Raw genomic sequence first — 56,080 nt, forward strand, 5'->3', positions numbered from 1 at the left:
GGGTCAGGGGGCCGGGGGGTCAGAGGGCCGGGTGGGGTACAACCAGGAACGACACGGGCGCGAATGCCCGTGCGCGGAGTGTCCCCGGTCCCGTCGGCGTACTCTTCGCGGCGTCCGAACGGGTACGCCGGAGTACAGTGACCGACATCCCCTCTCCGACGCGCAGCGAGGTCGCCATGACGTCCCAGGAACCGCCCCCCGCCGGGTACGCCGAGGTCCAGGTCGTCGCCGCGTCACCCGAGGTCGCCCGTCGGGTGGCCCAGGTGCTCCGCCACAGCTTCGCCGCGACCGAGCAGCGCAGCTTCCCCGCGGGCGCCGAAGGCGGGACCCGTCTCGAACTCACCGTGGACACGACCCGGGTGGAGGAACCGGCCCGTTCTTGGCTGGAATCCAGCCGCTGAGGACGGTGCCCAGGTCAGAGGTGCCCCTGTCAGAACGGTTCGAGGAGTAGCCTCAAGGGTGTCGAGGGCTTTCGCGGGTCGGCACCGTCGCCGGTCCCGTCCTCGGTGAAACACCACCGGGTGCTCCGTCCGGCGACGAAGCCCCGCAGTCAGGCGTGTCACCATGACCTTGAACACCACCCAGCTCCTTCCGCACGCGGCACCCTTCCGTCCGCGGTCCGCGCGCCTCGTTCTCGGCTCTGCCAGCCGCTTCGGGCGGCCGGACGGTGCTTGGTGGCCCCGCACCCGCGACCTGGCGCGTGAACTCGGCGAACTGGCCGACGTGATCGATCCGCTGTGGGGCCGCCTCACCCATGTCGCCGTCAACCCCCGCCACTGGTGGCCCGTCCCGGGCGGTCTGGTAGTCGTCAATGACCACGAGGTGACGGTCGACCGTTTCACCGATTCGTCGAATCGGCACAGGATCCTGTTGCAGTCCTACACCGCGGGCTGCTGGGACCTTCTCGTGGTTCCGCCGCCGACCAGTTCGTCGTCGGCCGCTCTGCTCATGGCCGCGTCCGCGTCCCCGACAAGGTGAACGGCAGAGCGGCACCCGTCCGCCGCGCCGAGCCCTCCGCCCGCCGCCGGGCCCCTGCGCGCCGCTCCTGGGGCACGCGCACGATCAGGTCGGTTGCCCCGGGTCCCCCGGGTCAGCTCGCCCGGTGCCGGTGTCGATGAGAATCTGTTCCGCCGTCGTCTGACCGCCGGCGCGAACGGCCGCGGCCATGGCGGCGCGCGCGGCGTCGCGCGTCGCGTGCGGCGGGACGACGAGGAGGGAGAAGAGATCCTTGTCGCCCCGAGTGACGAGGATGGTGTCGTCACCGACCGGGAACGAGTCGATGTGGACGATACGGCCGCCGATCGTCATCCTCGTCGGCAGTCCGTCCCAGGCGTCGCCGTCCAGGCCGACCCGGGTGATGGGCCCGAGATACTCGGACAGCGCCGTGACCAGGCCGGGGAGTTCACTGGCGATATCGCGGGAACGTGGCCACCACGCCCCGTCGAGCGCGCCCTGCCGGTCGTGGGTCGTCTCCAGCCGCACCACGGCCGTCCCTGGTCGTGGCACCGCCTGATGGACGGCGTCGGGCAGGAGCCTGGTCACCCGCGGGGCATCTGACTCGGACATCGCGCTCGCCTGCCTACCGGAAACGACAGCACCAAAACCCTCTGCGCTTCACGGTACTCCTCGGCCGACGGCGGCCCAGGGGGGGCACACCGGGTCCCCGGGGCGCCGGCACTCACCGGCTGGCCCGCGGCGGCCCCGGGGCAGGCGGCTTCCCGGCACTGCTCGGCCGGGCATCCCGATGCGTCCGGCGCAGGTGCACATGCCGGGAGGACGGTCACGATAGCGTGGGCGGAACGCGCCGGAAGGTGCGCGGGGCGGGGTTTCTTGTGGCCACGTGGCGGTACCCCGGAGGTTTCCCCTTGTCTGCTGCACCGCGTGAGCGTTCGGTCTTTCTCGGGCTGCTGCCCTGGCCGGAACGCGTGCAGGTGGCCCGCGCGCTGCGGACGGAGACCGTCGGCGGCCTGGTGCTGCTGGGCGCCGCCCTGGTCGCGCTGGTGTGGGCGAACACCCCGTGGAGCGGGGGCTACGAGTCGCTGCGTGACGTCCACTTCGGCGTACCCGTGCTGGGCCTGGACCTTTCGGTGCAGCACTGGACCGCCGACGGGCTGCTCACCGTCTTCTTCCTGGTCGCCGGGATCGAACTCAAGCGCGAACTCCTGGTCGGCGGGCTGAGTACCCCGGCCATGGCGCTCCTGCCGGTCGTCGCCGCGGTCTGCGGCATGGTGGTACCCGCGGCGATCTACCTGGCCGCGGTCACGGCCGGAGGCGGGCGGGCGGGTGGCTGGGCGGTGCCGATGGCCACCGACATCGCCTTCGCCCTGGCGGTGCTCGCCGTGCTCAGCACCCACCTGCCCACCGCTCTGCGGGCCTTCCTGCTGACCCTCGCGGTCGTCGACGACCTGGGCGCGATCCTGGTCGTGGCGGTGTTCTTCTCCGGTGGTCTGCGACCGGCCGCGCTCGGCGGGGCCTTCGCCGGGCTGGTGGTGTTCTACCTGTTGCAGCGGTTCCGGGTGCGCGGCTGGTGGTGGTACGTGCCGCTGGGCGTGGCCATCTGGGGGCTGACCTACAACGGCGGTGTGCACGCCACCGTGTCCGGCGTGGCCATGGGCCTGGCCCTGCGCTGCGTCCGGGACCCGGAAGCGGGGGAGGACTCCTCGCCCGGGGAACGCGCCGAGTACCTCCTGCGCCCGGTGTCCGCCGGCTTCGCCGTACCGCTGTTCGCCCTGTTCGCCGCCGGAGTGAGTATCTCGCCCGGCATGCTGGGCGAGACGTTCACCCGACCGGAGCCGCTGGGCGTGCTGCTGGGACTGGTCGTCGGCAAGTCGGTGGGGATCTTCACCGGAACCTACCTCGCCGCCCGGTTCACCCGCGCCCGGCTCAACCCCGATCTGGCCTGGGCCGACGTCTTCGCCCTCGCGGTGCTGTCCGGCATCGGGTTCACGGTCGCCCTCCTGATCGCCGAGGTGTCCTTCCCCGACCCCGCGGCCACCGGGCAGATCAAGGCCGCGGTCCTGCTGGGCTCGGTGCTCGCCGCGGGCACCGCCGCGCTGCTGGTCAAACGTCGTGACCGCGTCTACCGCAGACTCTGGGAGGCGGAGAGCCGCGACGAGGATGCCGGCGGCATCCCCGACGTCTGATGCCGGGGTGCCGGGGCCCTTCGCGCGAGTCCGGCGTCTCCCAAGCATCCGCCTGACCGCCCCCGTACTGATCACCATCGACCGGACTTCGTACGAGACGCCCGTCAACGCCGTCGCGGGGATGTGACCCTTGTTGCAGTACAGGAGTCCCCGGCGCGCTCGCCATTGTGCCGTCCGCTGGTGCGGGAGTGGGTGGCACACGGCCCGTCGAGGGAGGTCAGAGGGCTGTGGGCGGGCGTCACGGCAGGAAATCCGCGCCCACGGGGAGCAATATCTGTATCCGCGAAATGAGAAATAGGGTTCAAGTACGGGGAGCATTCCTCGGCCGACCGGCGGAGCGGAATTATCCATCGTGCAAGGCCGATCGCACCGTGCTACTGTCGATCTCAGTTGCAGGTGTGGTTGCCAGAAGGTTTTTCCGACGGCTGATCATCACGGCGACACCGGAATACGCACAGGGCGTATTCCCGTACACCGCCTCCGAAGGAGAAACAATGGCTACTGGCACCGTGAAGTGGTTCAACGCGGAAAAGGGCTTCGGCTTCATCGAGCAGGACGGCGGCGGCGCCGACGTCTTCGCCCACTACTCCAACATCGCCGCCCAGGGCTTCCGCGAGCTGCTGGAGGGCCAGAAGGTGTCGTTCGACGTCGCGCAGGGCCAGAAGGGTCCGACGGCCGAGAACATCGTTCCCGCCTGACGCTCCGGCACTGACGCATACTTCGCAGCTGGGGCCCGCACCTTGGGGTGCGGGCCCCAGCTCGCTTCATTTCCAGGGTGATTCTCCCCTGTCATTTCTCGGCCCGTTCTCGCGATTCTCTGCGCCGCTCACTTCGCTGCGGAATTCCTTGATACGTGCCCGCATCGAGGAAGGTTCCGCATGAACCGCACCCGTACCACCCGCGCACGCACCCATCGCACACTCGACCGCTCCGGCGTTCCGCGCCAATCCAACGGCTACGAAACCCGACGGTCGGCGCGGGGCGAGTTCGCCCTGCCGAAGACGGTCACGCCCCCTTTGCCCCCTGTCGAGTCGTTCGCCGATCTCGCCATGCCGGCTCCGTTGCTGGCCGCGCTCGGCCATGAAGGCGTGACGGCGCCGTTCCCGATCCAGGCTGCGACCCTGCCCAACTCCCTGGCGGGCCGTGACGTACTCGGTCGCGGGCGTACCGGGTCGGGCAAGACCCTCGCCTTCGGCCTCCCGGTGCTGGCCCGTACGGCGGGACGGCGGGCCGAGCCGCGCCGGCCGCTGGCCCTGGTTCTCGTCCCCACCCGTGAGCTGGCCCAGCAGGTCACCGACTCGCTCGCTCCATACGCCCGCTCCGTGAAGCTGAGGCTCACCACCGTCGTCGGCGGAATGTCCATCGGCAGGCAGGCCGGTGCGCTGCGCGCCGGCGCCGAGGTGGTCGTCGCGACGCCCGGTCGCCTCAAGGACCTCATCGACCGGGGCGACTGCCGACTCACCGACGTCGACGTCACGGTTCTCGACGAGGCCGACCAGATGACCGACATGGGTTTCATGCCCCAGGTCACCGCCCTGCTCGACCAAGTGCGCCCCGAGGGCCAGCGGATGCTGTTCTCGGCCACCCTGGACCGCAACGTCGACCTGCTGGTCCGCCGCTACCTGACCGACCCTGTGGTGCACTCCGTCGACCCGTCGGCCGGTGCCGTCACCACGATGGAACACCACGTACTCCACGTGCACGACGCGGACAAGCACCGCACCACCACCGAGATCGCGGCCCGGGACGGCCGGGTCATCATGTTCCTGGACACCAAGCACGCCGTGGACCGGCTGACGAAGCACCTGCTGAACAGCGGTGTGCGCGCCGCCGCCCTGCACGGCGGCCGGTCCCAGCCCCAGCGCACCCGGACACTCGCGCAGTTCAAGGACGGTCACGTCACCGTCCTGGTGGCGACCAACGTCGCGGCCCGCGGCATCCACGTCGACAGCCTCGACCTGGTCGTCAACGTGGATCCGCCCAGCGACCACAAGGACTATCTGCACCGTGGCGGCCGTACGGCCCGCGCCGGGGAGTCCGGCAGCGTGGTCACCCTGGTGACCCCCGGGCAACGCCGCGGCATGACCCGGCTGATGGACCTGGCCGGCATCAGCCCGCGCGTCACCCCGATCCGCTCGGGCGAGGCGGAGCTGAGCCGCATCACAGGAGCCCAAGCGCCCTCCGGGGTACCCGTGGTCATCACCGCGCCTGTCGTGGAGCGGCGACCCCGCCGCGCCTCTTCGCCGCCCCGGGACCGCCAGGGCCGCAGCGGCGGCCAGGGCCGACCTGCCGGGCCGATGGTGCGCCGCAGGGCACAGCGGCGGCCCGGCAACAACTCGGCTGCCTAGGCCGCCGACCATCCCCCACCGAAGGCCGACCATGCCCCCACCGAAGGAGACACCCTTGACGCCAGCGCGGACGCACTACTACGGCACGCTGCATCCCTTCGTCCCCGTGACCGGGGTCGAGGTCATCGAAGAGCACGGGCCTCAGGTGGGTGACGACATGACCGTCGAGGTGGCTCTGGCCCTCATGGCGGGTGCCCGGGTCGAGTACCTGACCGTGTGCGACGGGGACCACCAGAGCACGGGTCTGGTCACCCGGGCCCGGCTCGCCGTTCTCCGCGACAGTTCCGCGTACACGGACCGGATTCGTCTGCGGGACGTTCTCGGCGAATCGCCGCCCTCGCCCGGTGGCCGCTCGGGCGGTGCCGGTGCGTACGTCCGCGTCCCCGGCGTACCCGCCCTCTCCTGCTGATCCGTCCTGCCCCGGGCGGCCCGTTCTCCTTCTCCCCGCTACCACCCCCGCGACTCCTCCCCCGCGACCTCCCCGCCGCGGCTTCTCCCCTGTGAGGCATCATGCGCTGCGTCATCGCCCGGTACCCGTTCGACCTGACCCGGACCGGGGTGCTGGCCTCGATGAAGGGCGTCAGGCCCGAACTCGTCACGGGTGCGACCGTGACCATCGGCCGCCGCCGCTACCCCGCCAAGCAGGTGGGCCAGGTCATCACACGCCAGGACCCCCGTGACTTCACCGTCGGCGAAGTCGTGCGGGCCATGACGCGTCTCGGCTTCACCTGCCACGACCGCCCCCGGGGAACGCCCGTGAGCAAGGGAGCGCCCGCCCTCCTCCCCCTCGCCACCGCGTCCGCCCTGCTCGGCGGCACCGGACCCGTGGCGGCGTGAGGACCGGCGGGAAACCGCCTCAGGAGCCCGGTGGGGGCCCTGCCGACGCGCGTCGGCAGGGCCCCCACCGCTATGTCGCCGTCCGCTCGGAAAGCGCCGACCGGGCGACGGGGCGGAGACAGCCTCTCACCGGTCGAAGTGGACGAGATCTCCTACGGTCCAAGCGCTGACGTCCTTGATGGCGACCCGGTACATGCCACCCGTCTCCGGGATGCCGAGGCTGCCCTGCAGAATCCGGGCGAGATGAAAGTGCAGATGCGTGGGCGTCTCGCCGCGACCGGGCCGGTCCCCTCGCGGACTGCGCGCGAGGACGTCCGAGAACGGGCCGAGACGGTCGGAGTCCTTCAGCACCTCCGCCACCCGCTCCCTCCATACGGCCTCCGGAGCGAGCCGGCCGGTGATGACGGCGCCGCCGACGACCACGGTCAGCGACATCTGATTGCTCCGCTCGGACTCCACCGCGGCGGCAATGGCGACGAGCAACTCATCAGGGTTCGACATGACCGCAGAGCTTATTCGGCCACCCGTACCCGAAGCCCCTGCGGGGTTGAAGTGACCGCGGGGTCGAAGTGACCGCGTGCGCGACCAGGCGGCTTCCGCCCAACAGGGCGGTCCGGTCACGGCAGGGTTCCTCCTCCGCCTGAAGAGTGAAATCTCCACTTGCTGGAGTAGCTTTTCGCTCCCGACGTGGGTATGCTTCTTCTCGTAGACACAGGTCGATGAGATCCGCCAGACACGAACTGGCGGGTGCTTCACGCAAAGCAGGTCCAGAGAGGAACGGAGGAGCAGACGCCATCAGGATCGCCCGGCCCGGGAAACACTTCACTCGGTCCGGGTACCGCAAGACCCCGGAATGGATGGTGGTCCCCGGTCAAGCAGCTGCGATCCCCCCGCACCCCCCTCTGCCGGGCCGGGAGCGGAAACAGAAGGTCGGCACAGCAGTAGGGCCGACAGATGGTGTTCAATTTCCTTCGGGGCCCTGGTGCCGTACGGCACCAGGGCCCCTCGACGCGTTGCACAGCGAGGTGACATGACATCGGACAACCCCCTGAATGATCGTCTGGACGACGACGACTACCCGGCGTACTCAATGGGCCGGGCAGCCGAGATGCTCGGCACCACCCCGGCCTTCCTCCGAGCCATCGGGGAGGCTCGTCTGATCACTCCGCTCCGCTCGGAGGGAGGACATCGCCGGTACTCCCGCTACCAACTACGGATCGCCGCGCGCGCCCGGGAACTCGTCGACAAGGGGACTCCGATCGAGGCCGCGTGCCGCATCGTCATCCTTGAGGACCAGCTCGAGGAAGCACAGCGCATCAACGCCGAGTACCGTCGCGCCGCCGGCGAACCGGCGGGCCGTGCCGGCTCCGGCTCCGCCTGAAGACGCGGGGCGTGTTCCTGGCGCGTGCCGCGGCCCGGGCCCCGGACACGCGGGCGGTCACGGCGCGGTGGCCGAAGCCGGGCCCACCAGTTCCGACAGCACGTCCTCCATCGTCACGAAGCCGATCACCTTGCCGCTCCCGCCGAGTACGGCGGCCAGGTGGCTGCCCTCGGCGCGCAGGGCGGTGAGGGTGTCGTCCAGGGGGGTGTCGATGTCGACCCGGGTGACCGGGTGCAGGGCGGTGGTGGGGAAGGGGCGGTCGCGGTCGGGGACGCCGAGGGTGTCCTTGATGTGCAGATAGCCGAGCAGGGTGTCCTCGGGGCCGACGACCGGGAAGCGGGAGTAGCCCGCCTGGGCGGCCACGCGTTCCAGCCGGGCCGGGGTGACCGAGGCGTCCACCGTACGCATCCGCTGCGTCGGCACGAGGATCTCGCCGACCGGGCGGGTGCCCAGCTCCAGGGCGTCGCGCAGGCGTTCGCCGTCGGCGGGCGACAGCAGCCCCGCCTCGCTGGCGTCCACGACCATGCGGGCCAGCTGGTCGTCGGTGAAGACGGCCTCGACCTCGTCCTTCGGCTCGACGCGCAGCAGTTTCAGCAGCGTGTTGGCGAAGGCGTTGATGCCGAAGACGACCGGGCGCAGCGCGCGGGTGAGGGCCACCAGGGGCGGGCCGAGGAGCAGCGCGGTGGCCACGGGCGCGGCGAGGGCGATGTTCTTCGGGACCATCTCGCCGATCAGCATGTGCAGATACGTCGCCAGGGTGAGCGCGATGACGAACGCGATGGGGTGGACCAGGCCGTGCGGGACGCGGGCCGCCTCGAAGGCGGGCTCCAGCAGGTGCGCCATGGCGGGTTCGGCGACCGCGCCGAGGACCAGCGAGGAGACGGTGATGCCCAGTTGGGCGGTCGCCATCATCGCCGAGAGGTGTTCCAGGCCCCACAGGGTCATCCGGGCCCGTGCGTCGCCCTGGCGGGCGCGGGGTTCGATCTGGCTGCGGCGCACCGAGATCAGCGCGAACTCACCGCCGACGAAGAAGGCGTTGGTCAGCAGTGTCAGGGCGCCGATGAGGAGTTGGACGACGGTCATCGGGCCACCCCCGGCTGGTCCGCAGCGGCGACATCGGTGTCGGCATCGGTGTCGGTGTCGGCCGGGGCGGGAGCCGTGATGCGGACCCGTTCCGCGCGGTGGTGCTCGACCTCCACCACCTCCAGCCGCCAGCCGTCGACGTCGACGGTGTCGCCCTGGGCGGGGATGCGGGCGAGGCGGGTGGCCACCAGACCGGCCGCGGTCTCGTAGGGGCCGTCGGGCGCGGTGAGCCCTATGGCGGCCAGTTCGTCCAGGCGTACGCTGCCGTCCGCCTCCCAGACCGCGCGCCCGTCGCCGGTGCTCGGGGCGGGCAGCAGGCCGGGGGCCTCGACGGGGTCGTGCTCGTCGCGGACCTCGCCGACGACCTCCTCCACGATGTCCTCCATGGTGGCCACGCCCGCCGTACCGCCGTACTCGTCGATGACGACGGCCATGGTGCGGTGCGCGCGCAGCCGTTCCAGCAGCCGGTCGGCCGTCAGGCTGTCCGGCACCAGCAACGGCTCGGTGGCCAGCTCCATGACCGTGGTGACCGCCCGTTTCTCCGGTTCCAGGGCGAGTACGTCGCGGATGTGGACGGTGCCGACGACCTCGTCGAGGCTGTCGCGGTAGACCGGGAAGCGGGACAGCCCGGTCGCGTACGTCAGGTTCGCGGCGTCGGCCGCGGTGGCGTGCGCCTCCAGGGCCCGTACGTCGACCCGCGGGGTCATCACGTTCTCGGCGGTCAGCTCGCCCAGGTGCAGGGTGCGGACGAACAGTTCGGCGGAGTCCGCTTCCAGCGCGCCCTCGGCGGCCGAGTGCCGGGCGAGGGCGATGAGTTCCTCGGGGCTGCGCGCGGAGGCCAGTTCCTCGGCGGGCTCCAGGCCGAAGCGGCGTACGAAACGGTTCGCGGTGTCGTTCAGATGGCGGATGAACGGGCCGAAGGCCGCGGTGAAGCCGCGCTGCGGGTCCGCGACCACCTTGGCGACCGCCAGCGGGCGGGAGATCGCCCAGTTCTTGGGCACCAGTTCGCCCACCACCATCAGTACGACGGTGGAGACCGCCACACCCAGCACGGTCGCCGTCGGCGAGGCCGCCCCGCCCAGGCCCGTGGCCGCCAGCGGCCCGCGCAGCAGCGCCGCCAGCGACGGCTCGGCGAGCATGCCGATCACCAGGGAGGTGACGGTGATGCCGAGTTGGGCACCGGAGAGCTGGAGGGTCAGACGTCGTACGGCCTTCAGCGCGCCGTCGGCGCCGCGCTCGCCCGCCTCGGCGGCACGTTCCAGCTCACCGCGCTCGACGGTGGTCAGGGAGAACTCGGCCGCGACGAACACCGCACAGGCCAGGGTGAGGAGGAGGGCCAGCAGGAGCAGCAGGATCGCGGTCACCGTGCCACCCCCGCTCCCTCGGTGGCACGGGGTCGGCGGGTCGCGGCACGGCCGGTACTGGGAGGCTCACCCATCGGGGGAACGTCGCTCCTTCTACTGACTGTGATGGTGGGAGGCATGATCTCCTTGCTCTACACCAACTGTAAAGGAAGGAGTGGACGCCACGATGGTGTTCAAACGACTGCTCGGTTCGCTCGGTGTGGGCGGTCCCACGGTGGACACGGTCCTCGACCCGGGCGCCGCACGCCCCGGCCAGACCCTGTCCGGGCAGGTCCAACTCAAGGGCGGAGACGCCGACTTCGACATCGAGCACATCACCCTGGAACTGGTGGCGCGGGTCGAGGCCGAGCACGACGGCGGGGAGAGCGAGGGCGTGGTCGCCTTCGGCCGGTTCACCGTCGGCGGCGGCTTCCGTCTCGCCGCGGGCGAGCCGCGCGCCGTGCCGTTCGGCGTGACGCTGCCGTGGGAGACCCCGGTCACCGAGCTGTACGGGCAGGGCCTGGGCGTCGTCCTCGGGGTGCGCACCGAACTGGCGGTCGCCGGGGCACGGGACAAGGGCGACCTGGACCAGCTGACCGTCGCCCCGCTGCCCGTCCAGGAGGCGATCCTCGAAGCCCTCGGCCAGCTCGGCTTCGGTTTCCGGTCCGCGGACCTGGAGTACGGCCGCATCGGCGGCACCGGCCAGCAACTGCCCTTCTACCAGGAGATCGAGCTGACCCCGGCGCCGCAGTACGCGCACCAGGTCAACGAGATCGAGGTGACCTTCCTGACCAACCCCGGCGGCGTGGAAGTCGTCCTGGAGGCGGACAAGCGCGGCGGTCTGTTCACCTCCGGCCATGACACGCTGACCCGGTTCACCGTCCCCCACGAGGGTGTCGAACACCAGGACTGGAACACCGTCGTCGACGGCTGGATCCGCCAGCTGGTGGAGCACCGGGCGGCGTACGGCTCCCACAGCGCCTACGGCCACGGGGACCCGTACGGCCAGAGTCACGGCCACAGTCACGGACACGGTCCGGGACACGGACACGACGGTCACCGCTCCGGCCCCGGTATGGGAACCGCCGTCGCCGCGGGGGCCGCCGGGCTCGCCGTCGGGGTGGCCGGTGGCATGGTCGCGGCGGAGGTCGTCGACGAGGTCGGCGACTTCTTCGAGGGCGAGGACGAGGAGGAGGCGGGGGAAGAGGAGGGCTGACGGGGGCGGGCGGCGGCCGGGCACCCGCTGTCCGAACAAACCCCCGGCGAACGGGCGGAACTTGTCCGGCCCGCCGCGAGTTTCTACATTGCTGTAGATACTCATGGGGCAACGGGCCGCCGCCAGGGCGGGCCGGGCCCCCGACCGACCATATGGAGTTCGCATGGCCCTGTGGGACCGCCTCAAGGAGTCCGCGTCGACGATGCAGACCCAGCTCATGGCGAAGAAGAACGACCTCAAGAGCGGCGCCTTCCGGGACGCGAGCATGGCGATGTGCGCCCTGGTCGCCGCCGCCGACGGCACCATCGACCCGTCCGAGCGGCGGCGCGTGGCCCAGCTCATCGCCACCAACGAGGTGCTCCAGAACTTCGACGCCATGGACTTGCAGCGGCGCTTCGAGGCCAATCTCGACAAGCTCACCGCCGACTTCGACTTCGGCAAGGTGAGCGTGCTCCAGGAGGTCGCCAAGGCGAAGAAGAAGCCCGCCGAGGCACGTGCCGTCATCCAGATCGGCATCGTCATCGGCGGCGCCGACGGCGACTTCGACAAGACCGAGCAGGCCGTGGTCCGTGAGGCCTGCTTCACCCTCGACCTGCCGCCGCACGAGTTCGACCTCTGACCGACGGGACCCGCGTCCGGCGCCTCCCGGGCGCCGGACGGCCGGGAGACGGGCCTCGCCGCCCGGTCACAGGGGCGTGGCGGCGTGCAGGATGAGGAACATCGTCACGGCAGAGTTCGCCGACGACATCGCCGAGACGGCCGTCCCCACGGCCGCGCCCCAGGCCGCCAGGCCGACGGTGGTGAACAGCGAGGGCCAACTGCGTACGACAGGCGCCGGACCGAGCAGCGCCGCCACCCGCCGTGGCACCGGCCCCGCGGCGGCGAACGCCAGCAGCGTGGGCAGCGGGGTGCCCCGGGACACCAGCGCCGCCTTGCCGATCGCGCGTGCCACGACCCGACGGCTGCCCACCGACTGCGCAGCCTCCTCGTCGGCCCACCGTTCCGCCGAGTACGACACCGCCGTACACAGCGGACGCAGGAAGGGGTTCGCCCGCGCGGCCAGCCGTACGGTGAGCAGGAACCGGTGGTGCCGGGCGGCGAGGTGAGCGCGCTCGTGGGCGAACAGCGCCCGGCGCTCGGCCGGTTCGAGGCACTCCAGCATCGCCGTGGTCACGACGACCCGGTCCCGGCGACCGCCGGGCAGCGCGTACGCGTAAGGCACCCCGTCCGGCAGTACGACCACCTCGGTGCCCGGCAGCCCGGACAGTGCCCGGTGGGCGCCGCGGCGCACCCGGCCGTGCCGCCACAGCGTCCGGCCACAGGCCACCAGCACGGCGAACAGCGCGGGGATGGCGGCCTTGCCGACCACCTCGTCGTACGGCAGCGCCGCCCGCACCTCGGGATCGGACCAGCCGTCGGGCAGCGGGTTGCCGGGCAGCTGGGCGGTGCCGACCACCATGACCAGCCCGAGGCAGACCGTGCTGCACGTCGCCATCACGGCGGCCACCCAGGTCAGCAGCCGGGTCGCGGCCCGCGGGTGCAGGTGCTGTTCGGCCAGACGGGCGATCGGCCACGCCGTCAACGGCAGGACCAGCGGCAGAAAGACGAAGACCCCCATGAGGCGTCAGTCTTCCCCTTCGCCCCGGGTGCGACGCAGCAGTTCCCGCAGCAGACGCTCGTCGTCCGGGCCGAGCCCGGTCACGAAGCTGGCCAGCACCGCCTGCCGGTCGCTCTCGGCGTCCAGCACCTTGCGCATCCGGTGCGCCGCGAGGCCCGCCTCGTCCGACGCCGACGTCCACACGAAGGACCGGCCGACGCGCTCGCGCGTCACCGCGCCCTTGGCCAGCAGCCGGGTCAGGATCGTGATCACGGTCGTATAGGCGAGGTCACCGCCGAGGCGCTCCTGCACCCAGCCCGCCGTCGCCGGTTCGTCCGCCGCCCGCAGCGCCGACAGGACCAGCGCCTCCAGCTCACCCTGTCCCCGCCGCCGGGACTGCCGCTGATCGGTCACGCCCTGTCTCCCTTCCGCCGCCGCCGTTTTCCCGACCGGCCATCGTATAGAGGCCCGACGGCCGCGCAGGGACCTCGCGCACGCCGTCCTCACCCCACACTCTTCTACAGTGCTGTAGATTCAGAACTCCGGCATGGGCCCCGTCGGGGCCACGACATGCCCCACCGAGCAGACCGTGAGACCGAGTCCAAGGAGGAGTACGCAGTGGGAGTTTCCCTGGCCAAGGGTGGCAACGTCTCGCTCAGCAAGGAGGCTCCGGGCCTGACCGCCGTGCTCGTCGGCCTGGGCTGGGACGTCCGCACCACCACCGGCACCGACTACGACCTCGACGCCTCCGCGCTCCTGCTCGACACCTCCGGAAAGGTCCTGTCGGACCGGCACTTCGTCTTCTACAACAACCTCACCAGCCCCGACGGCTCGGTCGAGCACACCGGCGACAACCTCACCGGTGAGGGCGAGGGCGACGACGAGGCGATCAAGGTGAACCTCGCCGCCGTACCCGCCGAGGTCGACCGCGTCGTCTTCCCGGTCTCCATCCACGACGCCGAGAGCCGCGGCCAGAGCTTCGGCCAGGTCCGCAACGCCTTCATCCGCATCGTCAACCAGGCGGGCGGTGCGGAGATCGCCCGCTACGACCTGTCCGAGGACGCCTCGACCGAGACGGCCATGGTCTTCGGCGAGCTGTACCGCCACGGCTCCGAGTGGAAGTTCCGCGCGGTCGGACAGGGCTACGCCTCCGGACTCTCCGGCATCGCGGCCGACTTCGGCGTCAACGTCTGACAGCCAGCCTTGCCCGCTCGCCCGCACGGTCAGCGGGCGGGAGCGACGACGAAAAGGACAGGACCCGCATGTTCGGACTGAGCGAACTCGCCGTCATCCTCATCGTGGTGATAGCCGTCCTCGCCGCCAAGAGACTCCCCGACCTGGCCCGCTCCGCGGGCAAGTCGGCCCGCATCCTCAAGTCCGAGGCCCGCGCCATGAAGGACACGGAACCCCCCACCCCGCCCGGACAACCGGAGGACAGGCCGAGGCTGTAGCGGCGCGGGGCGGTCCGGCCCCGGTCCTGGGGACTGGCCAGGACCGGCTTCCGTCGCCCGGCAACCTCGGAGCGCCGTCAACTGCTGGTGACGGGCATGGGCAGCTTTCGTCCGGCGTGTTCGGATGAGGGTGTATCAGGCCGGGCAGCACACGGGGCGGTGGGACCAAGGATGGACCGGTCGGGACGGGCAGTGATGTGGCTGACGCTCGCCGTCGTGGCGCTCCTCGCCGGGGTGGCATCGGCCTACGAGGTCCGCGGGGCGCTGGAGCGGGAGCGGGAGTTCCATGCCGCGCCGGCGTGCGCCTCCGCCCCCGCGGAGGCGTCAAGGTGCCTGTGGGAGCAGGACTTCACCGTGCGGAAGGCCGACATGCACCGCGGTGAGCGGAACCAGTCGGCGCAGGCGGAGCTGTTGCTGCCGTCCGGCAAGCCGTGGAGAGTGACGTTCCGCAACACCGAGCCAGTGGCGTCACAACTGGAGCCGGGCGACGAGGTCGTGGGGCTGATCTGGTACGGCCAGGTCGTCGAGCTGCGGGACGCCGACGGCCGGAGCCAGCAGACCTCCGACGGCCCCGTGGGTTGGCCCGAGGACCGCCTCGGGGGCGCCTTCGCCTGCTTCTCGTTCGGTGTGATCGCCCTCGCCGGAGCACTGTGGTCGCTCTTCGCACGGGGCAGACGCGGTCACGAGCAGGCCGCCTCGGTGGTGCGCTGGCACGGCGTAGGTCTGGGCGTCGCGACCATCCTGGTCTTGTGGGTGGCGTCTGCCGGCGACTGGCCCCTGTGGGCGATCCCGGCAGCCTGGGGAGGGCTCGCACTGGTCTTCCTGACCTCCATGGTGGCTTCCGCCACCGCGACTGTGCGCAGGGGCCTCGAGAGCGAGGAAGAGCGGGCCGAGTCAGGGCGGATGGAGGGGCTGAAGTGACGGACCGCCGATGACCAACTCGGCGCGGAGCATGGAGCCCGCCCTCCCGGCGGAGGACGGGACTTCGCGGACATGAAGCTGGGAACGCAACCCGTCCAGGCCTGGGCCACCGCTGGGAGCCGGCTGTGAGTACGTACCCCGGCCGGTCCCCCCTCGCCCTGTGGACGCTCGGTCTGCTGGCCACGGCGAGCGTCCCGGCGTCCGGCGCGCCACGAGGTGGCGGACGCCCTCTACCTGGACGCCCTGCCGACCGTCGCCCGGGGAACACGAACCCCGTCCCTCAGCCCGCAGCCCGTTCCGCGGACACCGTCCGTCGAGGCGCCGGACGGTCCAGATGGGCCACCACGGTGGCGTAGAACCGGTGTACGGAGTCGTCGACGCTGCGGATGAAGCCGGTCTCGGCGTTGCCCCGCCCGCTGCCCATGCCCTTGAAGAGGGACAGCCGGAAGCCGGTGATCTGCGTGCCGTTCTTGGGGAGCAGGTCAGCGGGCTCCGGGCGCAGGCGTTCCAGGGTGCCCCGTGGGCCTCCCGCCTCGCCTTCCACCAGCGTCTCGATGTGGAGGTCGGCGGGCGCCTCAGCGAGGCGTCTGACAAGGCGCTTCGCCCAGGTGAGGGGATAGCCCTGTTCGGGGGCAGGGATCTCGATGGAGGTGCGGAGTTTGCCCGTACGCAGATCCGCGGTGATCGCGAGGACGCCGGGCGTGCCCTCGATGCGCAGCTCGGCCTGGAGCCTTCCCTCCAGACACAGTTGGTCGGCCAGGTGGGTACGGCGGGCTCCGGGGTCGGTTCCGCGCCTCGAGCGCTGGACGGGCAGCACCTTCTGACCGAGTTCGCCCCCGAGCCTGAGACAGACCTGACGGATCAGGCGCTCCCAGCTCTCCACCACCTCCATGGCCCGTGGGTCTCCCTGGCACAGGGTCTCGTCGTCGATCCCGTTGCGTACCGGGACCCAGGCCACGCCCATGTTCTGGAAGCCGTGGCACCCGGAGTTGTCGTGCTGGAGGTAGTGCAACAGCTCCTGGAGCAGCCAGGCGTGCGCCATGTTGCCCACGCCCTCGTGCCGGATCAGCATCTGGGCCTGGTGGGCCACTTCCGCCCAGGACAGGTGCCAGAGGGCCACCTTGTGCTTGCGCCGCTTGTCGATCCTGACGTCGACCAGCGGGCTGCCTTCCAGCGCGACGTCGTTCGACAAGGTGATGACGGCCTCGTAGCCCCGGCGGGCGGCGATGTCCATGTACGCCTGCACCTGTTCGGCCTTGAGGGAGTTCCCGTTGGTCTTCGTCTCGACCAGTGCCGTCCACAGCTTCCCGGCCCGCTCGACGCGGATCACCCCGTCGGGGCGTCGTGGGCTGTCGCCGTGCGGCAAGGAGACCTCGGTGAACGTCTCCATGCGGCCCGCGGGCGCTCCGAAGGCGGCCGTGAGCCTCCGGCCGAACTCGGGAATCTGCGCCATCACCGACAGCAGCACCGAGGTGGCGCGCATCTCACGGTCCCGGTCGCTCTTGAGCGCGGAGACCGGGAAGAGTTTCGCCTCCTTCCAGGACTCGTTCTCCGCCAGGGACTTCTTGACCACCTTGGGCAGGGTGATCTTCTTCTTGGCCGTGCGGGGCCGCGCGGCCGGCTTCCTCGACCCGGCGTCCTCGTCGGGCTGCCGGGGCGCCGGGATGGCCTCCAGGGTCGCTTCCGGTGCCCGATCGGTGGCGGGAGCGGGGACGGGAGCCGTCGCGTCCGCCTCCTCGTCGTGCGCTGCCCCGTCCGCGGACTCCTCGGCGGCGGCGTCGTCCTCGATGTCGACGCCGAAGTCCGTGGCCAGACCGGCCAGTCCGGCCTCGTAGCCCTGTCCGACGGCCCGTAGCTTCCACTCTCCGCCCCGGCGGTACAGCTCACCGAAGATGAACGCGCTCACCGGACCGGCATCCTCGATCGCGAACCGGAGCAGGTTCTCACCGGAGCCGTCGGCCAGCGTCAGCTGGAGGTCGTCCAGCTCCCCGAAGTGGGCTCCGTCGTACCGGCTCGCGGCGAGCACGATCCGGTCGACGTCGACCGGAACCGCCGTCAGGTCGAAGCTGATCCGGTCCTTGTTGCCGCCCCCCGTCGGCGCCTTGCCCAGGAGCTGCACGCTTCCGTCCGCCGCCACCGGGTTGTTGTAGAAGTAGAAGTCGGCGTCGCTGCGCACCTTGCCGTTCGCGTCCAGCAGCAGAACGGAGACGTCCGCGTCGCCCTCACCCGTCGGGCTGCTCCAGTCCAGACTCGCGATCACGGAGTCGACGCTTTCGCTGAGGGCCGCCAGACCTACGTTGGCACCCTTGATCAACTCGTACATAACCCCCCACCCCGATCAGCGACACGTCCTACCTGCATGGCCACCCCCGTGGCCCGTCGGTCAACCAAGTGTGACGTGCCGCACACTCATTGCTCGGCGGCACTTTAGTACCAGACGGGCACACCTCGGGGCGTCCTGCCGGAAACCGTCAATCCCCCGTGCCGACAAGCCGCGTGCGAGGATGGCCGGCGTGTCCGGATCGTCTTGCTCGTCTGTTGGTGAGGGCATGCCCGGTGGTCGTGGGCTGGGGGCCCGTGCCGCTGTCGTGCTGGTGTTTGGGGCGTCGGCCGCCGTGCTCGTCGTCGAGATCGTGGCGCTGCGGTTGCTGGCTCCGTACCTGGGGCTCACGTTGGAGACCAGCACGCTGGTGATCGGGATCGCGTTGACCGCGATCGCGATGGGGTCCTGGATGGGTGGGTGGATCGCCGACCAGGTGGATCCGCGACGGTTGTTGGGGCCCGCGCTCGGGGTGTCGGGGGCCGTGGTCGCGCTGACGCCCGCTGTGTTGCGTACGGCCGCGGAGTGGGCGGCGCCGGTGCTGTTGCTGGTCGCGGCGGCGACCATTCTCGTGCCGGGGGCGCTGCTGTCCGCGGTGACGCCGATCGTCACGAAGTTGCGGCTGACCAGCCTCGCCGAGACGGGGACGGTCGTCGGGCGGCTGTCGGGGGTGGGGACCGCGGGGGCCATCGTCGGCACCGTGGTCACCGGCTTCGTGCTCGTGTCGCGGTTACCGGTGAGCGGGATACTGATCGGGCTCGGGGCGCTGCTGGTGGTCGGCTCGGCGTGCGTCGAGTGGCGACGGCGCGGGTGGAGCGGGGCGCCCGCGCTCGCGCTCGTGGTGGTCGCGGGCGGGCTCGGTGCCGGCGTCGCGCCCGGTGGGTGTGACGCGGAGACCAAGTACCACTGTGTGCGGGTGGTCGCGGACCCGGACCGGGACGGTGGCCGCACGCTCGTGCTGGACGGGCTCCGGCACTCCTACGTCGATGTGGACGACCCCACGTTCCTGGAGTTCACGTACGTGCGGGCCGTCGCGGCCGTGGTCGACGCCGCGTTCACCGAGGGGGAGCCGCTCGCCGCCTACCACCTGGGCGGCGGCGGGCTGACCTTCCCCCGTTACCTCGCGGCCACCCGGCCCGGGACGCGCAGCCTCGTGTCCGAGATCGACAGCGGCATCGTGCGCGTCAATCGCGACCGCCTCGGGGTGGGATCGCCCACCGGGGTCGACGTACGCGCCGAGGACGGCAGGCTCGGGCTGCGGCGGCTGGACGCCGGCAGCCGTGATCTCGTCGTCGGTGACGCCTTCGGCGGCGTCAGCGTGCCGTGGCACCTCACGACCGTGGAGGCGCTGAGGGACGTACGGCGGGTGCTCGACGCGGACGGTCTGTACGTCGCCAATCTCATCGACCACGGTGAGCTGGCCTTCGTCCGGGCCGAGGTCGCCACCCTCCGCGAGGTCTTCCCGCACGTGGCCGTCGTCGGGGAGCCCGCCGACATCGGCCTCGGCCCGGGCACCGGCGGCGAGGGCGGCAACCTGGTCGTGGTCGCCTCCGACCGGCCCCTCGACGTGCGGGCGACCCGGGAGGCGCTGGGCGCCCGGAAGACCGGCTGGGGGATCTCCAGCGGTGACCGCCTCGCCTCCTGGGTGGGTGACGCCCGGCACCTCACCGACGACCACGCGCCCGTCGACCAGCTCCTCCAGCCCTCGAACACACAGCGCAGCCGGTGACCCGAAAATTCTGTCGTACGGGTGAGGAATATTTCCCGGCCCCGAGGGGAAGGCGGAAAAATCCGCGACGCAGGGGCGATGACAGCGTGGTACTGTCGACGTCAGTTGCAGTTGTGGTTGCCATATCGTTTTCCGACGGGGTGATCATCACGGCGACCGGAGGCGCGCAGTGCGAACTCCGAAAACCGTTCCCCGCAAGGAGAAAAAATGGCTACCGGCACCGTGAAGTGGTTCAACTCGGAAAAGGGCTTCGGGTTCATCGAGCAGGACGGCGGCGGCGCCGACGTCTTCGCCCACTACTCGAACATCGCCACCCAGGGCTTCCGTGAGCTTCAGGAGGGCCAGAAGGTGTCGTTCGACATCGGTCAGGGCCAGAAGGGCCCGACGGCCGAGAACATCGTGCCCGTCTGAGCACTGCACTGACGCATACTTCGCAGCTGGGGCCCGCACCTTGGGGTGCGGGCCCCAGCTCGCTTTTTCGGGAGAGCGTTCATTCCTCCCGCTCCTCTTATCTCCGGCTCGTTCTGGTGATTATCCGCGCCCGCTCCCTGCCGCGCGAATTCCTTGACACGTGCCGCATCAAGGAAAGCCAGAAGGTTCCGCATGGGCCGAGCACCCAGATACCGCACCCACGATCGTTCCGGGGCGTCCACCGCCAGCCGGTCGGGCGCCCGTCGGCGCTCCAAGGCCCCCGGGCGTCCCCAGACCGCACCCCAGGGCGAATTCGCGCTGCCCGCCACGACGAGACCCGCACTGCCCGCCGTGGAGTCCTTCTCCGAGCTGGAGCTGCCGACGGCGCTGCTGGCCGCGCTGGGCCAGCAGGGCGTCACCGTGCCGTTCCCGATCCAGGCGGCCACCCTCCCGCACGCCCTGGCCGGTCATGACGTACTCGGCCGGGGACGCACCGGTTCCGGCAAGACCCTCGCCTTCGGCCTCGCGGTGCTGGCCCGCACCGCCGGTCAGCGCGCAGAACCGGGGCGGCCGCTGGCCCTGGTCCTGGTACCCACCCGCGAGCTGGCCCAGCAGGTCACCGACGCGCTCACCCCGTACGCCCGTGCCGTGCGGCTGCGGATGGCCACCGTCGTCGGGGGGATGTCGATCGGCCGTCAGGCCGGTGCGCTGCGGGCCGGCGCGGAGATCGTCGTGGCGACGCCCGGGCGGCTCAAGGACCTGGTCGGCCGTGGCGACTGCCGGCTGGACGACGTCGCCGTCACCGTCCTCGACGAGGCCGACCAGATGACCGACATGGGCTTCATGCCCCAGGTCACGGCGCTCCTGGACCAGGTGCGCGCCGACGGTCAGCGGATGCTCTTCTCGGCGACCCTGGACCGCAACGTCGACCGGCTGGTCCGCCGCTATCTGACCACCCCGGCCGTCCACTCGGTGGATCCGTCCGCCGGCGCGGTCGACACGATGGAGCACCACGTGCTCCACGTCCCCGACACCGACAAGCAGCGGACGACCACCGAGATCGCGGCACGGGACGGCCGGGTGATCATGTTCCTGGACACCAAGCACGCGGTGGACCGGCTCACCAAGCACCTGCTGAAGAGCGGGGTGCGCGCCGCCGCACTGCACGGCGGCAAGTCCCAGCCGCAGCGCACCAGGACCCTCGGCCAGTTCAAGAGCGGGCATGTGACGGCCCTGGTGGCGACCAACGTCGCGGCCCGGGGCATCCATGTGGACGATCTCGACCTGGTCGTCAACGTCGATCCGCCCACCGACCCCAAGGACTATCTGCACCGCGGCGGCCGCACGGCCCGCGCGGGCGAGTCCGGCAGCGTGGTCACCCTCGTCACCCCCGACCAGCGCCGCGACATGGCACGGCTGATGGCCTCGGCGGGCGTCACCCCGACGATCACCGCCGTACGGTCGGGTGAGACGGAGCTGAACCGCATCACCGGGGCGCGGACGCCTTCCGGTGTGCCCGTCGTCATCACCGTGCCCGAGCCGGAGCGTCCCCGCCGCGCCGCCTCCTCCGCGTCGACCGGCCGCCGCGGCCGAGGTGGGGGACGATCGGGGAACGAGGCGTCACGTCGCGGCAGACGGCGCCAGTCCGCGTCGACATGACCGTCGAGGTCGCCCTGTCCTCCCCGTCCCCCTTCTCCCCCTCCCCGCTCACCTGTGAGGCATCATGCGCTGTGTCATCGCCCGCTACCCGTTCGAACTGACCAAGAACGGAGTGCTGGCCTCGATGAAGGGCGTCACTCCCGAGCCCATCACGGCTGAGTCCGTGACCATCGGCCGCCGCCGGTACCCGGTCAAGCAGGTGGGCCAGGTGATCACCCGCCAGGACCGCCGTGACTTCACCAGCGGTGAGGTCACCCGGGCCCTGGTCCGCCTCGGCTTCACCTGCCACGCCCACCCCGAGGCCGCGCCCGTGCCCGCCCCGACCCCGCTCCAGGCCGCCTGGGACGTGCTCGGCAGCCCCGCGCCCCGGGACGTGTGAGCCCCGAAGGGCTCAGGTCAGCTCCCAGGAGCGCAGCTTGTCCGGGTTGCGTACCGCCCAGATGTGCGTGATGCGGTCGTCGTCGGCGACCCGGAAGGCGAACACCGTCTCGATCCGGCCGTCGGACTCGACCACCAGGCCCGGCAGTCCGTTGACCGTGCGTTCGAGATACCTCCGGGGCGGTGCGAGGCGGGCGATCGTCAGATAGAGGTGGGCGATCCGCTCCGCCCCCTCGATCGGCAGCGGATGGGCGACGGCACGGCCGCCGCCGTCGGAGACCGCGGTGGCGTCGGGGTCGAGCAGGGCGATGAGGGCCTCGATGTCCTTCGCCTCCCACGCCGCCTTGAAACGGCGGACGACACCCGCCTGCCGGGTCACGTCCGGGCTGGTCTCGGCGCGCGCCGCGGTGACCCGGCGGCGGGCGGAGCACGCCAGTTGGCGGCAGGCGGCGGGGCTGCGGCCGACGATCTCGGCGACCTCGGCGAACGGGTAGCGGAAGACGTCGTGCAGGACGAACGCGACGCGCTCGGCCGGGGTCATCGACTCGACCACGACCAGGAAGGCCATGGTCACCGACTCGTCCAGGGTGATCCGGTCGGCCGGGTCCACGCCGGGTCCGCCCGCCGCCCCGGCGGCCCACTCGGTGGGGTCGGGCACCGGCTCCGGGATCCACGCGCCGACGTAGGCCTCGCGCCGTGCGCGTGCCGAGCCGAGCAGGTTCAGGCAGATGCGGCCGGCCACCCTGGTCAGCCAGGCGCCCGGGGACTCGATGGCGTCCCGCTGCGCCCGGGTCATCGCGTACCAGCGGGTGTAGGTCTCCTGGACGACGTCCTCGGCGTCGGCCAGGGACCCGAGCAGCCGGTAGGCCAGATTGAGCAGTTGCCGCCGCTCGCTCATGATCACGGCCAGCGCGGGGTCCCGCCGTGCTGCTGACCCTTCCGACGGACTCGTCATACGGCGCCTCCCGCCTCTCGTCCTCGTTCCCGTGCCTCGCCCGTACGACAGCTACGACAGATCAGGGCCCCGGAATGTGAGGCCGCCGGTCGCCTCACATTCCGGGGGCCGCGTTGTCGGGGTAGTCAGAACGAGCGACACCATCCACAGGACAGGAAGCTCCGTATGAACGACTTCCAGGAGATCGCCGACCGCGTCGAGATCGAGGCGCTGCGCGGCGAGTTCACCGACACGGTGATGATGCGCGACCGCGCCCGCCTCGCCGCGCTGTTCACCCCCGACGGCGTGCTGCGCATGCCCAACGTCCCGGTCGAGTTCGTCGGCCGGGAGGAGATCAGGACGGGGGGTGAGCGCCTCCAGAGCCAGTGGGACTTCTTCGTGCAGAACAGCCACCCGGGCACGGTCCGGATCGACGGCGACACCGCCACCGGCCGCACCTACATGCAGGAGATCATGCGGCTGCGGGACGGCCGCTCGGGGCAGAACTACGCCGTCTACCACGACGTGTACCGGCGTACGCCCGAGGAGGGCTGGCGGTTCGCGGAGCGGGTCTACGAGGTCAGGTACCTCGACACCACCCCGTTGGCGGGTTCGGCGCCCGGTGCCGAGGACGGCGCCCACGACTTCGCCGCCCCGGTGTCCGGCGAGCGCCTGGAGCGGACGGTCGCGGCGCTGCGCGCGGGCGGCTTCGGCGCCGAGCTGCTGCCCGACGCCGCGGCGGCCCGCGCCCGTGTCAGGGAGCTGGTCCCGGAGGGCGCGAGCGTGTTCACCGGGGCCAGCGAGACACTCCGGCTCTCCGGTGTCACGGAGGACATCGAGGCGGGCGGGCGCTACGAGGCCGTACGGCCGCGCGTGCTGGCGATGGACCGCGCCACCGAGTCGGACCGCATCCGCCGGATGACGGCCGCCCCCGACGTCCTCGTCGCCAGCGTCGCGGCCGTCACCGAGACCGGCTCGCTCGTCATCGCCTCCGGCAGCGGCAGCCAGCTGCCCGCCTCCGCAGGGGGCGCCGCGCGGGCGATCTGGGTCGTCGGGGCGCAGAAGGTGGTGCCCGACCTGGCGACCGCGCTGCGCCGGGTCGAGGAGCACGCCCTCCCGCTGGAGAACGAGCGCGCCCTGGCGGCGTACGGGCGGCCGAGCGCCGTCAACCGGCTGCTCGTCCTCAACGCCGAGCCGCGTCCCGGGCGCGGCACGGTCCTGTTGCTGCGGGAGGCCGTCGGCTTCTGAGGACGGCCGGGGTACGGGCGCGGCTCACTCCCCGGACGCGCGCCCCCGTTGCGTCGCCTGCGGGGACTTCGCGGCCTCGGCCTCCGCCTTGGCGTCGCTCACCGCGGCGGCGGCCTGTTTCTCGGCCTCGTCGGTGGCGGTGGCAGCGTCCAGGGAGATCGCGGAGGCGGCGGCGAGCTGGGGGATCTGGAGCTGGCCCGGCGTGTCGGCGGCGGTGGTGGGGGTCTCCTGCTCGGGCTGGGCGGGCTTGGCCGTGGACTGGTCCCCGAAGGCGCTGGTGACGGTGCGGATCGCCTCGGTCAGCTCGCCCGGGATCACCCAGAAGGTGTTGTTGTCGCTGCCCGCCAGGTGCGGGAGCGTCTCCAGGTACTTGTAGGCGAGGACCTTCGCGTCGGCGTTGTTGCGGTGGACGGCCTGGAAGACCAGTTCCACCGCCTTGGCCTCGCCGTCCGCCCTGAGGATCATGGCCTGCTGGGTGCCCTGCGCCTCCAGGATGTCCTTCTGCTTGGTGCCCTCCGCGGTGAGGATCTTGGCCTGCCGTTCGCCCTCGGCGTGCAGGATCGCGGCGCGCTTGTCCCGCTCGGCGCGCATCTGCTTCTCCATCGCCTCCTTGATGGTGGCCGGCGGGTCGATGGCCTTGATCTCCACGCGGTTGACCCGGATGCCCCACTTGCCGGTGGCGTCGTCGAGGACGGCGCGCAGCCGGGAGTTGATCTCCTCGCGCGAGGTGAGGGTCTCCTCCAGGTCCATGGAGCCGATGACGTTGCGCAGGGTGGTCACGGTGAGCTGGTCGATCGCCTGGAGGTAGTCGGCGACCTCGTACGCCGCCGCCCTCGGGTCGGTGATCTGGTAGTAGAGCACCGTGTCGATGTTCACCACGAGGTTGTCCTCGGTGATCACCGGCCTGGGGTCGGACGAGTAGACCTGCTCGCGCACGTCGAGTTTGGTGTTGATGCGGTCGGCGACCGGCAGGACCAGGTTCAGACCGGGTTGCAGGGTCCGGCGGTACCGGCCGAACCGCTCGATGTTGTAGCGGCGCGCCTGCGGGACGATCCGCACCGTGGAGGCCACGAGGAAGACGGCGACGATGGCCGCCACGAGGATGAGAATGACAACCGGGTCCACAGTGCCTCCGTTGCGTGTTCAGCGGTTCACGGCAGGAGTTCGCGGGGGTAGACGACGGCCGTGGCGCCGTCGATCTCCATGACGTCCACCAGCGTTCCCACCGGGATCACCAGGCTTTCGTCGAGGGCGCGCGCCGACCACTCCTCACCGGAGAGCTTGATCAGGCCACGGGTGGCGGTGACCTCCTCCATGACCTCCGCCCGCTTGCCGATCAGCGCGTCACTGCCCTCGCGTACGAGGGGTTGCTGTTCCATGGCGCGCAGTGCGATGGGCCGTACGACGACGAGGCCCGCCACCGCCGCGAGCCCGAGCGCCACGAGCTGGCCGAGAAGGCCGATCCCGACCCCGGCGACCACGGCGGCGACCAGCGCGGCACCCGCCAGCAGCCCGAAGACCAGGGTCAGGGTGAAGAACTCGGCGGCACCCAGTGCCGCGGCGGCGAGCAGCCAGATGAACCACGGCATCGGATCGCCCTCCTTCAGGGGCCTTCCCCTCCAAGTTACCTTCCGGCACGCCGGGCAGACAGACACGCGTCAGGCACAGTCGTACGTCAGGTGGGTGGTGGCGGTGCGGGGAGCCGGGGAGAGGATGCGCAGGTCGGCCCGTGCCGTGTGGTGGCCCTCGCCCTCGAAGGTCCACAGCAGGTGGATACGGGCCTGCCGCTGGCCCCGGACCAGCACCTCGCTCAGTACGCCCGAGGCGGTGCCGTCGCTGCGGACCCAGCGGTAGGTGAGCTTGCCCGGACGGCCGTTGGTGGTGACGAGGGCGACGATGTCCGCGGTGCCGTCGCACTCCAGCGCCGTCGGCCGGGCCGTGACGGTCACGTCGCGCACCTCGACGGACGGCCCGAGGCGCTGCCAGGCGAGGAACGCGAGCACGCAGAGCAGCACCAGCGCGGGCAGGGTGTGCCGTCGCAGCCGTCGGCGCCGGGGCGCGGGCGGCGGCGGTGCCACGACGGGCAGCGTGGGGTGGGTGCGGTGCGCGTCGGCGGCGGTGACGCCGGGGCCGAAGCGCAGCACCGTGCCGTCGGTGCGGTCGGGGAGTGTCTCCGGTGCGGGCCCCGCCGCCCCCGTGCCGGGGTCCGCCACGAGGGTGTCGTCCGGTACGGGGCCCTGGACCCAGTGGGTGGCCAGCACGGTGGCGCTGTACTCGGCGTCGGGCGGGGCGGCGGGGGTGAGCGCCTGGGTGGGCTCGTCGGCCTCGGGGCCCGTGGGGCGGCGGTCGTCGCCTCTGGCGGTCATCGGAGGTCGCACCGCCTGGTCAGAAGCTGCTGCGAGGCGCCGCCGTCGGCGGCGGCCGGGGCGGTCGTGGCCTGCACCGTCCAGTAGCAGCCGAGGTTCTGGAAGGCGTGGTCGACGGTGAGCGTGTACTGGGTGGCGCCGCTGCGCTCGAAGGTCTGGGACCCGCCGTCGGGGGTGCCGGGCTGGCCCGCCGAGTCGCCGGTGAACCACGAGACGGTGAGGGAGAAGGGTCCGGTGCCGTCCGTGGTGACGGTGAGGGTCGCCGTGGCGGTCCAGGAACCCGTCTGCTGGAACGTCGACACCGCGACGTCCTTGATGGCGGGCGCGGCGGGAGGAGCGGGGTCTCCGGGGTCTGGGGGGCCTGCGGGGTCGGAAGGTCCGGCCGGACCGGCCGGACCGGTGGGGCCCGCCGGGTCGGCGGGGTCGGCGCCGCCCGCGGGCGAGGTCGGGGAGCCGGGCGTCGGCGCCGCGGGGCCGTCCCCGGGCGCTGTCGTCGCACCCGGGTCCAGGGGGTCCCCCGGGCCGGTGGTCGCCGAGCCCGACGGCGAGGCGCCGGGGGAGGGGGACGAGGACGTACCGGGCGAGGGGGACAAGGACGCCGACGGGGCCGGGCCGGGCGCGCCGACGGGGTCGGCGATGGTGGTGGCCTCGGCCCGCACCGCCTGCTGGGCTGCGGCCCCCGGCGTGTACTGGAGTCCGTAGGTGAGCAGAAGGCCGAGGAGCACGGCGGCGCCGGAGACGAGCATGCCGGGACGGCCGGGCAGCCACGACCCGGCCCCGCCCGGGTGCGGCTGGGTCAGGACCGTGCGCGCGGTGGCCGTGGTGGTGCGGGGGCCGCCGCGCGCCGAGGGCAGCAGCAGCGGCAGCAGCGCCACCAGCGCGGCGAGCCGGCCGCGGCCGCGTTCCTCCCAGTCGGGTCCGTAGGCGGCACCGGCCGCCGCCTCCAGGTCCCTGACGAACTCCGCCGCCCGCGCGGGCCGCAGCGCCGGGTCCTTGGCCAGCCCGCGGCGCACCAGTTCCCGTACCGGCTCGGGGACCTCCTCGGCGGGGACGGGCGCGTCGACGTGCTGGAGCGCGAGTTCCGCGAGGTTGTCGCCCGCGTACGGCTTGCGGCCCGTCAGGCACTCGAAGAAGGTGGCCGTGGCCGCGTACACGTCGGCGGCGGGCGAGGCGGGCGCGCCCGTCCACTGCTCGGGGGCCATGTAGGAGGGGGTGCCCGCCACGGTGGCGCTGGTGCCGACGTCCACCGCGATCCCGAAGTCGACGAGCCGGGACGACCCGTCCGGGACGACCAGGACGTTCTCCGGCTTGTAGTCGCGGTGGACGACACCTATGCGGTGCGCGTCGGCCAGCCCGAGCAGGGAGCCCTTGAGCACGACCAGCGCGGCCTCGGGGTCGAGCGGGCCCTCCTGCCTGAGCAGGGCCCGCAGCGACACGCCGTCGACCAGCTCCATCACGATGGCGGCGCCGTGCGTGCTCTCCACGTACTCGAACAGCCTGGCGACGTACGGGCTGTCGAGACCGCCGAGCAGGCGCGCCTCGGCCCGGAAGCCGTGGACGAAACCCGGCCGGGTGCGCAGGGACTCGCTGAGGTACTTCACCGCCACGGGGACGTCGGTCTCCTCGTGCACGGCGAGGACGACCCGTCCGCTCGCCCCCGATCCGAGTTCGAGTGACTCGGCGTATCCGGGTACCGCCCATGCGTTCATTCCATCCCCCAAGCCGCCGCGCCGATCGGAGCCCCACCCCCTGGCGAAGCCACCGGGCCGCGCGTTGAGAGACACGATTCCGGCCACCGCGGTTGCGCCCCGGGGTCCGGGTCCCGCGGCGGTCCGGTCTCGCGCGACCACGCGGCGGTCGTCCGGACATAGCCGTAGATCACCGACACCAGGGCCAGGAGCAGCAGCGGCCCCGCCAGCCAGGGGTACTGGGCCATCGGCGAGGGCAGCCAGCGGTACGACACCAGCAGCGCGGTGAAGACCGAGGCGCCGTACGCCACCAGCCGGAGCCCGGAGCGGTCCCAGCCGCGGTCGTACGAGCGCAGGGCCGCCTCGATGGTGAGGGTGAACACCACGCCGGCGATGAGGTCCGCGCCGTAGTGGTAGCCGAAGCCCAGGGTCGCGCAGAGCGTGGCGACCAGCCAGAACGTGCCCGCGTGGCGCAGCGTCCGCGGGCCCTTGCGGGTGTGGACGAAGATCGCGGTGGCCCATGCCGTGTGCAGGCTGGGCATGCAGTTCCGTGGCGTGATCTCGTCGAAGGACATCGGGTGCGGAACGCTGATCGGCGGCGGCGTCCGCGGCCACAGGTCGGCCACCGCCCACTGCGCGCTGGGCGGCATGTCCGGCGCCCACAGGCTGATGTCCGCCCAGTGTTCGGTGCCGGTGCCGTAGGCGAAGACCGGTCCGACGACCGGGAAGACCATGTAGAAGGCGGGCCCGACGAGGCCGATCACCAGGAAGGTGCGCACCAGGTGGTGGCGGGGGAAGCGGCGCTCGGCCGCCACGTGGCGCAGCTGGTAGAGCGCGGCGATGACCGCGGCCACCGCGAGCTGCCCGTAGACGAAGTCGAGGAAGTTGAAGCCGACGGGTCCGGTGGCCGTCACGATCCGGCCCACCAGCCACGACGGGTTGCCCAGGGCCTGGTCGGCCGTCGCCACGTACTGGTCGAGGACGGCCGGGCGGGTCTTGGAGGTGATGAGCAGCCAGGTGTCGCCGGTCTTGCGCCCGGCCACCAGCAGCAGTCCCAGCCCCACGCCCTTCAGCAGCAGGACCCGCTCGGGGCCGGTGCGGCGCGTGACGGCGACGAACCCGCAGCCGACGATCACCCACAGGGCGCCGTTGCCGAACGGGTGGCCGCCGTCCGGTTCGACGTCCAGGGCCCAGCGGGCGGCCACGAAGGCGACGTCGATGCCGATCGCCGCGCCCACGGCGACGAGGCGTTGCCGCCAGGGGAGCACCACCATCGTCAGCGCCATGGCGGCGTAGAGCAGGCCGCCCGACTTGGGGGCGTGCACCAGCTCCCGCAGCTGGTTGGTGAGCGGGCCCGGTGTGCCGTGGTGGCGGGCGGTGAACTCCAGCGCGATCAGGAAACCGAGGGTCACGGCGGCGGCCACGACCCATATTCGGGCCCTGCGCGTTATTCGTGGCGTCCGCGGTGTTCGTATTCGCGGTCTTCGTCCGGAGTCCCGCGATGGTGCGTGTCTCAATGTGTTTCAGCTCTGCTCGATGTTCTCGCGTCTGGGGCCGCGTCTGCCGACAGCAAGACGGAAAGTGCGCGGTGCGCGTTCCGGCCGGGCGGTACCGGTGATCAGGCTCCGGCGCCCGGCAGCGGGATGCTCCAGTCGAGGACGGCACCCGCGGGGTGGTTCGCGGCGACGGTGAAGGTGCCGCCCAGTTCCTCGGCGCGGGAGCGCAGGTTGGCCAGCCCGCTGCGGCGGGTGACGGCCGGGTCGATGCCGCGGCCGTTGTCGCTGACGCGCAGCCGCAACGACGTACCGGTCACCTCGACGGTGATGTCGACGGCGGTGGCGTGGGCGTGCTTGGCGGCGTTGGACAGGGCCTCGCCGAGCACGGCCAGCAGGTGCTCGGCGTGCTCGGCGGGCACCTCGGTGTCGAGCAGGCCGGTCATCCGCAGCGCGGGCGTGCAGCCGAGGATCTCGGCGGCCCGGTCGGTGACCGCCACCACCCGCGCCCGCAGACCGCCGCCGCCGGGCCCCTGCCGCTGCTCGCGCAGGGCGTAGATGGTGGAGCGGATGACCTTGATGGTGTCGTCCAGGTCGTCCACGACCCGCTGCACCCGGTCGGCCACCTGCGGCCGGTCGCCGACCCGGTTGAGCGCCGACTGGAGCGTCAGGGCACCGGCGAACAGCCGCTGGATGACGAGGTCGTGCATGTCACGGGCGATGCGGTCCCGGTCCCCCTGCACCTCACGCTCGGTGCGGGCGGCGGCCAGCTCCGCCTGCGCGGCGAGCTGCTGGGTGATGTCCCGCGCCACCGTGGAGAACCCGATCAGCGCGCCGTCGGCGTCGCGCATGGCGGAGACGGTGACGGCGACGTCGACCTCGGTGCCGTCCGCGCGGAGCCACCGGGTCTGGTGGGGCTCCGCGTGGCCGTGGGCGCGGATCTCCTCCAGCGCCGTACGGAACGCGGCGCGCGCGGCGTCGGACAGCAGGGTGTCGACGGGGCTGCCGACGATCTCCCGCTCCGGGTGGCCGAACAGGCGTCCCGCGCCCGGGTTCCAGGTCTGGATGCGGTGCTCGGGCACCGGGTCGACGGAGAGGATCGCGTCGTCGGAGGAGGTCACGATCGCCGCCAGCCGGGCGGCGGCGCGCTGGGCGGCCTCCAGCTCGGTGTGCAGGGCGATCAGGCCTCGGTTGGTGTCCTCCAGCTCCTGACGCAGCTCGGCGACCAGCTCCGCGGCGTCGGCTGCGGCGTCAGCGGCGGCCTCGGCGTCAGCGGCGGCTGCGGTGTCCACCGTGGCCGCGACCTCGGCGGCGTCGGCGCTGGCCGCGTCACCGGGACGAAGGTCGCTCAGCTCCCCCATGGCCGACCGTCCTTCGTGATCCTCTGCGTCGTCTGCCCGGTGCATATGCCCCGGCCCATCATGGCACGCCGCCGCTCGCGCGGACCACGAGCACGGTGGCGTCGTCGGTGGGCCTGGCGAAGTCCCGGTGCACGACCGCGGCCACGATCGCCGGGTGGTGTTCCAGCACGCGGGGGTGGTCGTCCAGGTTCCAGCCGGAGCGGATCCCGTCGGAGGTCAGCACGAGCACCGACCCCGGCTCCCAACGGCCCTGCTGAAGGCGGGTGCTGGGCACGGGGAGGTGGGTGCCGAGGGTGCCGGGGCGGTCCAGCAGGTGGTGGGCCGTACGGCCGCCGGTGAGGACACGGCCGGTGATGTTGCCCACGGCCGCGTACGTGAACTCGCCGCTGCCCGGGTCGATCAGGCAGACGCCGAGGACACCGCCGCGCGTCCCCCGCATCGCCTCATGGGCGTGCTTCACGAGGCCGCCGAGGTCGGTGACCGGGCCGTCGTCGAACGCGGCGACCGCGGCGCGGGAGGCCAGGGAGGCCGCCGGTCCGTGCCCGAGGCCGTCCACGACGAGGGCGGCCAGCCGCCGGTCCGGGGCGACCGCCCAGGCGTCCCCGGACTCGCCGTCCCCGCCGAGGGGGACGTTGACGCCGCCGCAGCGCCACCCACTGCCCCCGGCGGGCGCGTCGGCGCCGAGCCGGGCGTAGACGACCGTGCCGCCGCGGGTGGAGTAGCAGTCGAACTCCGCGGAGTTCGAGCGGACGACGCCCAGGCCCGCGTTGAGGCCCCCGCCGCGGTACGGGGGCGCCGCGACGGCCCGCGGCAGGTCGGCGTACGACATCCCCGGGCCGCGGTCGACGGAGATCAGCTCGATGCCGTCGCCGGTGGCGCGGGCCAGCACGTGGCCGCCGCCGGGGCGGGCGTGCCGTACCAGGTTGGTGCCCAGTTCGGTGGCCACGAGTTCGGCGACGCCCGGGCGCAGTCCCGGCCGCCCGGCGGACATCCGGGCCACGGCCCGGCGCAGGGCGCCGACGTCCTCCTCGGCCACGACGATGTGGAGGCGGTGCTCGCGCTCGCTCATCGCCGCGCCTCCGCGGCCCTCTTCGTACGCGTCACCGCTGCCACTTCACGATCACCACGGTCGTGCCGGACCCGGCGGCGGAGGTCAGGGTCAGGTCGTCCACCAGCCGCCGTGAGCCCGGCAGGCCGAGGCCCATGCTGCCCTTGGTGCTGAAGCCGTCGGTCATCGCCGCGTCGATGTCGGCGATGCCCGGCCCGTCGTCGGCGAACGTGACCCGCACGCCCCGGCGGCCCTCCTGGTACACCTGCTCGACCCCGACCCGGCCCCGCCCGCCGGTGGCGTAGTTGAGGATGTTGCGGGCCAGCTCGCTGCCCGCGGTGATCAGCTTGGTGGCGTCGACCAGGTTGAGGCCCGCCGCCTGCGCCTCGGCGCGCAGCACCTTGCGGACCCGGATCAGGTCGGCCTCGTGGGCGACGTCGAAGACTTCCGGCACCCGTTCCGTCGCGGCGTCGGTCGTCACAGGCGGTCCCGGTCCGGGCCGGTGTCCGCGCGCCGCAGCCGCTGGAGCAGCGCCAGGCCCTGCTCGGCGTTGAGCGCGGTGTCCAGGTGTCCCATCGGAACACCCAGTTCCACGAGCGTGATGGCGACCGCGGGCTGGATGCCGACGATCGCCGCCTGGGCGCCCAGCAGCCGGACCATCGCGACGATCCTCGCCAGCACCCGGGCGATGAACGAGTCGACCAGGCTCAGCCTGCTGACGTCGATGAGCATCCCGGACGCGCCGGTGCGGGCGACCTCACGGGTGAGCTGTTCCTCGATCTGGACCACCGTGGTGTCGTCCAGGTCGCCCTGCAACGCCACCAGCAGGGTGTCGCCGATCCGCATGACCGGGACGACGTCCTCCTCATGCACCGTGGCCTCCCCGGGTCAGCGCGCGGGCGGCGGTCTCGGCGGTCCCGGCCCGTTCGGCCAGCACCGCGAGCGCCAGCTGGAGGGCGTCCTGGAGGGTGTTGCGGGAGCGCAGGCGGCCCATGTCGATGCCCAGGTGGACCATGGACTGGGCGGTCTCCGGACGCACCCCGCTCATGATGCTGACCGTCCCCATCAGCGCCGCCGCCTGCACCGTCTTCAGCAGGTGCTGGGCGACCTGGGTGTCGATGGTGGGCACCCCGCTGATGTCCAGGATGGCGACCTCGGCCTGCGTCTGGGCGATCTTCTCCAGCAGGCCCTCGGTGAGCCGGGTGGCCCGCAGCGTGTCGAGGGTGCCGATGATCGGCAGGGCGAGCACCTTGTCCCACACCTGGATCACCGGCGTCGACAGCTCCAGGATCTCGTCGCGCTGCCGCTGGAGCCGCTGCTCGGTCTCACGGCGCTCGGTGACGTCCCGGATCGCCGCCGCGACCAGCGTGCCCTCGGCCGTCTCGAGCGGGCTCAGGCTGATCTCGACGGGGAACTCGGTGCCGTTGCGCCGTACACCGGACAGTTGCAGTCCCACGCCCATCGGGCGTACCTGCGGGGCGCCCAGGAAGCCGTTGCGGTGTCCGACGTGGCGGTCGCGGTAGCGCGGCGGCACCAGCACCTCGATCTCACGGCCGACCAACTCGGCGCGCTCGAAGCCGAACAGCGCCTCGGCCTGCCGGTTGACCAGCACGATCCGCCCGTCCTGGCCGACGATGACCATGGCGTCCGGGGCCGACTCCAGCAGGCCGTGGAACAGCGACTCGGCCCGCGCGCTCTCCGTCGCGTCCCGCAGCACCTCGACGAACCCGGTGACGGCGCCGCTCTCGTCCTCGACGGGCGTCAGGCTGCCCTGAGCGAGAAACCGCTCCCCGCTCTTGCGCACCCACCAGCCCTGGAACTCCCGCCGCCCGTGCTCCCGCACCGCCGCCAGTTCCTGCTCCGGCAGCCCGGCGGCACGGTCCTCCTCGGTCCGCAGCAGCGCCAGCGACCGCCCGACGACCTCACCCGCGGCGTAGCCCGTCATCCTCTCGGCGGCGCGGCTCCAGCGGGCCACCTCGCCCTCGGGCCCCAGCTTGATCACGGCATGGTCGGTGATCGCGTCCAGCATCGCCTCTAGATCGCGCGAACCCTGCTCGCCTCCGGTCGGCATGGTCATGGCCCCGCTCGCCCTGCCTGTGTAGTCCGTCCCGCCCCGGGCGGCCCCACGGGCAACGCCGTAGCTCCCCGGCCCGCCGATGCTACCCGGGCCGCCCGCGCCGCTCCGGGGCGGTGGCGTGGGTCTGAATTCCTCGAATGGCGGATTCACCGGACGGCGGTGATTACGGAATTGCTTCCCGCATATGGCCCGAGAAGCGCGGTACGGTCGATGGCGACATCAGTCGCGGTTGTGGTTGCGAGACGTTTTCGGGCGGGTGATCATCACGGCGACCGGAGTGCGCACAGGGCGTGCTTCGTACAGCGTCCCGAGGGAGAAAGAAATATGGCTTCCGGCACCGTGAAGTGGTTCAACTCGGAAAAGGGCTTCGGCTTCATCGCGCAGGACGGCGGTGGCGCCGACGTCTTCGCCCACTACTCCAACATCGCCACCCAGGGCTTCCGTGAGCTTCACGAGGGCCAGAAGGTGACCTTCGACATCGGGCAGGGGCAGAAGGGCCCGACGGCCGAGAACATCCTGCCTGCCTGAGCGCCGCATCGGCGTGTACGTGACGAGCCGGGCCCGCGTCCTTGGACGCGGGCCCGGCTCATCGGTTTCCGTTCCGGGGGCTCACCGGTGTTCCGGGTTCTCGTAGTCGCGGCGGCAGCCCGCGTCCCACGCCGTGCGCTGGTTTCCGTAGGCGGGGATGCCGCCGAGGTCCTTCAGGGCGCGCGCCAGATGGAGGAGGTTCCAGGTCATGAACGTGGCGTTGCGGTTGGTGAAGTCGTTGGCCGGGCCGCCCGAGTCCGGGTCGAGGTAGGAGGGGCCGGGTCCGGCCTCGCCGATCCAGCCCGCGTCGGCCTGGGGCGGGATGGTGTAGCCGAGGTGCTGGAGGCTGTAGAGGACGTTCATGGCGCAGTGTTTGACGCCGTCCTCGTTGCCGGTGATCAGGCAGCCGCCGACACGGCCGTAGTAGGCGTACTGTCCGGCCTCGTTGAGGAGGCTGGAGCAGGAGTACAGGCGTTCGATGACCCGTTTCATCACCGAGCTGTTGTCGCCGAGCCAGATGGGCCCGGCCAGCACCAGGATGTCCGCCGCGAGGACCTGCCGGTACAGCTCGGGCCAGGCGTCGCTCGCCCAGCCGTGTTCCGTCATGTCCGGCCAGACGCCGGTGGCGATGTCGTGGTCCACCGCCCGCAGGACGTCCACCCGCACACCCTGCGCGGACATGATCGTCGTACAGCGGTCGATCAGGCCCTGGGTGTGGCTGGTCTCCGGTGAGCGTTTCAGGGTGCAGTTGATCACCATGGCCCGCAGGTCGTCGTAGCGGGCGGGTGGTTCGTCGAGGGCGGGCGGCGGTGCGGTCATACGGGTCCTCCCGGGCCGGGTCCGTTCCGTACTCAGCATGCGGGCCGGTCCGGACGCCCACCACGGCAGCGCCTCCGAACGGATCCCCGGCGCCACCGTCGTATGCGGTCTTCGCCGGTTGTTCATCCGGACGCAGCGTCCGCGTCCGGCGACGAATGCGACCATCCGGCGATGTTCCAGAAAAGAACCCATACCTCGCTCGCGGCCCTCGCCGTGAGTGCGACCGTGGCCGCCGGGACGCTGGCCGGCGCGGGTGCCGCCGGTGCCGGGCAGGCCCACCGGGGGCAGCCCGTCGCCTTCGAACGCACCGCCACCTACCCGGTCTTCCAGAACCGTCCGGCCGGGGAGGACCCGGCCACCGAGACCGTCGCGGAGATATCGGCGGTCAGCGAGGACGGGCGCACCCTCGTCCACACCGACGCCGCCGCCCGGCGCATCGGCTTCCTCGACATCAGCGACCCCGGCGCGCCGCGCGGCCTCGGCACGCTGTCGCTGGCCCGGCTCGGGGACGCCGAGGACGAGCCGACCTCGGTGTCGGTGGTGGGGCGGTACGTCCTGGTCGTCGTGAACACCAGCGCCTCCCCCACCGAGCCGTCCGGACGGCTCGACGTCATCTCGCTGCGCGACCGGGAGCGGGTGGCGAGCCTCGACCTCGGTGGCCAGCCCGACTCCATCGTGGTCAGCAAGGACAAGCGGTACGCCGCCGTCGCCATCGAGAACGAGCGCGACGAGGACGCCACCCCGCCCGGCGGGAAGAAGGGCGATCTGCCGCAGGCCCCGGCCGGTTTCGTGCAGATCATCGACCTCGGGGCCGCCGCGGCCCCCGCCAAGTGGCGTGTCCGTACGGTCCCGCTGACCAACGCCGACGGCAGCGCGCTGCCGGTCCTGGCCGACGCGGGGATCACCGAGCCGACCGATCCGGAGCCGGAGTACGTCTCCGTCAACGGCCGCAACCAGCTCGCGCTGACGCTCCAGGAGAACAACGGCGTCGTCCTCATCGACCTGCCGACCGGCCGGATCACCAAGGCGTTCAGCGCCGGTACGGCGACCGTGGACGGCGTCGACACCGTCGAGGACGGCACCATCGACCTCACCGGCTCGATCACCGGCGTACCGCGCGAACCCGACGCGCTGGGCTGGATCGACGACCGCTATCTGGCGACCGCCAACGAGGGCGACTGGCGCGGCGGCACCCGCGGCTGGTCGGTGTTCGACAGCCGCACGGGGAAGGTGGTCTGGGACGCGGGCAACAGCTTCGAGCGGATCGCCGTCAGCCACGGGCTGTACGACGACGACCGCTCCGAGAACAAGGGCACCGAGCCGGAGGGCCTGGCGATCGCCGAGTACGACGGTGTCCGGTACGCCTTCGTCGGCTCCGAGCGCGGCAACTTCGTCGCCGTCTACGACATCACCCGGCCCACCCGCCCGGTCTTCCGCCAGGTGCTGCCCACCACCAACGGGCCCGAGGGCCTGCTGCCGATCCCGTCGCGCGGTCTGCTCGCGGTCTCCAGCGAGGAGGACGACGCGGCGGCGGGCGTGCGCGCCTCGGTGAGCCTGTTCCGCCTGGGCGAGGGCAGGGCGGCGGCGCGGTTCCCGGGCATCGTCTCGGCGACGGACGCCACCGGCGCCCCGATCGGCTGGGGAGCCCTCGGCGCCCTGTCGGCCGTACCGGGCCGCCCGCACCACCTCTACACCGTCACCGACGCGGCCTACTCCCCCACCAGGATCCTGACCGTCGACACGGCCCGGCGGCCCGCGCTCATCACCCGGGCGCTGACCGTCAAGGACGCGTCCGGACAGCCCGTCGGCTACGACGCGGAGGGCATCGCGGCACGGCCGCACGGCGGCGGCTACTGGCTCGCCGTCGAGGGTAAGACGGGCGCGGGCAACCAGCTGGTCCGGCTCGACCGGGAGGGCGTGACCCGGCAGACCGTCCCGCTCCCCGCCGACATCGCCGCGAACCTCGGCGGCCAGGGCTTCGAGGGCGTCACCGCCACCACCGACGCGCGCGGCCGGGAGATCGTCTGGGCCACCCTCCAGCGTCCGGCCGCGAACGACCCGGCGGGCGTCGTCCGCATCGGCCGCTACGACGTCGGATCCGGCACCTGGAGCTGGTACGGCTACCGCCTCGACACCACCAGCACGCCCGGCGACTGGATCGGCCTCTCCGAGATCACCGTCGTCGGCGACAGGCTGGCGGTCGTCGAACGCGACAAGCTGAACGGCCCCGCCGCCCGCGTCAAGCGCGTCTACACGGTCGCCCTGCCGACGTCCGCCGCCGCGCCGGACACCCTGCCCGTCCTGCCCAAGAGGCTCGCGTACGACGTCCTGCCCGAGCTGCGCGCCACCCACGGCTGGACGCAGGAGAAGCTGGAGGGGCTGGCCGTGGCCGGGAACGGCGAGGTCTACGCCGTCACCGACAACGACGCCCTGGACGACGCGACCGGGGAGACGGTCTTCCTGGACCTCGGCTCCAGCCGGAAGGTCTTCGGCCGCAAGTAGCCCCCGGCACGGGGACGGTGGCACTGCGACCGCGGCCGTGCGGTTCAGCGCCACGCCCCCGACAGGGTCCGCACGGCGACGGCGGTCAGCACGCGTACGCCGTGCGTGGAGCCGGGGTCGATGCCGGTCAGTTCGCGCACCCGGCGCAGGCGGTAGTCCAGGGTGCGGGGGTGGACGTTGAGGGCGGCGGCCGTGGCGCCGCGGTTCATGTCGTGGCCGTAGTACGCGTCGAGGGTGACGAGGAGGTCGGGGCCGGGTTCGAGGTGCCGGGCCAGGGTGCGCAGCCAGTGGTCGGTGGACGGCACGTCGGCGACGGCGAGTTCCACGAAGACGTCGGCGAAGGTGTACGGCCGCACTGCCGCCGAGGCCCGCCGCAGCGGGGCCGCCCTGCTGATCCGCCGGGCCCGGTCGAGCGCGTCGGCCAGTCGGGCGCGCGGGGCGGGGGCGGTGCCCGCCGCGCAGGGGCGGCCGACGGCGAGGGCGAGGTCGTGGAGGAGGGCGGGGGCGGACTCCGGTATCTCGTCGGGGTCGGCGGGCGGCCGTGCGGCGTCGCCCGTGGTCGGCAGCAGGGCGACCAGTTCGCCGCCCCCGTCGTCCGCCGGGCACCACATGACGGGCACCTGGTGGGCCTTCACCAGCGCCTCGGTCTCGCTCTCCAGGTCGCGGTCGTCGAGGGGGTGAGCGGGCACCCGGACCACGGTCACCGCGTAGTGGTCGGCGAGGTCCATCTCCACCAGCCGGGCCAGCTCGGCCGCCGCCGGGTCGTCGCAGAGCAGGGCCCTCGTCAGCAGGGCGACCTGGGCGACGTACGGCATCCGGCGTCTCAGGACGGTCAGGAAGCCGCGGCGGTAGGCGCCGATGCCGCGTTCGCCCTGGGCGGTGAACCAGGCCATGATCCGCATGAGTTCGTCGATGCCGCCACCGCGCTGGGTCTCCGCCGCCTCGTTCAGCTCGCGCAGCATCAGCGCGGTGTGCACGCGCAGGATGCGGCGCGGGGAGGCGGCGGACATCCCGGCGTCCGAGCGTGCCGCGCCCATGGACGTGATGTGGGCGAGGTCGTCGTCGGTCAGCGAGGCGCCGTCCGGGGCCAGTTCGACCGTGCGGCGCCTGAGCCACCGCGCGTACTCCAGGGTCTCGGCCCTGGCCCTGGAGTTGATGTCCAGGAACGCGAACTCGGGGATCTCGCGCACATAGGTGTCGACCTCCCGACGCGCGTTCGCCGCCTCCTGCCGGGCCAGTTCGGCGAAAAGGCTACTCATGGGCGCGAGCATGTCAGCAGGTTCCGGAGGGTGCACAGATGAAAACCGGACGGCTGGTTATCACTCCGGGTGAATCGATGGAGGTTGTGGGGGCCGCGTATTTGTCATCCTGCGCAAACTTCCCGGACCAGCACCTTCCGGTCGGCCGATTCGCTTGTAGGCCCCCTACTGCCTGGGCTTAATGGATTCCGCCCGGCCACCCCAAGGGCCGCTCCGGCATTCACGCCAGTAAATGACCAGCAGTCGAAACGGGAGGAAAGCGACGATGAAAGCAGGGCTCAGGAAGAGAGCCGCGGCGACGGCCGCCGTCATGTCCGCGGTGACCGCGCTCCTGGTGAGCACCCCCGGCTCCAGCTCGGCCGCCCCCACCGCCGTACCCAGCCTGCGGGCGTACGGGATCACCGGCGACGGCACCCTGATGGCCACCTTCACCACCGACCGGCCCCAGGTGCTCGACTGGGTCCGGGAGGTCGTCGGGCTCTCCGGCGACACCAGGCTGGTCGGCATCGACCACCGGCCGCGCAACGGCCTGATGTACGGCCTCGGCGACAAGGGCGGCATCTACACCATCAAGACCCCTCCGGCCACCACCGACGTCGTCGTCACCAAGGTCTCCCAGCTCCAGGTGGCGCTCTACGGCACCACCTTCGACATCGACTTCAACCCGGCGGCCGACCGGCTGCGCGTGATCAGCAACAACGGCCAGAACCTGCGGCACAACGTCGACGACCACACCACGGTCACCGACGGCGCGCTGAACATCCCGCCCGCGACCACCGCTGCCCTGGGCGTCACCGCCGCCGGGTACACCAACAACGACGCGGTCGGCTCCACCGCCACCACCCTGGTCGACATCGACACCCACAACGACCAGGTCGTCCTCCAGTCGCCGCCGAACGCGGGCAGCCTGGTGGCCACCGGTCTGCTCGGCTTCGACGCGAACCTCGACGCGGGGCTGGACATCTTCAGCACGGTGACCAACGGCAGGACGACCGCGAACGACGCCTTCGCCTCGCTCACCGCGTACGGCGCCAGCACCCCGTCGCTCTACAGCCTCAACATCCTCACCGGCGAGCCGACCGCGATCGGCCGGTTCCCGCTGAACATCACGGACATAGCCATCACCACCAGCGGCTACTGACCAGCCCACCGGGTCCCGGCTCTGGGCGCCGGGGCCCGGTGGCGTCAGCGGACGGCGAGGAAGTCCCCGGCACCGGTCGTCGTCAGCAGGAGGGTCACGGTCGTCACGGCGGTGACCAGGGTGACCGCGAGGACCGCCGCGAAGGTGGCCCGGGAGTGGTCGGCCACCGGGCGGTCCGCCACCAGCTGGGCCCATTCACGGGCCGTCTCCCGGGCCGTACGGCGGTGCTGGACCGTCGCCTGGAGCCCGAGGGCGGCCGTGGCGACCGCGCCCGCCCCGGCCACCGCGCCCGGCACCCACCAGTCGTCGACCAGCAGCAGCAGTACGACCACCAGGGCGGCCGTACTCCAGCCGCTGACGCACGCCGCCGCGGACGTCCGGCGGGCCATCGTGCGGTCCGCTCCCGCGCGCAGGTCGGCCAGGGCGGGGACGTACCAGACGGAACCGGCGAGGGTCACGACCGTGAGGCCCAGGGCCAGGACGGGGTGGGCCACGGTCAGTTCCCCGCCTTCACGGCCGGCCGCTCCTCCAGCGCCCCGACCTCGGGGTGGTGGGCGTCGAACGCCGGGGACTCGGAGCGGATGCGCGGGAGGGTGGTGAAGTTGTGGCGCGGGGGCGGGCAGGAGGTGGCCCACTCCAGGGAGCGGCCGTAGCCCCAGGGGTCGTCGACGGCGACCGGCCTGCCGTACCTGGCGGTCTTCCAGACGTTGTAGAAGAACGGGAGGACCGAGAGGCCGAGGAGGAACGAGCCGATCGTGGACAGGGTGTTGAGGGCGGTGAAGCCGTCGGCCGCGAGGTAGTCCGCGTAGCGGCGGGGCATGCCCTCGGTACCCAGCCAGTGCTGGACCAGGAAGGTGAGGTGGAAGCCGACCGTGAGGGTCCAGAAGGTGATCTTGCCGAGGCGTTCGTCGAGCATCTTGCCGGTGAACTTGGGCCACCAGAAGTGGAATCCGGCGAACATCGCGTACACGACCGTGCCGAAGACCGTGTAGTGGAAGTGCGCCACCACGAAGTACGAGTCGGACAGGTGGAAGTCCATCGGCGGTGAGGCCAGGATGACGCCGGTCAGACCGCCGAAGACGAAGGTGATCAGGAAGCCCGTCGTCCACAGCATGGGGGTCTCGAAGGAGAGACTGCCCCTCCACATCGTGCCGATCCAGTTGAAGAACTTCACGCCCGTCGGCACCGCGATCAGGAACGTCATGAAGGAGAAGAACGGCAGCAACACCCCGCCGGTGGTGTACATGTGGTGCGCCCACACCGTCACCGAGAGGCCCGCGATGGCGATCGTGGCGGCGATCAGGCCCGAGTAGCCGAACATCGGCTTACGGGAGAAGACCGGGATCACCTCGGAGACGATGCCGAAGAACGGCAGCGCGAGGATGTAGACCTCGGGATGGCCGAAGAACCAGAACAGGTGCTGCCACAGCAGCGCGCCGCCGTTGGACGGGTCGAAGATGTGGCTGCCGAACTTGCGGTCGCACTCCAGCGCGAACAGGGCCGCCGCCAGCACCGGGAACACGATCAGGACCAGCAGCGAGGTCAGCAGCACGTTCCAGGTGAAGATCGACATCCGGAACATGGTCATGCCGGGCGCCCGCATACAGATGATCGTGGTGATGAAGTTGACCGCGCCGAGGATCGAACCGAACCCGGAGAGCGCCACGCCCATGATCCACAGGTCGGCGCCGAGGCCGGGCGAGTAGACCGAGTTGGACAGCGGGGCGTACAGGAACCACCCGAAGTCGGCCGCACCGCCCGGCGTGAGGAAGCCGAACGCCGCGATCGACGAACCGAACAGGAACAGCCAGTAGGCGAGCATGTTCAGGCGCGGGAAGGCCACGTCCGGGGCGCCGATCTGCAACGGCATGATCCAGTTGGCGAAGCCGGTGAACAGCGGCATCGCGAACATCAGCAGCATGATCGAGCCGTGCATGGTGAACGCCTGGTTGAACTGCTCGTTCGACATGATCTGCATGCCGGGACGCGCCAGTTCGGCCCGCATCATCAGCGCCAGCGCACCGCCCACCACGAAGAACACCAGCGCGGTGACCAGGTACATCGTCCCGATCTTCTTGTGGTCGGTGGTCGTCAGCCACTCCACCCAGGACGGACGCGCGGGCGCCCGCGTCTGCCCGGCCCCGGCCTCCCCGACCGCGACCGCCTCCGCGGTCCCCACCTGCTGTATGTGCCCCTCGTCCACCGGTACCCGTTCCCATCCGCTGAGGTCATGCGTGCCGCCGCACATGATCGTCGCCGGGGTACAGGGACCGGCCAGGGCCGAACAGCCCTGTTTGGGTCCCGGGTGGGAGGGACCATCGGCCCTCCCACCCGGGGGAGGCCCGTTACATCATTCCGCCTTGCCCGAACATGCTGTTCGCTATAGCAATGTACGGCAGACAGGTCAGGGCGAAGAACAGACGGAGAGCGGGGATTTTCATGTTGTGGAGTATTACCTTCCAACGTTTCTGAACTCGCACACACACCGACGACACACGCCATCCGGGTCAAGCGTGAAACCGGCGTCGACGGCGATCAGACCCTATCGCGGTGCACGAAGCCCGCGCATCTCAGCGAGCGCCCGAGCGGCTCGGTCCTCCTCCGCCGGAGCTGCGATCCGCCGGCTGATTGCCCGGCTTTCTTCCAAATGCGCCACCGCCTGCGCCATGCGGCCCGTCGCGCGCTCCGTGAGGGCCAGGTCGTACAGCACGTCCGCCTCTTCACTCACGGCGTGAATGCGACGGATGACGGACAACGCGGCGACGTGCCAGGGCAGCGCCTCCTCGGCCCGGCCAGCCGAGCGGTGGGCCCTGCCCGTGCCGTTCAGGGCGATGGCCTCGGCCCTGCGGTCCCCCACGGCCCGCAGCACCGGAAGGGCGTCCTCATAGAGAGCGAGAGCCTCTTCGGTTTTCCCCAGGGCGTCCAGGACGCTCGCCAGATTCATGCGGAGGGTGGCTTTCTCCCGCCTGTTCCCCATTTCCTCCGCAACGTTTATCGCCTCACGGTAGGCCCTTTCCGCGGCCTCCGAGTCACCCATGCGCTGAAACAACTTCGCGGTGTTATTGAGGACACTGTAACGCCCTCGACCATCCCCCAGTTCCGTGAAATCGGTGAGCGCCAGGCTGAAGCATTCCAGCGCCTGCTGATTCTCCGCCAGGTGGAGATGGGCGATCCCCAGCATGTTCCGGCTGCGCGCCATCTGGCGTTTATTGTTTATTTGCGTAAGAAAATTGATTGAGTGCTGATGCAAGGTTCGCACCTGCGCGTACTGGCCGGTCTGCCACAGCGGGATCGACAGCTGGTGGATGCACTCGCTCTCCAGCTCCAGGTCGCCGAGGGCGCGTGCGGCCTCCAGGGCCTCGTTGGCGACGGAGATCCCCTCGGCGTAGCGGGCACTGTGGTTGTAGACGGCGCTGAGGTCGAGCAGAGCACGGGCCCGAGCCGCGCGGTCGGCGGCGGCGTCCCAGTGGTCGACGGCCCGCCGCAGCAGGGGCTCGGCGGTGACGAGATGTCCCTCCATCTCCAGGAAGCCGACCAACGCATGTACGCAGCAAGCGAGTTGGTGTTCCGTGCCGTGATCCGCCAGCCAGTCCAGCGTGTGCAGGAGATTGGCGCGCTCGGTGATCAGCCACTGTTCGGCCGTGTGCGCGTCGGCGAGTTCCGGGCCTGCCAGATCCGGACTTCCCGGGTCCAATTCGATGCGGGAGCGAAAGGGATAGGCCAGCCGGTCCGCCCGGTCCGCGGCCTGGACATAGTGATCCATCAGGCGGCGCACCGCTTGGCGGGAATCCTCCGCAGAGTCCTGATCACCAGTTTCGACCAAAGAGCGGGCGTAACCGCGCAGGAGATCGTGCATGGTGAACCGGTACGGGGATTTCTCGATCACAAGATGATGTATCAGTAGCTCTTCCAGCACCCGGCCGGCCGCATCACCTGTCAGCCCGGCGAGCGCGGCCACCGCGTACTGGTCGAACTCGCTCCCCGTGTGCAGCCCGATCCGCCGGAAGACCAGTTGCTGCTCCGCCGTGAGCGCCCGGTACGTCAGCGCGAAGACGTGGGACACCGACCGCTCACCGTCGCGCAGGTGGGCCAGCCGTGCGGCACGCAGCTGGCGCGACAGGTCGGACGTCGTCCAGGAGGGACGGGCCAACAGGCGGCTGGCGGCGATCTCGATGGCGAGCGGCAGATGACCGCACATCCGGACGATGTCCGCCGTGTCGGCCGCGTCGACGCCGCTCCGTGCCCCGAGCCGCCGGGTGAACAGCGCCATCGCGTCGTCCGGCGGCAGCACGTCGAGGGAGACCGGCCGTACGCCGGGCAGTCCCGGGAGCCGGCGACGGCTGGTCACGATGACCGCTGTCGGTGAGGCACCGGGGAGCAGCGGGGCGACCTGGTCGGAGGAGGCGGCGTCATCAAGGATCACGAGCATGCGCCGGTCATGGGCGACCGAGCGCCAGAGGGCGACCAGTTCGTCCGTCGTGTAGGGGAGTTCCTGGGAGTCCATGCCGAGCAAACGCAGGAGTTCGGTCAGAACGCGGGAGGGGGCCGTGGCCGTCCCGTCGGGGGAGCCGCCGCCCAGGGAGATGAAGAGGCGCCCGTCAGGGAACCGCTCCCGTAATCGATGACCGATGTGGGTGGCCAGCGCGGTCTTCCCCACGCCGGGCATCCCGTCGATCGCCTCGACGGTGACCACCACCGCCGACGCTCCCAGTCCCTCACAGAGTGCCGCGGTGAGCATGCGCACCTCGTCGCGGCGGCCGACCCAAGGGATGTCCCGGGGCAGGTTGTCCGGGACCCGGCGGGTGGGGCGGGAGGGATTCGCCCCGTCGCCGCCGTCCTTCCGGAGCAGGCCTGCCGCCGGGGTGCCGGACAGAATCCCCTGGTGGACGCGGTGCAGTCCGCGGCCCGCGTCGAGGCCGATGTCACGGACGACGCGCTGCCGCGTGCGCTGAAGCAGCCGGGTCGCCTCGGCCGTACGGTTGCTGCCGTGCAGCGCGACGGCCAGCCGCTCGGCGAGCGCCTCGTCGAGGGGGTGTTCCTCGGCCAGGGGCAGGAGCACCGGAACGGCGTCGGCGAACTTCCCCTCGCGGAGCAGGATCTCGGTACGGGTCATCGCGGCCACGAGCCTGGTCTCACCGACGGTGGCGCGCAGGTGCTCGGCCCAGGAGCCGGTGATCCCGGCCAGCGGCTCACCGTGCCAGCAGCGTTCCGCCCGGTCCAACAGCCGTAAGGCCGCCTCCTCGTCGCCGCTGACGACGAGGGACCGGGCCTGCTCCACCCAGCTCGTGTAGCAGCGCAGGTCGACCCGGTCCGGGTCGACGTGCATCACATAGGAGTTGGTGCGGCTGACGATCCGGGGGGCGTCGTCCCCGGCGATGCGCAGGGCGGCCCGGATCCGGCTCACATGGGCGTGCAGAGCCGGGCGGCTTTTGGCGGGCGGGTGGTCGTCCCAGATGCGGTGGACCAGGGTGTCCACGCTGACGGCGCGGCCCGCATCCCACGCGAGGGCGGCGAGGGCGACCCTGGACTTCGTCGAGCCGAGGTCACTTCGGCGGTCGCCGGCCCGTATCTCGACCGCTCCTGAGAGGAGTATCTCCAACTCCACCAGCGTCCTCCCGCCGGTACGGCCTGCTGTCTCCGGGACGGGAGCGTGTCATGAACCTCGCATGATGGACCAGACGGCGACTCCATGAGTCTCAATGAGTCTCAAATTGACCGATAAACCTTCGATTCCGTTCGTCTCGTGCCGAGAAGGGGGAGTGACCTTCGAGGCGTCGAGAGGAGTTACGCAGGTGGGAGCGTTCCCTTACGACGAGCTGGAGGTGTTGTTGTCGGCCATGGCCGCCCATGGTGCACATCAGGAGTCCCCCGCGTGGCACGAGCTGGCCCGGGTGGTGGGCATCGCGGCCCGCGCGGAGGCGGCGGTCGCCCGGCTCTGGCCACCTGCCACCGGGCTGCCGCGGGAGCAGGAGACAGCGCGCTGGCGGGAACTGGCGCAGGCGCTGACCGCGATCGCCACACGGGACGCGGCGACAGCGAGCGCGCTGACGGACTGGCTGCGGCGGCACGCGCCACCCGGTCCGGCGTCCTCCGGGACGACCGCCAACGTCATCGGCGGGAACGCCGTGCTCCACGGCCCCAGCGTGCAGGCCGGGAACATCCATGGAGGCATCCATTTCCACCCGCCGCCGGCGGCTCCCCCACCCCCTCCTCCCGTACCCCGGCAACTGCCGCCGGTCACCGCGCGGTTCCTCGACCGCGAGGCCGACCGGCGAGCCCTGGACGAGCTGCGCGCCCGGCATCCCGCGCACGCGCCCCTGGTCCTGGTCGTGAGCGGACTCGCGGGTGCCGGGAAGACCACCTTCGCCTGCCACTGGCTGCGCGAACACGCGAGCGGCTTCCCCGACGGCCAGCTCTACGCCGACCTGTCCTGGCAGTCCGATGCGGGGGACAACCGGCCCGCGTCCCCCGCGACGGTCCTGGAAGCGTTCCTGATCTCCCTGGGAGCACCCTCGGTACCGGCCGGGCTCGCACAGCGGAGCGCGCTCTGGCGCTCGTTGACCGCGCAACTGCGGCTGGCCGTCCTGCTGGACAGTGCCGTCACCGCCGCCCAGGTACGTCCGCTCCTGCCCGCCTCGCCCACCGGGCTCACCCTGGTGACCAGCAGGAACGCCCTGACCGGTCTCCGGGTGGACGGCGCGTACCTGCACCGTCTCGAGGGACTGCCGACCGAGTCCGCCGTCGAGCTGCTGGCCCTCGGCGGCGGGACGCGGGTGGCGCGGGAGCCCGCCGCAGCACACGAGGTGGTCCGGCTGTGCGGCCGTCTGCCCCTGACCGTCGGGCTGGCCTCCGCGCAACTCGCCGTGCGCCCATACCGGTCCATGTCCGCCCTGGCCGAGAGCCTGTCCCAGGGGCAGGGGGCCGCAGGGCAGCTGCACGTCGACGGAGAGGCCGTGATGCGTACCGCGCTCGACATGTCGTACGACGTACTGCCGGAGGAGAGCGCCAGGCTGTACCGGCGGATGGGGCTGCTGCCGACGGACCGTTACGACCTCATGATGCTGGCCGCGATCGCGGCTGACGGTGTGGGGACGCCGACCCTGGACGTGGTCGACACCGCCGTCCACGCCCTCGTCGAGGCCAACCTGCTGGAGGAGACGGGACCGGGCACCTACCGGTTCCACGACCTCGTCCAGCCGCACGCCCGTCGGCTCGGTGAGGAGAGGGACAACCGCGAGCAGCGCGAACGCACCATGCGCCGGTTCGTCGACTGGTGCATGGCCACCGCGGCCTCGGCGGAGCGGATCCTCACCCCGAGCCACCCCCTGCCCGGCCACGACCTCCCCGCGGACATCGTCGCGCCCACTCCCCTCTCCGGCGCGGAGGAGGCCCTGGCCTGGCTGGACACCCACCGCAACGGGTTGATGGGCGCGGTACGGCTCTGTGCTCGAGCGGGCTGGCACACGTCCTGCTGGCGCCTGGTGGACCTTCTCTGGCCGGCGGCCCAACGCTTCCGTGTCTCCGAGGTCTGGATCGAGGCGCATCGCCTCGGACTGGAGGCGGCCCGCCAGAGCGGTTCGCGACCAGGTGAGGGCCGCATGCTCACCTCCGGTGCGATCGGTCTGCGCGCCGCCGGACGGTACGAGGAGGCGGCCGGCTGGTACCGGCAGGCGCTGGAGATGGCCACGGCCGACGGGGACGCCCGACAGCAGGCGCAGGCCGTGAACGGACTGGGCCACATCAGCCTCCTGACCGGCCGGCTCGACGAGGCGCGTGCCCAGTTCGAGGAGGCGCTGCGACTGCGGGAGTCCATCGGCTACCGCCGCGGGGCCGCGCTCAGTCGGCTGCGCCTCGGCGAGACCGCCCTGGCCGCTGGCGACTTCACCACCGCCGCGGCTCAGCTCCGCCGGGCAGGGGACGATCTGGAGGCGATGGGAGAGGCGTACGAGGCCACCCGGGCCCTGGCCCGTCTCGGCCACGTCCTGGTCCGTGCCGGGGATCGAGCAGAAGGTGTGCGGCAGTTGTGTGAGGCGCTGGCGCGTTTCCGGGCTGGAGGCACCAGGTCGGAGTTCTGGGAGGCGCGATGCCTGGAGTGGCTGGGTATGGCCGCCGAGTCGGAGGGTGACCGGGAGCGGTCGGCTCACCACTACACGGCCGCCCGCGATCTCTTCCGTCGTCTGAGCCCCGCGGACGCCGAACGTCTGGACGACCGGCTGCGGCGCCTGTGACTCCCCGCGCACACGACCCCCGGCTCGACCGCCCAGACCCACCACAGCGCCTGACCGGCCGGACCGACAGGGCTCACCACCGCACCCTGCCGGCCCGGCCGATCAGGTCAACCGTCGCCGTACCCAACCGGTCCGGCCGGCCAGATCACCCCCAGGTCCGCGTCGCGACGCAGCGGAGCGCACCCGGTGGGCCTCCGGCCACGGCCCAGGCGTGGACCACCGAAGCGATGACCTGGGGTGAGACCGGAGCGCTCCGCTCGCCCTGCTCCCACCACGCCCAGCGCGCGCCCCCCACGGCGTCCCGCACACCCACGGCACACCCGGTGGCGGGGCCCGGCACCACGGCGGCGAGGCAGCCCGGATGGCCGCCGAGCAGTGCCCGCACTCGTCGGCAGGCCGCCGGACGCGGCAGCGGCACACGGCTCACGAGCACATCGGCCTGTTCCCTGAGGTCCGGCGTGCCCCGAGGCTCCATGTCGGCCCAGAGGTGCACATCGCACGGCAGCCAGCCGGGCGGGTGCGCACACGGCGACGGACACTGGTACCGCTGGCCAGCAGCTGAGGACGACAGCGCCTCCGATCGGACCACCGCCGGTACCCGCACCGCACCCGCACGCCAGACGACACGAACCAACTGGCCCGCATGGCCGACCGCGTACGGCGCGCCGAAGCACACCGTGGCCCACCCGGCGTCCGGCGCCAGGTCCCCCACGAGCGCGGACCGGGACGTCGGCTGCCCTGGCCGTCCTCGGCCCATCACACCGCTCCCCGGTCGGCCGACGCCTCCCACCAGGACAGCGGCGGGGGCGACGGCGGGGGTGCGACGAACGGCGGCCGGGCGGGTTCTCCCAGGCCCAGCAACCGGTAGACGACCGAGCGGACACGACTGTGGAACTCGCCCGGTACCGACGACAGCGAGGCGGTCACCTCGTCGTACTGCCCCTGCCGACGCGACCGCACCGCGTACTCCAGTTGCTCGGCCAGCGGATATCCCGGCGCGACCACGGGCGCCACCGCTGCCAGCAGCGCCGCCGGGGAGGAGGCCGACACCTCCCGCCGGGGAGCGGCCGTGAGCAGCAGCGTCGCACCCGTGAGCGTTCCGTAAACGGTCAGGGATCCGTGGTCACCGATGATCCAGTCCGCCGCGATCAGCACCGCCTGCCAGTCGGCTTCCGGAGGCACCACCGCGACTCCGCCCGCACGACAGTCGGCGAGCCATCCGCGCACTTGCCACGTGCCGTGCCCCGCGAAGACATTGGGATGGACCAGCATCGCGATCCGATAGCGGTCGCCCGGCAACTGGCTCAGCAGCTGCGGCAGCAAGGAGTCGAGCCGCTCGAACGTCGAAGCCGGTCCCCAGGTGGAGGTGACGACCACGAGCCGCTCTCTGGACCCGATCCCCAGCGCGCGCCGATAGTGCTCGCGCCGGGACTTCCCCGCGACGATCCGGTCGACGCATGGGTCACCCACGACATGCGCCACCTCGAGCGCCTCCGGACAGGTCCGTGCCAGTTCCGCCACGTCCCGTTCATGGGCATAACCGACCGCCGCCGGAAACAGGCGGCCCTCGTGCAGCAGATGCTGGCGACTCAGCATCCCCGGCACCCGAATCTCCCCCGGTGCGAGCAGGGTGGCGTCGGTGAGCGGCTTGATGTGCCCGGCGCCGTGCGAGACGCGTACGACCGGCGTCCGCAGCTGGTGCACTCCCCGAAAGCTCGCGGCCAGCGCCAGATCGAACTCGCTCCGCAGGGCTTCGTCCCACGGCACCGTGGTGATGCCCAGCCCTTGGAGGTACTGCTCGGCCCCGCCGCCGAAGGCATGCGGCGCCACGGTGAAGACCAGCTGAACGCGCCGGTCGGCCTCCATCAGCTCGAAGACCTCCCGCAGGCGTTGGGCGAACGTCACCGTGTGCGCGACGACCAGCACCCTCTTGCAGTCCCGTACGGTCAACCAGTGCCCCTGCTCGATCAGCGCTGGTCCAGTGGTTCTGACAGACATGCGATCCCCCATCGCTCGTCGCTGCTAGCGGCAGTCGGCGGAGGACTTGCCCGGCGGACACGGCACTTTCCTTGCAGGGTCCTTGCAACTCCCTTGCGCGGCCCGCAGGGCGGGCCCTGGCTCTGACGCCGGTCGGGGGCGCGAAGACAACCGGGCGGGGCGCGAAGACGCCGGGCGATGTGCCGCCGTACGCCCCCTCCACCCCTTTCGTTCCCCGGAATTAACCTCACTCCTCTTGGCGACTCCCCCTCTACGCGCGTAACTTGATCCGACTCCCCCCACATCACGACCACATCCCGACCACGCACCTGATGCACGAGGAGACGCCAGCGTGTCCAGAAACGTAGGAAGCAGACGGCGCGTGCGCCGTGCCGTCTACCCGGCGATATCCGTGGCGGTGGCGGGGGCGTTCGCCCTCACCGCGCTGCCCGCCGCGTACGCGGCACCGTCCAGCACCGTCGTGATCTCCGAGGTGTACGGCGGTGGCGGCAACTCCGGCGCCACCCTGGTCCGCGACTTCGTCGAACTCGGCAACGCCGGTACCGCCGCCTACGACCTGTCGGGCTACAGCGTGCAGTACCTGCCGGGCTCGCCGTCGGCGTCCTCGCTGTGGCAGGTGACCCCGCTCAGCGGGTCGGTCGCGCCCGGCGGGCGGTACCTGGTCGCCGAGGGCGCGGGCAGCGGCGGCACGGTCGAGCTGCCCACGCCCGACGCCACCGGCTCCATCGCGATGAGCGCCACCAGCGGCACCATCGCCCTCGTCTCCGGCAGCACGGCGCTCACCTGCAAGACCGCCGCGGACTGCGCCGCCGACAGCCGCATCGTCGACCTGGTCGGCTTCGGCAGCGCCGTCGTCCGCGAGGGCAGCGGCCCGGCCGCCGGTGCCTCCAACACCGCCTCCGTCGCGCGGGCCGCCTCGCTCGCCGACACCGACGACAACGCCGCCGACCTGGCCTCCGGCACGCCGACCCCGGTGAACTCGGCCGGTCAGGGCCCCGGTTCGGGCGGCGGTGACGACGGGGGCGACGACGGCGGCTCCACCGAGCCCGGCACCGTCCGGGTGCACGACCTCCAGGGCACCACCCGGCTCTCCCCGTTCAACGGGCAGACCGTGACCCGGGTCCCCGGCATCGTCACCGGCGTGCGCACCACCGGCTCGCGCGGCTACTGGATCCAGGAGCCGCAGGCCGACGCCGACGCCCGCACCAGCGAGGCCGTCTTCGTCTACACCGGGTCGGCCACGCCCACCGTGTCCGTCGGCGACTCGGTACTGGTGACCGGCAAGGTCACCGAGTACTACCCGAGCAGCACCAGCCAGTCGGTCACGGAGATCACCGGCCCCACCGAGACCGTGCTCTCCAGCGGCAACCCGCTGCCCGGCGCCGTCGTCCTGGACGCCGGCAGCGTCCCCGACGGCTACGCGCCCACCGCCGGCGGCGGCAGCATCGACGCGCTGCCGCTTGAGCCCGCCGTCCACGCCCTGGACTTCTACGAGTCCCTGGAGGGCATGCGGGTGGAGATCTCCGACGCCCGCGTGGTCGGCGGCACCACCGCCTACGACGAGGTGTGGGTGACGGTCAAGCCGCAGGAGAGCCCGAGCGCCCGCGGCGGCACCCTCTACTCCTCCTACGACCAGCCCAACACCGGCCGCATCAAGGTGATGTCGCTGGACACCACCACCGCGTTCCCCGAGGCGAACGTCGGCGACGAGCTGACCGGCACCACCAGCGGCCCTCTCGACTACGCCACCTACGGCGGCTACAACCTCCAGGCCACCACCCTGGGCGCCGTCGCGGACAACGGCCTCGAGCGGGAGGTGACCCGCAAGCAGTCCAAGAAGGAGCTGGCGGTCGCCACGTACAACGTGGAGAACCTGGACGCGCTCGACGGGCAGGAGAAGTTCGACCGGCTCGCCGAGGGCGTCGCCGTCAACCTCGGCTCGCCCGACATCGTCGCCCTGGAGGAGATCCAGGACGACAACGGCGCCGTCAACGACGGCACCGTCGGCTCCGAGGCGACCCTGGCCCGCTTCACCGACGCCATCCGCGCGGCCGGCGGCCCCCGGTACGCCTGGCGCTACATCTCCCCGGAGAACAACCAGGACGGCGGCGAGCCCGGCGGCAACATCCGCCTCGTCTTCCTCTACAACCCCGACCGCGTCTCGTTCGTGGACCGCTCCGGCGGCGACGCCACCACCGGCACCAGCGTGGTGAAGACGAAGAAGGGCGCCCGGCTGACGTACTCCCCCGGCCGGATCAACCCGACCAGCGACGCCTGGGACAGCAGCCGCAAGCCGCTGGTGGGCGAGTTCGAGTTCCGGGGCGAGAGCGTCTTCGTGATCGCCAACCACTTCGGCTCCAAGGGCGGCGACCAGCCCCTGCACGGCCGCTACCAGGAGCCGAACCGCAGCAGCGAGACCAAGCGCCACCAGCAGGCGGCCGAGGTCAACACGTTCGTGAAGTCGCTGCTCGCGGCCGACAAGAAGGCCAAGGCCGTCGTCCTCGGCGACCTGAACGACTTCGAGTTCTCGCAGACGGTCAGCACCCTCACCGACGGCAAGGTGCTCACCCCGCTGGTCGGCACCCTGCCCGCCGCCGAGCGCTACACCTACGTCTACGACGGCAACTCGCAGACCCTGGACCACATCCTGACCAGCCCGGCGGTCACCCACTACGACTACGACATCGTGCACATCAACGCCGAGTTCGCCGACCAGGCGAGCGACCACGACCCGCAGATCGTGCGGATCGACATCAGCAAGTGCAAGTAGCCCGGCGGCACTGAAGCGGACGGCGCCCGGACCCCGGTGGGGTACGGGCGCCGTCCCGCTTCCTCCGGTCAGCCGGTGCCCGCCAGCTTCTCCAGCTGGGCGGTGATCACGTCGTCGGGCGCGACACCCGCGTCCCGGTGGGCGGACCGGCTCTTCCAGCCGAAGACGGCGACGTTGGAGCCGCTGCGCACGACCTGGTACCAGAAGACCGTGCCGGACAGGTCACGCCGGTAGGCGACGGCCTCGTCGCCCGCGCCCGGCGCGGGGTCCGGCAGGGGCTCGACGGTCGGGTTGAGCCCGGTGTCGTCCTCGTAGCCCGCGGGGCACTGCTCGGCCGCCTCACGCACCCGGCTGAGGAGTTCCCCGGCGTCGGCCTCCGACCCGTAGGCGTACAGCTCGATGGTCGTGGCGGCCCCGGGGTCGGTCTCCGGGTGGACGGAGCGGGCTGCCGCGGCGACCGGTGCCGGTTCGGGGGAGCGCAGCCGGATGTCCTCGATCGGCTGGCAGACGGCCGGGTCGGCGGGCCGGCCCTTGCTGCCGAGGGCGCCGCCCTGCTGGAACACGGTGAACGTGTAGCCGGGCAGGTCGGGTTCGGTGATCGCGGCGCCCTCGATCCCGTCGGCGTCCAGCGGACCGCCGCCGCCCGCCTTCCCCGAGGTCCCGGAGGAGGCGCCGGTCGCGCCGGAGCCGCCGCCGTCCCCGCCGCCGTCCTCCCCGCCGCCGCACCCGGCCAGCAGCACCGCCGACGCCAGCACCGCCACGACCGCCGGAACCCGCCGCCGTACGCCCATCAGCACGCCCACTCCCCGACTCCTCGTCCCCCCGGCCTGGTCAGTGCCGAGGTCACACGAGGGACGACGGTGGCAGAATGCGCCGTGCGGGGGCGTCGGTGAAAACACGTAACCCCGCGACGCGCCCCACCGTCGAAAGGTCCCGGCGATGGCTGAACCGGCCGAAAGCGATGTCGCAGTCCGCGGACGCGGCGGCTGGGCACGCACCGTGCCCACCGACGAGGGCCACCGGGTCACCACGTTCGAGCTGTTCTTCGACCTGGTCTACGTCTTCGCCGCCACCCGTATCACCGGCTACATGGCCCATGAGCACTCGGCGCACGGCGTCGTCCAGGGCCTGCTGCTGCTCGCCCTGCTCTGGTGGACCTGGTCGGCGTACACCTGGCTCGGCAACCAGGCGCGCGCCGACGAGGGGCTGCTGCGCGCCGGGATGGGCACGGCGATGGCGGCCATCTTCGTCGTCGCCCTCACCGTCCCCGAGGCCTGGCACGACATGGCGGGCGGACTGTACGGACCGGTCGTGCTGGTCTGCGCCTACCTCGTGGTCCGCGTGATCCACCTGGTCGTCTACAGCGCCGCGGCGACCGCCGTGCACGACGCCGGACTACGCCGTCAGGTCGCCGTCGCCTGGCCGCCGCTGCTGCTCAGCGCGGCCCTGCTGATCGCCGGGGCACTGCTGGGCGGCCGTACCCAGACCCTGCTGTTCGCCGCCGCGCTGGCCGTCGACTGGGGCATCGTCTACCTCACCTCCCGCGGCGGCGACTGGCGGGTGCACAGCGCCGGCCACTGGTCGGAGCGGTACGGGCTGTTCATGATCCTGGCCATCGGCGAGTCCATCGCCGCGATCGGCGTCGGCGCCGCCCAGCACCCGATCAGCACCCAGCTGCTGATCGGCGCGGCCATCGGCATCGCCATCGCGATCGGCCTGTGGTGGCTGTACTTCGACATCCTCTCCCTGGAGGCCGAACACCGCCTCGCCCGGCTGCGCGGCAGGCCCCGCGCCCGGCTCGCCATGAGCGCGTACTCGTACGGCCACTATGTGATCGTCGCCGGGATCGTGCTGACGGCGCTCGGCATCGAGGGCGTCCTCGAGCACTCCGAGGACGGCAAGGGACTGGGCGGCTTCTACGGCACGGCCCTGTGCGGCGGCACCGCGCTCTACCTGGCCGGTCTGCTCGCCTTCAAGAGCCTGACCGGCATCGGGCTGAGCGTCCCCCGGCTGGTCGCGGTCCTGGTGCTGCTCGCCCTGATCCCCGCCGCGGCGGCGCTGCCCCCGCTGGCCGGGCTCGGGTGCGTGGCGCTGGTGCTGACCGCGCTGATCGTGGTGGAGGGCGTCCGGTACGCCGACGTGCGGCGCGACCTGCGCGGCGCGTAGGCACCCCTCAGCGGTGCTCGTGCACCCAGGCGGCCAGCTGGGCGCGTGAGCTGAGCCCGAGCTTGGCGAGGACGCGGCTGACATGGGTCTCGGCGGTGCGGCGGGCGATCACCAGGGTGGCCGCGATCTCCTGGTTGCCCAGCCCCGCCGCGACCAGATCCGCGACCTCGCGTTCCCGCCGGGTCAGCGAGGTGTGCGCGTACGGCAGCGCGGGCGGCTCGGTCGGCACCGCCTCCTGGAGCGCGTACGACAGGGTGCCGTCGAGGGAGAGGGCCGCGCCCCGCCGCACGGCACGCTCGTAGGCACGGGCGGGCAGGGCCGCCCGGGTGTCCCGCTCGCACCGGTCGTGCGACTCCCGCATGAACGGCGCCACGAACGACGCCCCGCCGACGGACTCCCACAGCGAGCGCAGCGCGCCCAGGAGGCAGGCGGCGCGCTCCGGGTCGCCGTCGTCCGCCGCGCTCCAGGCCAGCACCTCCACGCACAGGGCGATGCCCCACCGGTCGCCGAGCGGCCGCAGCAGCCGTACGGCCTCCCGCGCGAGCGTGTCGGCCTGGCAGCGGTCGCCGAGCTGGCGGCGGACCAGCGCCTCGGCGAACAGGGCGTCCCCGCGGATCCAGGACTCGCCGTGCGCGGC

At 71.9% G+C, this 56,080-nt stretch carries 51 protein-coding genes (1 of these 51 cut by a window edge); 24 read left to right on the forward strand and 27 right to left on the reverse strand.

Going from position 1 to position 56,080, the window contains the following annotated elements:
• Window positions 1-176 precede the first annotated feature (176 nt).
• On the forward strand, window positions 177-401 hold the full coding sequence (locus KBY47_RS26505) for a hypothetical protein (protein WP_210925106.1): 225 nt from the start codon (window positions 177-179) through the stop codon (window positions 399-401).
• Window positions 402-564: 163 nt separating this feature from the next.
• Window positions 565-978, forward strand: a complete 414-nt coding sequence (locus tag KBY47_RS26510) for a DUF5994 family protein (RefSeq protein ID WP_210925108.1) — start codon at window positions 565-567, stop codon at window positions 976-978.
• Window positions 979-1,062: 84 nt separating this feature from the next.
• Here KBY47_RS26510 and KBY47_RS26515 read toward each other — a convergent pair whose 3' ends face one another.
• Window positions 1,063-1,566: a DUF5994 family protein gene (locus tag KBY47_RS26515; protein ID WP_210925110.1), complete on the reverse strand. Its 504-nt coding sequence runs from the start codon at window positions 1,564-1,566 to the stop codon at window positions 1,063-1,065.
• Between the two features lie 299 nt (window positions 1,567-1,865).
• Here KBY47_RS26515 and nhaA point away from each other — a divergent pair, with 299 nt between their 5' ends.
• The 5 genes from nhaA (at window position 1,866) to KBY47_RS26540 (ending at window position 6,328) form a co-directional block, all read left to right on the forward strand.
• Window positions 1,866-3,143, forward strand: coding sequence for a Na+/H+ antiporter NhaA (gene nhaA, locus KBY47_RS26520; RefSeq protein WP_210925112.1), 1,278 nt, complete (start codon window positions 1,866-1,868; stop codon window positions 3,141-3,143).
• A gap of 494 nt (window positions 3,144-3,637) precedes the next feature.
• Window positions 3,638-3,841, forward strand: a complete 204-nt coding sequence (locus tag KBY47_RS26525; protein ID WP_210925114.1) for a cold-shock protein — start codon at window positions 3,638-3,640, stop codon at window positions 3,839-3,841.
• A gap of 180 nt (window positions 3,842-4,021) precedes the next feature.
• The gene (locus tag KBY47_RS26530; protein ID WP_210925116.1) at window positions 4,022-5,491 is read left to right on the forward strand and encodes a DEAD/DEAH box helicase; all 1,470 of its coding nucleotides are present in this window, start codon (window positions 4,022-4,024) and stop codon (window positions 5,489-5,491) included.
• Window positions 5,492-5,546: 55 nt separating this feature from the next.
• Complete coding sequence (locus KBY47_RS26535; RefSeq protein ID WP_374103112.1) at window positions 5,547-5,900, forward strand: CBS domain-containing protein; 354 nt, start codon at window positions 5,547-5,549, stop codon at window positions 5,898-5,900.
• 101 nt (window positions 5,901-6,001) lie between these two features.
• Window positions 6,002-6,328 carry an SCO5918 family protein gene (locus KBY47_RS26540; RefSeq protein ID WP_210925119.1) on the forward strand — a complete coding sequence of 109 codons (327 nt, stop codon included), beginning with the start codon at window positions 6,002-6,004 and terminating at the stop codon, window positions 6,326-6,328.
• A gap of 126 nt (window positions 6,329-6,454) precedes the next feature.
• Here the strand turns inward: KBY47_RS26540 and KBY47_RS26545 are convergent, their stop codons facing one another.
• Complete coding sequence (locus KBY47_RS26545) at window positions 6,455-6,829, reverse strand: hypothetical protein (protein WP_210925120.1); 375 nt, start codon at window positions 6,827-6,829, stop codon at window positions 6,455-6,457.
• A gap of 529 nt (window positions 6,830-7,358) precedes the next feature.
• Here KBY47_RS26545 and KBY47_RS26550 point away from each other — a divergent pair.
• Window positions 7,359-7,709 (forward strand): MerR family transcriptional regulator, encoded by a 351-nt coding sequence (locus tag KBY47_RS26550; RefSeq protein WP_210925121.1) that lies wholly within the window; start codon window positions 7,359-7,361, stop codon window positions 7,707-7,709.
• 57 nt (window positions 7,710-7,766) lie between these two features.
• Here the strand turns inward: KBY47_RS26550 and KBY47_RS26555 are convergent, their stop codons facing one another.
• Together KBY47_RS26555 and KBY47_RS26560 are read right to left on the reverse strand one after the other, a co-directional pair.
• Complete coding sequence (locus KBY47_RS26555; RefSeq protein ID WP_210925123.1) at window positions 7,767-8,792, reverse strand: hemolysin family protein; 1,026 nt, start codon at window positions 8,790-8,792, stop codon at window positions 7,767-7,769.
• Window positions 8,789-10,156: a hemolysin family protein gene (locus KBY47_RS26560; RefSeq protein ID WP_210925125.1), complete on the reverse strand. Its 1,368-nt coding sequence runs from the start codon at window positions 10,154-10,156 to the stop codon at window positions 8,789-8,791. Before KBY47_RS26560 ends, KBY47_RS26555 begins: the two co-directional genes overlap by 4 nt.
• A gap of 166 nt (window positions 10,157-10,322) precedes the next feature.
• On the opposite strand from KBY47_RS26560, the gene KBY47_RS26565 reads away from it, so the two are divergent.
• Together KBY47_RS26565 and KBY47_RS26570 are read left to right on the forward strand one after the other, a co-directional pair.
• Window positions 10,323-11,351: a sporulation protein gene (locus KBY47_RS26565; RefSeq protein ID WP_210925127.1), complete on the forward strand. Its 1,029-nt coding sequence runs from the start codon at window positions 10,323-10,325 to the stop codon at window positions 11,349-11,351.
• Window positions 11,352-11,514: 163 nt separating this feature from the next.
• On the forward strand, window positions 11,515-11,970 hold the full coding sequence (locus tag KBY47_RS26570) for a tellurite resistance TerB family protein (RefSeq protein ID WP_210925133.1): 456 nt from the start codon (window positions 11,515-11,517) through the stop codon (window positions 11,968-11,970).
• A 66-nt stretch (window positions 11,971-12,036) separates the two neighbouring features.
• Here KBY47_RS26570 and KBY47_RS26575 read toward each other — a convergent pair whose 3' ends face one another.
• Both KBY47_RS26575 and KBY47_RS26580 read right to left on the reverse strand, forming a co-directional pair.
• Entirely contained in the window at window positions 12,037-12,969 is a 933-nt protein-coding gene (locus tag KBY47_RS26575; protein WP_210925134.1) for a M56 family metallopeptidase, read from the reverse strand.
• Between the two features lie 6 nt (window positions 12,970-12,975).
• A complete protein-coding gene (locus tag KBY47_RS26580) occupies window positions 12,976-13,362 on the reverse strand; it encodes a BlaI/MecI/CopY family transcriptional regulator (protein WP_210925136.1) in 387 nt (128 codons plus the stop codon).
• A gap of 204 nt (window positions 13,363-13,566) precedes the next feature.
• Here KBY47_RS26580 and KBY47_RS26585 point away from each other — a divergent pair, with 204 nt between their 5' ends.
• The 3 genes from KBY47_RS26585 to KBY47_RS26595 all read left to right on the forward strand — a co-directional run bounded on the left by KBY47_RS26585 (window position 13,567) and on the right by KBY47_RS26595 (window position 15,320).
• Window positions 13,567-14,142: a TerD family protein gene (locus tag KBY47_RS26585; RefSeq protein ID WP_210925257.1), complete on the forward strand. Its 576-nt coding sequence runs from the start codon at window positions 13,567-13,569 to the stop codon at window positions 14,140-14,142.
• A 68-nt stretch (window positions 14,143-14,210) separates the two neighbouring features.
• Window positions 14,211-14,399 carry a twin-arginine translocase TatA/TatE family subunit gene (locus KBY47_RS26590; RefSeq protein ID WP_210925146.1) on the forward strand — a complete coding sequence of 63 codons (189 nt, stop codon included), beginning with the start codon at window positions 14,211-14,213 and terminating at the stop codon, window positions 14,397-14,399.
• 195 nt (window positions 14,400-14,594) lie between these two features.
• On the forward strand, window positions 14,595-15,320 hold the full coding sequence (locus tag KBY47_RS26595) for a hypothetical protein (RefSeq protein ID WP_210925153.1): 726 nt from the start codon (window positions 14,595-14,597) through the stop codon (window positions 15,318-15,320).
• 280 nt (window positions 15,321-15,600) lie between these two features.
• Here the strand turns inward: KBY47_RS26595 and KBY47_RS26600 are convergent, their stop codons facing one another.
• Complete coding sequence (locus KBY47_RS26600) at window positions 15,601-17,643, reverse strand: TerD family protein (RefSeq protein ID WP_210925155.1); 2,043 nt, start codon at window positions 17,641-17,643, stop codon at window positions 15,601-15,603.
• A 226-nt stretch (window positions 17,644-17,869) separates the two neighbouring features.
• On the opposite strand from KBY47_RS26600, the gene KBY47_RS26605 reads away from it, so the two are divergent.
• The 4 genes from KBY47_RS26605 (at window position 17,870) to KBY47_RS26620 (ending at window position 21,818) form a co-directional block, all read left to right on the forward strand.
• The gene (locus tag KBY47_RS26605; protein ID WP_247695277.1) at window positions 17,870-19,369 is read left to right on the forward strand and encodes a fused MFS/spermidine synthase; all 1,500 of its coding nucleotides are present in this window, start codon (window positions 17,870-17,872) and stop codon (window positions 19,367-19,369) included.
• Window positions 19,370-19,576: 207 nt separating this feature from the next.
• Window positions 19,577-19,780, forward strand: a complete 204-nt coding sequence (locus KBY47_RS26610) for a cold-shock protein (protein ID WP_210925159.1) — start codon at window positions 19,577-19,579, stop codon at window positions 19,778-19,780.
• 192 nt (window positions 19,781-19,972) lie between these two features.
• A complete protein-coding gene (locus KBY47_RS26615) occupies window positions 19,973-21,439 on the forward strand; it encodes a DEAD/DEAH box helicase (RefSeq protein WP_210925161.1) in 1,467 nt (488 codons plus the stop codon).
• Between the two features lie 64 nt (window positions 21,440-21,503).
• The gene (locus KBY47_RS26620; RefSeq protein ID WP_210925163.1) at window positions 21,504-21,818 is read left to right on the forward strand and encodes an SCO5918 family protein; all 315 of its coding nucleotides are present in this window, start codon (window positions 21,504-21,506) and stop codon (window positions 21,816-21,818) included.
• Between the two features lie 12 nt (window positions 21,819-21,830).
• Here the strand turns inward: KBY47_RS26620 and sigJ are convergent, their stop codons facing one another.
• Complete coding sequence (gene sigJ / locus KBY47_RS26625) at window positions 21,831-22,772, reverse strand: RNA polymerase sigma factor SigJ (RefSeq protein ID WP_210925165.1); 942 nt, start codon at window positions 22,770-22,772, stop codon at window positions 21,831-21,833.
• 165 nt (window positions 22,773-22,937) lie between these two features.
• Here sigJ and KBY47_RS26630 point away from each other — a divergent pair, with 165 nt between their 5' ends.
• Window positions 22,938-23,999: an LUD domain-containing protein gene (locus tag KBY47_RS26630; protein WP_210925172.1), complete on the forward strand. Its 1,062-nt coding sequence runs from the start codon at window positions 22,938-22,940 to the stop codon at window positions 23,997-23,999.
• A 24-nt stretch (window positions 24,000-24,023) separates the two neighbouring features.
• Here the strand turns inward: KBY47_RS26630 and KBY47_RS26635 are convergent, their stop codons facing one another.
• From KBY47_RS26635 to KBY47_RS26680, 10 genes are all read right to left on the reverse strand, one after another.
• Window positions 24,024-25,124, reverse strand: a complete 1,101-nt coding sequence (locus KBY47_RS26635) for an SPFH domain-containing protein (protein ID WP_210925174.1) — start codon at window positions 25,122-25,124, stop codon at window positions 24,024-24,026.
• A 26-nt stretch (window positions 25,125-25,150) separates the two neighbouring features.
• Window positions 25,151-25,588, reverse strand: coding sequence for an NfeD family protein (locus KBY47_RS26640; RefSeq protein ID WP_210925176.1), 438 nt, complete (start codon window positions 25,586-25,588; stop codon window positions 25,151-25,153).
• 69 nt (window positions 25,589-25,657) lie between these two features.
• Complete coding sequence (locus KBY47_RS26645) at window positions 25,658-26,365, reverse strand: hypothetical protein (RefSeq protein ID WP_210925178.1); 708 nt, start codon at window positions 26,363-26,365, stop codon at window positions 25,658-25,660.
• On the reverse strand, window positions 26,362-28,074 hold the full coding sequence (locus KBY47_RS26650; RefSeq protein ID WP_210925186.1) for a serine/threonine-protein kinase: 1,713 nt from the start codon (window positions 28,072-28,074) through the stop codon (window positions 26,362-26,364). The genes KBY47_RS26645 and KBY47_RS26650 overlap by 4 nt, the downstream gene beginning before the upstream one ends.
• On the reverse strand, window positions 28,071-29,477 hold the full coding sequence (locus KBY47_RS26655) for a DUF5933 domain-containing protein (RefSeq protein ID WP_210925188.1): 1,407 nt from the start codon (window positions 29,475-29,477) through the stop codon (window positions 28,071-28,073). Before KBY47_RS26655 ends, KBY47_RS26650 begins: the two co-directional genes overlap by 4 nt.
• A 194-nt stretch (window positions 29,478-29,671) precedes the next feature.
• Entirely contained in the window at window positions 29,672-30,907 is a 1,236-nt protein-coding gene (locus tag KBY47_RS36740) for a PAS domain S-box protein (protein ID WP_247695278.1), read from the reverse strand.
• Window positions 30,908-30,965: 58 nt separating this feature from the next.
• Window positions 30,966-31,976, reverse strand: coding sequence for a SpoIIE family protein phosphatase (locus KBY47_RS26665; RefSeq protein WP_210925190.1), 1,011 nt, complete (start codon window positions 31,974-31,976; stop codon window positions 30,966-30,968).
• A gap of 31 nt (window positions 31,977-32,007) precedes the next feature.
• Window positions 32,008-32,436 (reverse strand): anti-sigma regulatory factor, encoded by a 429-nt coding sequence (locus KBY47_RS26670; protein WP_374103113.1) that lies wholly within the window; start codon window positions 32,434-32,436, stop codon window positions 32,008-32,010.
• Window positions 32,433-32,801, reverse strand: a complete 369-nt coding sequence (locus KBY47_RS26675) for an STAS domain-containing protein (RefSeq protein ID WP_210925264.1) — start codon at window positions 32,799-32,801, stop codon at window positions 32,433-32,435. Before KBY47_RS26675 ends, KBY47_RS26670 begins: the two co-directional genes overlap by 4 nt.
• A gap of 19 nt (window positions 32,802-32,820) precedes the next feature.
• Complete coding sequence (locus tag KBY47_RS26680) at window positions 32,821-34,032, reverse strand: PAS domain S-box protein (RefSeq protein ID WP_210925192.1); 1,212 nt, start codon at window positions 34,030-34,032, stop codon at window positions 32,821-32,823.
• Window positions 34,033-34,356: 324 nt separating this feature from the next.
• Between KBY47_RS26680 and KBY47_RS26685 the strand changes: the two genes are divergently transcribed.
• Complete coding sequence (locus KBY47_RS26685) at window positions 34,357-34,560, forward strand: cold-shock protein (protein ID WP_210925194.1); 204 nt, start codon at window positions 34,357-34,359, stop codon at window positions 34,558-34,560.
• Between the two features lie 81 nt (window positions 34,561-34,641).
• Here KBY47_RS26685 and KBY47_RS26690 read toward each other — a convergent pair whose 3' ends face one another.
• Window positions 34,642-35,379: a flavodoxin family protein gene (locus KBY47_RS26690; protein WP_210925196.1), complete on the reverse strand. Its 738-nt coding sequence runs from the start codon at window positions 35,377-35,379 to the stop codon at window positions 34,642-34,644.
• Between the two features lie 171 nt (window positions 35,380-35,550).
• On the opposite strand from KBY47_RS26690, the gene KBY47_RS26695 reads away from it, so the two are divergent.
• Complete coding sequence (locus KBY47_RS26695) at window positions 35,551-37,881, forward strand: esterase-like activity of phytase family protein (protein ID WP_210925198.1); 2,331 nt, start codon at window positions 35,551-35,553, stop codon at window positions 37,879-37,881.
• 44 nt (window positions 37,882-37,925) lie between these two features.
• Here KBY47_RS26695 and KBY47_RS26700 read toward each other — a convergent pair whose 3' ends face one another.
• The gene (locus tag KBY47_RS26700) at window positions 37,926-39,140 is read right to left on the reverse strand and encodes a CdaR family transcriptional regulator (RefSeq protein WP_210925200.1); all 1,215 of its coding nucleotides are present in this window, start codon (window positions 39,138-39,140) and stop codon (window positions 37,926-37,928) included.
• A gap of 265 nt (window positions 39,141-39,405) precedes the next feature.
• Between KBY47_RS26700 and KBY47_RS26705 the strand changes: the two genes are divergently transcribed.
• Entirely contained in the window at window positions 39,406-40,281 is an 876-nt protein-coding gene (locus KBY47_RS26705; RefSeq protein WP_210925201.1) for a DUF4394 domain-containing protein, read from the forward strand.
• Between the two features lie 44 nt (window positions 40,282-40,325).
• Here KBY47_RS26705 and KBY47_RS26710 read toward each other — a convergent pair whose 3' ends face one another.
• From KBY47_RS26710 to KBY47_RS26720, 3 genes are all read right to left on the reverse strand, one after another.
• A complete protein-coding gene (locus tag KBY47_RS26710; protein ID WP_210925203.1) occupies window positions 40,326-40,775 on the reverse strand; it encodes a hypothetical protein in 450 nt (149 codons plus the stop codon).
• 2 nt (window positions 40,776-40,777) lie between these two features.
• Complete coding sequence (gene ctaD, locus KBY47_RS26715) at window positions 40,778-42,484, reverse strand: cytochrome c oxidase subunit I (protein WP_374103114.1); 1,707 nt, start codon at window positions 42,482-42,484, stop codon at window positions 40,778-40,780.
• A 339-nt stretch (window positions 42,485-42,823) separates the two neighbouring features.
• Window positions 42,824-45,607 carry a tetratricopeptide repeat protein gene (locus KBY47_RS26720; protein WP_374103115.1) on the reverse strand — a complete coding sequence of 928 codons (2,784 nt, stop codon included), beginning with the start codon at window positions 45,605-45,607 and terminating at the stop codon, window positions 42,824-42,826.
• Window positions 45,608-46,073: 466 nt separating this feature from the next.
• On the opposite strand from KBY47_RS26720, the gene KBY47_RS26725 reads away from it, so the two are divergent.
• Window positions 46,074-48,509 carry a tetratricopeptide repeat protein gene (locus KBY47_RS26725; RefSeq protein ID WP_308405295.1) on the forward strand — a complete coding sequence of 812 codons (2,436 nt, stop codon included), beginning with the start codon at window positions 46,074-46,076 and terminating at the stop codon, window positions 48,507-48,509.
• A 145-nt stretch (window positions 48,510-48,654) separates the two neighbouring features.
• On the opposite strand, the gene KBY47_RS26730 is transcribed toward KBY47_RS26725, so the two are convergent.
• Together KBY47_RS26730 and KBY47_RS26735 are read right to left on the reverse strand one after the other, a co-directional pair.
• Complete coding sequence (locus KBY47_RS26730) at window positions 48,655-48,942, reverse strand: hypothetical protein (RefSeq protein WP_210925209.1); 288 nt, start codon at window positions 48,940-48,942, stop codon at window positions 48,655-48,657.
• A gap of 323 nt (window positions 48,943-49,265) precedes the next feature.
• Window positions 49,266-50,519, reverse strand: a complete 1,254-nt coding sequence (locus tag KBY47_RS26735) for a hypothetical protein (protein ID WP_374103116.1) — start codon at window positions 50,517-50,519, stop codon at window positions 49,266-49,268.
• Window positions 50,520-50,868: 349 nt separating this feature from the next.
• Between KBY47_RS26735 and KBY47_RS26740 the strand changes: the two genes are divergently transcribed.
• Window positions 50,869-53,277: an endonuclease/exonuclease/phosphatase family protein gene (locus tag KBY47_RS26740; RefSeq protein ID WP_374103117.1), complete on the forward strand. Its 2,409-nt coding sequence runs from the start codon at window positions 50,869-50,871 to the stop codon at window positions 53,275-53,277.
• Window positions 53,278-53,345: 68 nt separating this feature from the next.
• Here KBY47_RS26740 and KBY47_RS26745 read toward each other — a convergent pair whose 3' ends face one another.
• Window positions 53,346-54,080: a hypothetical protein gene (locus tag KBY47_RS26745; RefSeq protein ID WP_210925213.1), complete on the reverse strand. Its 735-nt coding sequence runs from the start codon at window positions 54,078-54,080 to the stop codon at window positions 53,346-53,348.
• A 136-nt stretch (window positions 54,081-54,216) separates the two neighbouring features.
• On the opposite strand from KBY47_RS26745, the gene KBY47_RS26750 reads away from it, so the two are divergent.
• The gene (locus tag KBY47_RS26750) at window positions 54,217-55,443 is read left to right on the forward strand and encodes a low temperature requirement protein A (protein WP_210925215.1); all 1,227 of its coding nucleotides are present in this window, start codon (window positions 54,217-54,219) and stop codon (window positions 55,441-55,443) included.
• A gap of 7 nt (window positions 55,444-55,450) precedes the next feature.
• On the opposite strand, the gene KBY47_RS37280 is transcribed toward KBY47_RS26750, so the two are convergent.
• On the reverse strand, window positions 55,451-56,080 hold the 3' portion of the coding sequence (locus KBY47_RS37280) for a helix-turn-helix transcriptional regulator (RefSeq protein WP_308405298.1). The gene runs 171 nt beyond the window's last position; the window shows 630 of its 801 coding nt (coding positions 172-801); its start codon lies off the right edge, out of view; it ends in the stop codon at window positions 55,451-55,453.

The organism is Streptomyces sp. B93 (genome assembly GCF_018070565.1).
Classification (GTDB): domain Bacteria; phylum Actinomycetota; class Actinomycetes; order Streptomycetales; family Streptomycetaceae; genus Streptomyces.

What these genes read in the sequence shown, in the direction of transcription:
- KBY47_RS26505 (WP_210925106.1), top strand. Translation starts at nt 177, where the DNA reads ATGACGTCCCAGGAACCGCCCCCCGCCGGGTACGCCGAGGTCCAGGTC.
- KBY47_RS26510 (WP_210925108.1), top strand. Translation starts at nt 565, where the DNA reads ATGACCTTGAACACCACCCAGCTCCTTCCGCACGCGGCACCCTTCCGT.
- KBY47_RS26515 (WP_210925110.1), bottom strand. Translation starts at nt 1,566, where the DNA reads ATGTCCGAGTCAGATGCCCCGCGGGTGACCAGGCTCCTGCCCGACGCC.
- KBY47_RS26525 (WP_210925114.1), top strand. Translation starts at nt 3,638, where the DNA reads ATGGCTACTGGCACCGTGAAGTGGTTCAACGCGGAAAAGGGCTTCGGC.
- KBY47_RS26530 (WP_210925116.1), top strand. Translation starts at nt 4,022, where the DNA reads ATGAACCGCACCCGTACCACCCGCGCACGCACCCATCGCACACTCGAC.
- KBY47_RS26540 (WP_210925119.1), top strand. Translation starts at nt 6,002, where the DNA reads ATGCGCTGCGTCATCGCCCGGTACCCGTTCGACCTGACCCGGACCGGG.
- KBY47_RS26545 (WP_210925120.1), bottom strand. Translation starts at nt 6,829, where the DNA reads ATGTCGAACCCTGATGAGTTGCTCGTCGCCATTGCCGCCGCGGTGGAG.
- KBY47_RS26550 (WP_210925121.1), top strand. Translation starts at nt 7,359, where the DNA reads ATGACATCGGACAACCCCCTGAATGATCGTCTGGACGACGACGACTAC.
- KBY47_RS26555 (WP_210925123.1), bottom strand. Translation starts at nt 8,792, where the DNA reads ATGACCGTCGTCCAACTCCTCATCGGCGCCCTGACACTGCTGACCAAC.
- KBY47_RS26565 (WP_210925127.1), top strand. Translation starts at nt 10,323, where the DNA reads ATGGTGTTCAAACGACTGCTCGGTTCGCTCGGTGTGGGCGGTCCCACG.
- KBY47_RS26570 (WP_210925133.1), top strand. Translation starts at nt 11,515, where the DNA reads ATGGCCCTGTGGGACCGCCTCAAGGAGTCCGCGTCGACGATGCAGACC.
- KBY47_RS26575 (WP_210925134.1), bottom strand. Translation starts at nt 12,969, where the DNA reads ATGGGGGTCTTCGTCTTTCTGCCGCTGGTCCTGCCGTTGACGGCGTGG.
- KBY47_RS26590 (WP_210925146.1), top strand. Translation starts at nt 14,211, where the DNA reads ATGTTCGGACTGAGCGAACTCGCCGTCATCCTCATCGTGGTGATAGCC.
- KBY47_RS26595 (WP_210925153.1), top strand. Translation starts at nt 14,595, where the DNA reads ATGTGGCTGACGCTCGCCGTCGTGGCGCTCCTCGCCGGGGTGGCATCG.
- KBY47_RS26600 (WP_210925155.1), bottom strand. Translation starts at nt 17,643, where the DNA reads ATGTACGAGTTGATCAAGGGTGCCAACGTAGGTCTGGCGGCCCTCAGC.
- KBY47_RS26605 (WP_247695277.1), top strand. Translation starts at nt 17,870, where the DNA reads ATGCCCGGTGGTCGTGGGCTGGGGGCCCGTGCCGCTGTCGTGCTGGTG.
- KBY47_RS26610 (WP_210925159.1), top strand. Translation starts at nt 19,577, where the DNA reads ATGGCTACCGGCACCGTGAAGTGGTTCAACTCGGAAAAGGGCTTCGGG.
- KBY47_RS26615 (WP_210925161.1), top strand. Translation starts at nt 19,973, where the DNA reads ATGGGCCGAGCACCCAGATACCGCACCCACGATCGTTCCGGGGCGTCC.
- KBY47_RS26620 (WP_210925163.1), top strand. Translation starts at nt 21,504, where the DNA reads ATGCGCTGTGTCATCGCCCGCTACCCGTTCGAACTGACCAAGAACGGA.
- sigJ (WP_210925165.1), bottom strand. Translation starts at nt 22,772, where the DNA reads ATGACGAGTCCGTCGGAAGGGTCAGCAGCACGGCGGGACCCCGCGCTG.
- KBY47_RS26630 (WP_210925172.1), top strand. Translation starts at nt 22,938, where the DNA reads ATGAACGACTTCCAGGAGATCGCCGACCGCGTCGAGATCGAGGCGCTG.
- KBY47_RS26640 (WP_210925176.1), bottom strand. Translation starts at nt 25,588, where the DNA reads ATGCCGTGGTTCATCTGGCTGCTCGCCGCCGCGGCACTGGGTGCCGCC.
- KBY47_RS26645 (WP_210925178.1), bottom strand. Translation starts at nt 26,365, where the DNA reads ATGACCGCCAGAGGCGACGACCGCCGCCCCACGGGCCCCGAGGCCGAC.
- KBY47_RS26650 (WP_210925186.1), bottom strand. Translation starts at nt 28,074, where the DNA reads ATGAACGCATGGGCGGTACCCGGATACGCCGAGTCACTCGAACTCGGA.
- KBY47_RS36740 (WP_247695278.1), bottom strand. Translation starts at nt 30,907, where the DNA reads ATGGGGGAGCTGAGCGACCTTCGTCCCGGTGACGCGGCCAGCGCCGAC.
- KBY47_RS26665 (WP_210925190.1), bottom strand. Translation starts at nt 31,976, where the DNA reads ATGAGCGAGCGCGAGCACCGCCTCCACATCGTCGTGGCCGAGGAGGAC.
- KBY47_RS26675 (WP_210925264.1), bottom strand. Translation starts at nt 32,801, where the DNA reads ATGCGGATCGGCGACACCCTGCTGGTGGCGTTGCAGGGCGACCTGGAC.
- KBY47_RS26680 (WP_210925192.1), bottom strand. Translation starts at nt 34,032, where the DNA reads ATGACCATGCCGACCGGAGGCGAGCAGGGTTCGCGCGATCTAGAGGCG.
- KBY47_RS26685 (WP_210925194.1), top strand. Translation starts at nt 34,357, where the DNA reads ATGGCTTCCGGCACCGTGAAGTGGTTCAACTCGGAAAAGGGCTTCGGC.
- KBY47_RS26690 (WP_210925196.1), bottom strand. Translation starts at nt 35,379, where the DNA reads ATGACCGCACCGCCGCCCGCCCTCGACGAACCACCCGCCCGCTACGAC.
- KBY47_RS26695 (WP_210925198.1), top strand. Translation starts at nt 35,551, where the DNA reads ATGTTCCAGAAAAGAACCCATACCTCGCTCGCGGCCCTCGCCGTGAGT.
- KBY47_RS26700 (WP_210925200.1), bottom strand. Translation starts at nt 39,140, where the DNA reads ATGAGTAGCCTTTTCGCCGAACTGGCCCGGCAGGAGGCGGCGAACGCG.
- KBY47_RS26705 (WP_210925201.1), top strand. Translation starts at nt 39,406, where the DNA reads ATGAAAGCAGGGCTCAGGAAGAGAGCCGCGGCGACGGCCGCCGTCATG.
- KBY47_RS26720 (WP_374103115.1), bottom strand. Translation starts at nt 45,607, where the DNA reads ATGCACGTCGACCCGGACCGGGTCGACCTGCGCTGCTACACGAGCTGG.
- KBY47_RS26735 (WP_374103116.1), bottom strand. Translation starts at nt 50,519, where the DNA reads ATGGGGGATCGCATGTCTGTCAGAACCACTGGACCAGCGCTGATCGAG.
- KBY47_RS26750 (WP_210925215.1), top strand. Translation starts at nt 54,217, where the DNA reads ATGGCTGAACCGGCCGAAAGCGATGTCGCAGTCCGCGGACGCGGCGGC.